Consider the following 49874-nt stretch of genomic DNA (forward strand, 5'->3'; position numbering starts at 1 on the left):
GCGCCCCGAAGGCAGTTGGCGGACCGTGCCGAATTCACGCCGCCTCTGCGGCTTGCGGGTGGCCATCAGGCGGCCTTCCCGTAGCGGGAACGCTCATCGCGGAGAGTCGGCACGGTGCGCTCCTCGATGTATGCGGCGATGGCGCTCTCGGGTATCCGCACGGGCTTGCCGAGCTTGACGTAGCGGATACGGCGCTCTTGGACGAGTCGCCGGATGAAGCGCACGCCGGTGCCGAGGCGGTGGGCAGCCTGCTCCACGGTGAGGAGGGGGTCGGTGGTGGTCACCTCCTCCGGCTGGAGGGTGCGCTGAGCAGGGACGTGCGGTATCGCCGAAGGGCGCAAAGTTGGTGCTCCGGTTCTGGCCGGCGGGCAGGGCGGCAACCCTGGGCTGGCCTGGTGTCGTTCAGGGATGGGACGGGTGATGCGTCCGCAGCGGGGGTTTGCGTTCCCACTGCGGCGGCTGGATCGGTTCGCTACGCGTCGGAAGCGGGACCGTACTCCTTGTTGACCTTGATCAGCTCGGTCGCGATGGCGTTGGAGACCATCACGTCGGCTTCCTCACGGATGTCCGGGTGGTCGGCGAGGTAGGCATCGAGCTGGTCGCGGGCTCTCCGTGCCTCGTGGTTGGCGCGGTTGGAGGCCCGATAGGTGGCGACGACGTTGTCGATCAGCTCCATGGCGCGGCCCATGGTCGCCAGGCTGGGCGGCCCGACGAAGTTGCTGAGCGGGACGCCGAAGATCTCGGCGAAGCCGATGGCCTCGTCGAGGTTGATGCGTCGCTTGCGGTTCTCGATACGCCACACCGCGGACGGGTTCATGTCGAACCCGGCCTCATTCATGTGGTCGGAGAGCGTCGTGGTGCTCCAGCCGCGCTTCTCTCGTTCCAGCTTGATCCGCACGGTGGCGTTCTCTTCGCCGCTGAGGAGCACCCCCTCGGAGCCCTCTTCGTCATCCGACATCGCCGCCTCCTCTCACTCTCCGCGTTCACCGCCACTTCGGCGCATGCCACAACGCTAGCATCGCTTCTGCCGATCGCCAAACGCTATGCGATCCGCAGAGATGGTGGTACAGTTGAAACTCCCCAGCAGACCGCATCGGTCCGCCGGCGCGCGCTTCGACCTGCCCAGAAGCACAAAAAGCCCCCCGGTGACCCAACACCGAGGGGCTCAGCGCGCAAACCTCATGCCGCCCATCCCTGAACGACTGACCTGCAAGCCGGGATTGCCGTCCCATTGGCCTGCAAGTAGAGGAGCTACATGTCCAGTATGGACGACCCCGCCCCCAGGACGCCATCTCTTCCCGTCGGCGCAACCGCCTGGCCGCCCGTGGCCGTACCCGGCCGCCCCCGTCCCGACGAGGACGGGCCCTCCTCCGAACAGCACCACCTCGCCTCCGCCTCCGAAGGCGAAGAAGTCCTCACGGCGCTGCGGGAGCAGATCCTGCGGTACGTGGTGATGCCGAGCGAGGAGGCATCAGTGGCGGTGACGTTGTGGGTGGCGGCGACGCACCTGCAGACGGCATGGCAGCACGCGCCGCGTTTGGCGGTCGTGGGGCCTGCGAAACGGTGCGGTAAGTCACGGCTCCTGGACGTGATCACCGAGAGCGTCCACGATCCGCTCATCACGGTCAACGCCTCGGCCGCCGCGGTGTTCCGGTCGATCACCGACACCCCGCCCACCCTGCTGGTCGACGAGGCCGACACCCTCTTCGGGTCCGCGAAGGTCGCGGAGAAGAACGAGGAGATGCGCGGCCTGCTCAACGCCGGTCACCAGCGCAACCGCCCGACCCTGCGGGTCTCAGGACCCAACCACGAGGTGTCGAAGTTCCCCACCTTTGCCATGGCAGCCCTCGCCGGGATCGGGGACCTGCCTGACACGATCATGGACCGCTCGGTCGTGATCCGTATGCGGCGCCGCATGCCGGGCGAGAAGGTCGCCGAATTCCGCACCTTCCGCGACACCCCGCCCCTCCACGCCCTGCGCGAGCGACTCGCCACATGGCTGGGCCCGCTCCACGCCAGCGCGATGGAACTGACACCCGCCATGCCGGTCGAAGACCGGGCGGCCGACACCTGGCAGCCGCTGGTCGCAGTCGCCGACCTCGCCGGCGGGACGTGGCCTTCCCTCGCCCGCAATGCTTGCCGGGTCATGGCAAAGCACGAGGCCGAGCAAGACCAGGACCGGAGCAGCCTGGGCATCCGCCTCCTGGCCGACGTCCGCCGTGCCTTCGCCTCCGAGGGCAACCCACCAGCGCTGCGCACCAGTCGTCTCCTGGACATCCTCAACCAGGATGCCGAGACTCCCTGGCCGGAGTACACCGCCAACGGCCTCACTCCACGGGGCCTGCAGATCCTGCTCAACGAGTACGGCATCAGCTCTGCCCCCAAGCGCTTCCACGGCAACGTCCAGGCTCGGGGCTACACCCGTCGGCACTTCGCCGACGCCTGGGCCCGCTACTGCCCCGAGCCCGCACCCGAATCCGCGACCGGGGCCTGACCCTGCACGACCCGTCACGACTCGTCTCCACGCAGGTCAAAGCGGTGACAGGTCGAGATCCGGTGACGAGTCGTCTCGACGTCACCGCCACACCCGCATCTGCCCTGACCAGGCATGCGACATGTCGTGACGGGTCCTCGCGCCCCTGGGCCGAACCACGCACCTCTTGGAGCACTCCCCCCTTGCCTTCACCCACTCGCGCCGCAGGACCGTCGACCGGGCTGCCGCCCTTGGCACCTGCCATCCGCACCGGTGTCGCGCTGCTGGCCGTGGCCGCCTTCGCGCTTTCCTACGACGCCCTGCGTCAGATGGCCGCCGCCAGCCACATCCATCCCGCGCTCACCTACGCCTTCCCACTCGTCATCGACGGGTTCATCGCCATCGGGATCGGCTCCCTGCTCGTCCTACGGACCGCGCCCTTGTCCGCCCGTCTCTACGTCTCGGCACTGGTCGGCATCGCCACCGCCACCAGCATCTGGGCCAACGTCCTGCACGCCATCCGCCTCAACCAGCAGAACCGGCGCAGCGCACTCGCTCTCGACGACCTCACCGTCGGGGCCATCTCCGCCATCGCCCCGCTCGCCCTGGCCGGAGCCGTCCACCTCTACCTCCTCGTCCAACGCCGACCCACGCGAACGAAGCCCGCCCCCGAACCGCACAACGACGGAGCCACCTCTCCCGAAGACGGGGTGGCCCCCACGCCGGCCCCGGTACCCGACGCCGATGTGGCCAAGGCCCCTGCGGTGTCCGTGTCTCAGCCCACCCAGCCACGTGGCAAACGTCGCGGCCGACCGAGCGCCACCTTCGAGCAGGCAGTGGAGATCGGACGTACGGCCCCCACGGGACGTGGCGGCCAAATCTCTCGCCGCCACATCGAGGCGGCCGTCCACACCAAGGGACTCGGCATCGGGCGGTCCCGCCTGGACGAGGTCAAGAACCTCCTCCAGGCCGAGCTCGACCAAGCCCGAACCACGGCGTAGGCCCGCGCCCTCCCGCTAACTGCTCGCCTCGGAATCGCCGGGGCCAGCACGGCTTCCCCTTCGTACGGTCAGAGAGCCCCTCATGCACGAACAGTCCACACACCCCCTCCCCCACGCCTCTCGGCACCTGACCTCCACCCCAGCCCCAGGCGGAGCAAGGTATGGCGTTGGACCGTCCAAGGGCCGGTCCAACGCAGGTTCCTCCGCCCCGGGGGTGGCGGAGGGTCTCGGGCACCAGGGGGCGCCCGAGCAGGATCAGCCCATCGGCACCTCCAGCGCTGCCGTGCCGCAACCGCGTGCCTCCGAAGCTGCCGCGCTCCACCGCGTCGCCCGCCGCCGCGACCGCAACGAGACCCAGCGCACCGCGCGCGTCGATGTCCGCTACAGCACCGAAGAGAAGGCGGACATCGTCGCCAAGGCCCGCTCGCTGAACATCGCCGCCGCCCACTACGTCGGTGCCGTCGTCATGGCCCACCTCGACGGGGACCTCGCCTTGCCCGGTCAGCGCACCCCGCTCGACGACTACGTCGATGAACTCACCACGCTCCGTGGCGAGGTCGCCAAGATCGGCCACAACATCAACCAGATCGCCAGGAAGCTCAACTCCGGCGACCTCCCTCACTCCGACGACACCGCCACCCTGGCCCAGGCCGAACGCACCTTCGCCGAGAGCACGGCCGGCCTCATCCGCTACCTCTACGGACCAGGCCGCGCCAACGAACACAGCGATCCCCACCTCGTCACTTCCTGGGACGGCTACGCCCCCGACCCAGGGCGCGCCGACGACATCACGGCGGCAAGGAAGCAGCTCGTCGACGACCTCGACCTGCGCGTCAAGCAAGCTGATCGACTGGGCCGCGCCCCGAAGCAGCACGTGTGGCACTGCTCTCTCCGCGCGGCACCCGGCGACCGCCTCCTCGACGACGGCGAGTGGGCGGACATCGCCCGTCGCGTCGTCACGGCCACCGGCATCGCACCGGCGGACGACCCGGACGGCTGCCGCTGGATCGCCGTACGCCATGCCCCCGATCACATCCACATCGCCGCCACAAAGGTCCGAGGTGACCTCCGCTCAGCACGTCACTGGAACGACTACCTCACCGCTGACCGCGAACTCGCAGCCATCGAGAAGGAATACGGGCTGCAACGGGTCATCCGCGGTGACCGCACCGCCGCCAAACGGCCCCATCGCGCCGAACAGGAGAAGGCCCTGCGAAACGGCCAGGCCAAGGCCGCTCGCGAACGCCTGCGCACCGTGGTCCGCACAGCGGCGGCTGCCGCCACCGAGACCGACGAGTTCCTCGGTCTGCTCACCCACACCGAGGGAGTCCTCGTCGAGGTCCTGCACTTCCCCTCGGGAAAACCACGCGGCTACAAGATCGCCCTGGAGAACGACCGGAACGCCAAAGCCGAACCGGTCTGGTTCTCCGGCTCCACGCTGGCGCCGGATCTCTCCCTCCCGAAGATCCAGAGCCGTCTCGCCGCAGCAGAGGTCCCAGCGTCCGCCGCCGAGGAGCGTCTCAGGCCGCACCCATGGCATCAAGCCACCGCAGCCACCGAGCGCATCCCCCACCACCTCGACCAGCCGAACGCCGAAGCCGCCCAGGCCCACCTGGCCGCCTTCGGCGAAGCGCTCGACGCCGTAGCTCTCACCGCACCGCCGGACATTCGTACAGAACTCCGCTCAGCGGCCTCAGCTTTCGAGCGCGCGACCCGTTCGCGCGTCCGCGCCGAACACCACCACGCTCGTGCCCTACGCGGCGCGGTCAAGGCGATGCTTCGCGAGCCGGCACCGAAGGACGGAGCCGCCTTGGCGATGTTCCTCGACGCTGCGCTCCTCGCCGTCATCGCCGCCGCACGCTGGCACGACCGACGAGAGCACGAGCAACAGGTGGCCGCAGCCCACAAGAGCCTGCTCCACCTCCAGGCCGCCTACGACCACACGGCAGCCACGCCCCTACTGGTCCTCGGCCAACGCCGACCGTCCCAGAATCTTGCGGACCAATACGTCCGGCTCATCCGCCAGACCGCCCCGGCGTACGCCGACCAGATTCTCGCCGACTCTGCCTCGCAGGCGCTCACCACCGCATTGGCCGAAGCAGAGGCAGCGGGCCACGACCCCAAACGCCTGTTGCAGCAGGCAGCAGAAGAACGAGCCCTCGACGACGCCCGCTCCCCGGCACGCACCATCACCTGGCGCGTACATCGGCTCTCGCAGAGGCCGGCTCCCAGTCGACGAGCTCTGGCGGCACAGGCTCGCAGCACCGGACTACGCCACGTACCCTCGCCCGAACCTGCGGCGACGGCCCCACCCACCATTCCCGCGTCTCGCCCTCGGCGGAGGTGATCGTCCAGCGGCTACCCCTCAGCGTGAACGAATCAACGGCTCTTCTCTGACCGGAGCTGGGAGAGGGTGTGCACGACCGGCAGGTCGAACTTGTCCCTGTCCTGCTCCCAGTAGGCGAGCACCCGAGCCGTGGCTTCGGCCATGTCCGTGGGCAGGTGAGCCGCGCGGAGAGTATCGGCGACCTCTTCCATCTCGGGCGCCCAGCGCCAAGCTCGGGCTGCAACACTCGGCAGGTACTCCGGATCGGAGAGGATCGCGGAAATCATGATCTCGGCTTCGGCCGTGAGCTGATCACCGACTCCATGGGCGTCGGCGAGCGCGTGAGCGACTCCGGCGAGGGTGCGAGCGGCCTTCTGGTAGCTGGAGAAGGCCATCTTCAGCGCGGAAGCGGAACCGACTGTGTCCCCGACGCGGCACACGTGCAGCGCAGAGTCCGTGAACAGCGACGCCACCAGCTCGACGGGAGAGTCGGCCCCTGCGAGATAGAGCCGTGTCGCACGCCCCTGGCCTGGCGGCTGACCGAAAACGGCACCGTCGACAACTGCGGAGCCGGGGCGGATCTCGTCAGCGATGTGCCGTACGCGTTGAGGGCTGATGGCGTTGACATCGGCGTACACCCCCGCGAAGCCGTGCGCGGCCACCGCCGCCGCAACGTCCTCCGCCGCCTGTGGTGGGCACACCGAGAGAACGACCGCGCTTCGGGACAGCGCTTCCGCGAGCGAGTCGTACGCCGTGGCACCGGCTTCCCTCGCGCGTAGCCAGGTGTTCTCACTGCGGTCCTTGGGCACCGACAGCGCCTCATGGCCGCCGGCCACGAGCTCGGCGGTGATCGCCGCGCCCATGGTTCCAGGGTGGAGGACGGTCACGGTGATCACTGGCTGCCTCCGGCGGTGCGCGACGTGGAATGTTCCTCATCCCCATGATCCGCTGTCGTTCGGCACCGGCGGCTTTGGGATCAATGCCTGATGGCAGTCCGGGCACTGATGGCGGACAGAAGTGCTCCGGTCTCGGACTCACCGTTCAGGACGGGACAGCGGTACACGGGCCGCGGCCCCGACTGTCCTTGCAGCTCGTCTCACGCTGAAGCCGCGTCATGGGTACCGTGCAGGAGACGAACTCTGTACGGACAGGCCGGCGGTCGCGCCGGATCGTCCGGCGGCTGGGAGGTGTCCTGATGCTGGAGGAAGCCGAGGAGATCGGCAAGCGCGCTCGCAGGGCGAGGCTGCGGCTGGGCATGCCGCAGGCCGACCTGGCGACGGCCCTCGGGAAGTCGCAGGGCTGGGTGTCGAAGATGGAGCGTGGACTGATCGAGCTGGACCGGGTCGGCCTGCTCAACCAGGTGGCCGCAGAGCTGCACGTCCATCCGAACGACCTGATCGGACGCCCGTACAGCAGCTCCCCTGACGACAGCCAGTGGCAGATCGCCGCCTCGTCGATCCTGCGCGAGCTGCGTCGCTACGACCTCGTTCCCGTCTTCGACGGGGTTCCCCGACCGGCCTCACAGCTATGGCGTGAGGTGACCCGGCTGCACCGCCTGCGGGACACCGCCTCCAACGTCGCGATTCTCCGAGTTCTCCCGGACCTGTTCCGGGAAGCACGCGCCCTGGCGGAGGACTCGGACGGGCACGAACGGGAAGAGGCGTATGCCATTTACGCCGTGTGCTGCAAGTTCGCGCACACCGCCGCGCACGCCCTCGGACACCTCGAGCTGGTGGCCATGGCGTGCGAACGGGCCGCGTGGTCAGCCAGGTTGTCGGGAGATCCGGTGCTGCCTGCCGTCGCCGACTGGATGCGCGTCTGGGACATGTGGGCGACGGCTGACTGGGCCGACGCTCTGACCCTCTCGGACAAGGCGATCGCCTCGGTGCAACAGCCGTACGAGCACGGTGATCCGCTGGCCGTACGGGCTTGGGGCACGCTTCAGCTGAGAGCAGCCATCTCCGCCGCTCGGTCCAACCGCCCATCGGAAGCGGAGGACCGGATCGGGCACGCGAAGGACGCGGCGGAACGCATGGACGCGTACGTAGGGGCACCGGTGTACGACCGGCATTCGCTGACGTTCTCCGCCGGGAACGTGCAGATCCACGCGATCAGCGTGGCCCTGGAAATGGGCAAGCAGGGCAAGGCGCTGGAGATAAACCGCCGCACCAGCCCGAGCTTGATCGGTTCACTGCCCAACTCCCGTCAGGGACACCACCACATGGACGTGGCGCGGGCCTGGCTGTGGGACGGAAACCGGGCAAAGGCCCTCACCGAGCTGGAGACGGCTGAGCGGATCGCGCCGCAGCTCGTGCGGAACCATCCCATCGCCCGTTCAACGCTTCGCAGCATCGTCTACGCGGAACGAGCAGCCACGAGGGAGAAGCTGCGGCACATGTCCGACCGCTTTCACCTGGACGGATAGGGGTCGTATTCCTCCGGCTCATATTCGAGGCTCGTCCTGTCCCTAACTTCGGGGCATGACGCGACGACGTTCTTCTCATCTTCCTTCGCAGGGAACCGAGTTAGGTACGGCAGCACCCTTCCGCCCACTGCTCGGCGACCTCGCCACGGACAGCGCTCGCGATGGCCGTGTGGGTGTCGTAGTCGCTCTCCCTGGTGAGGGCTCTGCGACGACGTACCACCTGCGTCCGCCTGGAGGCGGGGCCCCCTGGTCCGCGCCCGCCGACGGAACGACGCTCCGTCCCGTGCCGGTGAGGGCCACCCACGCCACGCTCTCGGCCGGACGGGACGCGGTCTACGACGCGCGGGCCAGGCAGGGATCGGTTCCCATCGAGTTCCACTTGGATGACGGCTCGACCCTCGATGGCGCGCTCATCCTCACCTCTGTCGAGCTGGAGTGGCTGCACCAGCAGACCAGCCGCCTCGTCGACGCACACGGACGGGCCCTCGGCGGCACCCCGTGACCGGGCCTCGGCGACGCCACGCCCGAAAAGCCGCGCCGCGCCCTGTACGCCCCGAAGGCGGAGGCATCGCGCTCACGCTTCTGGCGGTCGCCGGCCTGGTGGGCCCGGCCTGGGCACTGCGTGAGCAGGCCGTCCCGCTCCTCAACGGCCTCGGTCACCAGCCCGCCGCCGTCTCAACGGACGCGAGCCCGCCCTCCGACCGCTGACTCCGCTCCGCTGTCCGGGTCGTTCACCCCACCTTCCCGGCCAACGGAGCCTGCCATGCACCCGGAACATCCAGGCGTGATTCTCCAGGGAGAGATCATGGACATCCCGTACATCGTCATCGACCAGCTCACCCCCGACCAACAGCAGGTCTGGAAGACCTACTTCGGCGACGCCGACCGACCCCGCTACATCGAGGAAGGTATCTGGCGCCGTACGCAGGAGAAGGCCACGGCTGACCAGAGCGGCTGGACGGCCGCCGACGACGCCCGGCGGCGGATCATCCACTACCGCTACCGGTACGGCCTGGTCCCCACCACCGCCGCGCCGGCCATCGGCCTGACCGACCTGTACCTCTACCACTCCGCTACCGCTCCCGCGTCCGAGATCGACGCGCACCACGACGCCCTGTGGGACTCGCTGGCCACCGGCGGCTGGAAGGAGGCTCCCGGTGGATTCTTATGGACACGTCGGGATCTGAAGTGCCGGATCACCGAGCACGACGTCCACCCCCAGGACGCGGCGGCGGGCCGTACCCTCCCCGTCGGCTACCGGAGCCTGGACGTGCAGATCGCCTCGGTGTCCTACGCACCACCGCCCGCTGTCCGGCAGCTGCCGTGGAACGTCCTCTCCACCGGGATCAGGTGCAAGGACCGCCCCGGTACGCCGACCCGCGTCCCGGACCTGTCTGTCCTCGCGGACCTCCTGCCCTTCCAGGTGGAGATTGGCTGCGGTACGTCGGTAGAGGCGGGTATCCCTCCCCTGCACCGGCTCCATGAGATCTACCGGGTGACCGACCGCCAGGGTCACGAGCCGAGGGAGCACCGCTTCACTCTCTCCCCGACCGCGGACACGCTCCTCCACGAGGTGCTGACGGAGCCGGAGGAGAAGACTGCGGAATTCGTGGAGATGTTCCGCGCCTGCTTCCTGGCCGAACCGACTCCGGCCATGTGGGCGCTGAAGGAGCTGATGGGCGCCGGGCACCTCGTCGGCCCGGTCATCACCAACAACTTCGACGTGCTCGCGGCGCGCGCCGGGCTCGACGAGTGCTTCATGCGCCGCTACGACCAGGCCGTACCCGACGTCGAGTGGGTGGACGGCGCCAAGGCCCTCCTCGTCGTCGGCCTGCACGCCGACCGACGCAAGGTCCAGGCACGCGCCCGCGCTCGCGGCATGCAGGTCGTCTACCTGGACCCGGAGGGCTTCTGGCGCGACGGCCAGTTCATGCCGTACCCGCTGGAAGGCCCCCAGGACGGCGACCTGGTGTGCCGGGCGACCGCCGCCGAGGCCCTGCCCGCCCTCGTCAACCTGCTCAGACAGCAAGCTGGTTGATCCACCTGCACGAAGAGGGCCGCGCCGGGCGTTGGCGCTAGCGTGACGCACCCGGCCGGCCCGGATTCCCCTGGGCGGGCGAGGGATAAGGAAAGGAGCGTCGACCCATGCGCGTATCCGTCATCGGCTGTGGTCACCTGGGCATCCCCCACGCCGCTGCCATGGCCGAGATCGGCCACGAGGTCATCGGCGTGGACCTGGACCAGGCGAAGATCGACCGCCTCAACGCAGGCGAGTGCCCCATCTACGAGGACGGCCTGCCGGAACTCCTCAGCACCCACACCGCCACCGGACGCCTGCGGTTCACCACCAGCCTCGCAGAGGCGGCCGAGTTCGCCGACATCCACTTCCTCGCCGTGGGCACGCCCATCGACGCGGACGGCCGGAGCTACGACACCGGGCAGGTCTTCGGCGCAGCCCGCGCCCTCGCCCCGCACTTGACCCGCCCCACGGTCGTCGTCGGCAAGTCCACGGTCACCGTCGGCACCTCCCGCGACCTCGGCGCTCTCCTCGCCCGGCTCTCCCCGGCAGGTGAGGACGTGGAGGTCGTCTGGAACCCCGAGTTCCTCCGCGAAGGCCACGCCGTCGACGACACCCTGCGCCCCGACCGCATCGTCGTGGGCGTGCCCTCGGCTCGCGCCGAGGACGCGGTACGTGAGGTCTACGCACCCCTCCTGGCGAACGGCATCCCGCTGTTCGTGACCGACCCCGCCACCGCCGAACTCATCAAGGGCGCCGCCAACGCCTACCTCGGCATGAAGATCTCCTTCATCAACGGCGTCGCCGACATGTGCACCGCCGCTGGAGCCGACGTCCAGCAGCTCACCGAAGCCATCGGCCTGGACCCCCGCATCGGCCGCGGCGGCCTGAACGCCGGCCCCGGCTACGGCGGCGGCTGCCTCCCGAAGGACGTCCGCGCCTTCACCGCCTCCGCCCGCACCCTGGGCGCCGCCGAAGCAGCGACCATGCTGCGCGCGGCGGAGGAGGTCAACGAATCCCGACCCAACGCCGCACTGAAGCTCATCGACCAGACGCTCGGCCGACCCGTCGACGGCGTACGCATCACGGTCTGGGGCGCTTCCTTCAAGGCCGGTACCGACGACGTCCGCGAATCCCCGGCCCTGGCGATCGCCGCACTGATGCACCAGCGCGGCGCGACCGTCACCGTCCACGACCCGCACGCCGTGCCCACAGCACTGCGCCGCCACCCCGAACTCGACTACTGCGAAACCCTCGAAGACTCCGTCGAGGCGGCCGAGCTGATCGTCCTGGCCACCGAATGGCCCCACTTCCGCGAGGCCGACCCCAAGGCCCTCGCCCCACTGGTCGCGGACCAGGTCCTCGTCGACCTCCGCAACCTCATCGACGCCGACGCCTGGCGCATGGCCGGATGGACCGTACGCCAGCTCGGACGACCCGCACAGGAATAGCCGAACCCATCGATCGGAGGTCCAACGTGGACACCCTGTGGGACAACATCGAGAAGCTCTCCGCCGTCTGCCGAGCGGCCGGCGCCCACCTCCCCGACGAGGAGCTCAAAGCTCTCCAGGTGGGCAAGGTCGCCGAGGAAGCTGGCGAGGCCATGCACGCCCTCCACGGCCTGAAGGGCCTCACCACCTGCGGCGACGACCACACCTGGTCCGAGGTCCAGAACGACCTGGTCGGCTCCGTCATCGCCGCCCTCCTGGCCATGCACTACATCGACCCCACGGGCGCCCGCGCCACCTTCGACGAGATCCTCCACCGCCGGACGCGAAGGGGCCGCGAGGCCGCTGCTACGGCCTGACAGCCTCCGGACGTGGCCGTCGACCGCTCCGGTTGGACGCGGGCGGCGGCCACATCCGGCACACAAGCTGCGCCGGGCACCTGCTCCCAGCGTGGTAGAACTTTCCCTACTTCATCAAGCACCCGGCTGCGCTCCGCCGGGCGGGCTTCCCAGCTCCGCTGGGGCGCCGCTGCCTCCGGCCCGCTCCGCCGACGCCCGCCCCTGCTGTGGGATAGGCCCAGAGGCGTAAGTCCGAGTTCCCGATGCCCGCGGTTGCTCACCGTCACCGACGCGCCTCCGGCGGGGGCGCAATAAGCCCAGGATGGGCAGGGGCTCCGTGGGCGCTTAGTGCCGGCCGTGGGATGCCGCGATAGGGAAATCTCATGCCGTCTGCCGTCGAACCAGGCGAGCCGAGCAGGCGCGCTGCGTGGGGCGACGGCAGATGGGATGAGAGTCGGGGGAGCGCGCAGTTTCACCTCAGCCTTCGCCCGCGCCTCACAGGATCTAACCAACTTAGTTCAGGAGACTGCGAAGTGTCATGAAGGCGCCCGCCTGTCAACCCCAAGATTTCCATTTATCGAATGCGGCCTGATTTTCGTCGAGGATCTCCTCGTAGTTCAGATTTCGTGGAGTTACGCCCCATTGGGTGATCATATTGAATACGACACTCTCGAATGTCATCCGCCCGGTCCTGAGGTGATGCTTCTTCTTAATCAGGCCAGTAGGATTCAGGGCCGCACTTCCGATATGACAGTGCGGGTACTCCACATCACTGGAGCCACTCGGGTGCCAATGCCAAGCAATTTGCTCCTCATCCTCGCTCGACGAGAGGCTATACATGTAGCCCTGAGTTGAAACTTTATACCGATCAGCCGTTCCCACAGGCTGACCTAGAACGTTCTTCTCCTGTCTCGCAACGGTGAACTTGATGGACGCTTCAAGGAAGATCTTGTTGTCCGGTATCTTGAAGCCGACTGGATCCCCCCTGTTCAGCAGGACAGTGTGAGTCTCCCCAACCGGATCGCCCTTGAAGGAGCTGCACACCCACTGCGACATCGTGATGCAGGAAGAGGCAGCCCTCAACGGCTCCATAAACGCCTCAACGGCGGCGCGAGGTGTCCTACCGGGCATTTTCCTGCGCAGGCCGAACGAACGGAAGGAGGTCAGCTACCTCTTGAGCCTTCACGTTTTCCGTATCGCCAGAGTACTCCCCTGAATCCCAGCGTCGAATAAATTCCTCTCCGGAAATTCCAAGCTTCCTGCGTGCGGCTCGATCCAAGATTTCAGCCCCCTCCGCATAGTCCACCTCAACTACCTCGGGAAGGATAGCGACCAGATGCGCTCGAGAGTTCAGCGAAGATTGTCTACCTGACACTTCCAGGGATTCGCTGGAGGCGCTCGTAGTCGACTCGAGGGACACGGCGTACGTCGAGGTCACTTCTCTCCCTCCTGAGCGTCGAACTTAACGGCCGTCTTTTGGAGGACTTCGATTAGTTCATCGAGATGCCTCCGGGAAACCGCAAGGCGGGTAATCCCTCGTACGGGAACGTAGCTAATCTTTTTGGCTTGATCGCGAACCCGTTCTTGATCCCCCATCAAGACAGGAGGCGTCGCTGTGCCGAAGCTCAGAAAGACATGATCTTGATCAATCTGAGTGAGCACCTGGTTCGAGCTGAGCAGGGGCAAGTCATCAAGGCCCACCCACAGTAGCGGGACCTTGACTGCCCTCTCCGTATCGTTGTCTCCCATGTCTGCCATCGTGGCATGGTCCGCTGACATTCGATATGGGGATGTCGACGATGTCAGCCATCCGGCTGGCCAACCCGATCGCATGTGCAGCAGGTCCGCGAGGAGTAGATCGCAGCCTAACTGTGGTCGAGGCGAGCACTGAGGGCAGTCATCACTCTCCTGAGCTGCGAGGAAGGCTTCTTCGTGCGAGCCCTCCCGAGTCGTGTTCCTTGCTGGCGCTTGTGTGCGCCTTCCCGGTCTGAGCCGTCAGCAGGATGCTGTCCCGTTCTGTGCGGGCCTGGGAGGAGAAGGGAGAGAGCGTGACTCAGCCGAGGTGTGAGGCCGGTGTAGGCGGCTGGCTGACCTGGGCAAGTGGTCAGTGCTGGGAACATCAAGGAGGGTGGACGGCTCGCGCACAGGCGGACCGTAAGAGGTAGGTAGCCGAAGCGAAGAAACAGGAGCTTCGGAAGAAGAAGTGGTCGTGGTAGTGACCAGTGGCTGACATCAACGGCAGTGAACACGGCGGGTTGCAGGCGGTTGGTAGTGACAGAGGGCCCCTCGACTCACGGGCGAGCGCGGCCAACCTGTTCGCTGGCCGTGGCCGGACCGGTAGCTTCCGCCCAAAACGGTCGCATCGAACTATCTGTTGCCACTCCAACCGCCGAGCCTGCCGCTCGCACGTTGCATGAAGCTCTCGAACGCAGCCTCCGCGTCATTGAGGCTCATCAATGACGCAAGGTTGCTGGCCTCAGCATTGGACACCGCTTCCTCGTTGCCTCGGCCCCAAGCGTACATGTGGGGTCCGACCGCCTGGACGGCCTGCTTGGCGGCTTCCAGCACTGGGAGCGACGGCGCATCTCCACCGTCCAGAAGCGAGATTCTGCGATGCCGCAGCTCAAGATCGCGACACAAGGACTCCGAGCGATACACCATGTCCCGGTACTCATGGAAACTCCTCACGATCCAGAGCGAGGTCGCCACCCGCAGGATCTGCCCTTGGAGTGCTTCCCACACGGTGCAGAAGCCCTCGTAAGCCTGGTACCGCTCCGAGAGCAGCGCTGAGGTGCTTGCTGTGATCCTTAGCTGCTGGATGTCTCGCGCCTGCACCACGGGCCCGTGCACTGTCGAGCCATCAAGCCCGTTCGCCGCTTGGACCGTCTTGTGCTGAACGGCCGGCTGCTCTCTGCGAGATGAGTCCACGCTCAGATGTTAAGGCCCAATACGAAATCACACCTGAGTACTGCTCCAACCTCCTTCGCCAGGCGGCCCGAAGCTGAGCGAACCCACACTCCCGACCTGGACCACGGGACCATGCTGCACACCCCCACTGATCGTGTTGTGCACATCCGCAAACTGTCGATCGTCTCGCCTTGGTGAAAGTTCATCGAGTACTGACTGAAGTTCAGAAGCAGCGGTCGGGTTGGCGATCAAGGTACGTCGCAGCCGTGTGCGCCATCCCGCCTCGACGTCCAGAACCGTCTGCTCGTCACCGGCCTCCAACGCGGCCGTAAGCTCTCCGCGCGAGGTCTCCAGCTCGCCTTCGATCACGATTCCTTCGCCACCCCCGCGGCGCGCGAAGAACAAGGCAATCCGATCACGGGCCTGTGTCCACGAGTCAGTCGCCATCTGCTGAACGAATGCCGTTGCACCCGCGGCAGCGAGTGCCATCAACTCGGCTTCCATGCAACCCCCTTGCTAGCAATCGAGTCAGCCACCCTACCCGTGGCACTCAACGATTGCAGACCGACAACTACCGTACGTTGTACCCTCCCGCCGTACACGAGTGATCCTGGTGACCGTGGCACCTCCCCGCACGACTGCGCCTCCCGCGCCCAACGCGCCGCACCCCTGTGCACGAGAGCCTGCCCCCCAGCAACCACCTCAGATGATGAGTCAATGCTCGTAGGTGGACAGCAACCCGATTCCCGCGAGACAGGCCGGAACAACGGTTGCCCAGGCCCCGCCCTCGGTCCTGGCCCACAGAGCTCCCGACGGAATCGCGACGAAGAGGACAACCCAGCACAGGCGCCGGAACCTCCTCCGCGAACGAGCGAGCTGAGCAGCTAGAGCCTCGCGTCGGCGCCTCTGAGCATCCTCGGCCGCCCACTGGTCCTGCGTGCGCCCCCGAAGGCGTGCCAGGAACGCAGCATGGTCAGCATCGTGCGCCCCGGCGGGTGACGCAACGTTCACGTTAGCCTCGGGCTTTCACGAGGCGGGCTGTCCGAAGCGTGATCGAAAACGCGAGAAGTGCTCCTGACCTGCAACGATAGGACTTGTCGAGGGTCCAGATCGTGCCGTGGAAAGAAGCACTTCTCAGGTGAAGAAGCGTATCGGGTCGTACCCGTGTGTCCGCATCGAGGGTGGCGGCCGGGCGGTGGTGTCCCAGGCCGGGGGCGTGCTGCTGGTCGAGACCGTCCGCAAGGCTGGTCTGGACACCGCGATATCGGCGGCGCTGGCGCCGTGGCGGAAGGCTCGAGCGGTGCACGATCCGGGCAAGATCCTGCTGGATGTGGCCCTGGCGGTCGGGCTGGGCGGGGACTGCCTGGCCGATGCCGGGATGCTGAGGGCCGAGCCGGCCGTGTTCGGCCCGGTGGCTTCCGACCCGACCGTCTCCCGGCTGATCGACACCCTGGCCGCGGCCGGGCCGAAGGCTCTGAGCGCGATCCGATCAGCGCGGGCCGAAGTGCGCGAGCGAGTCCGGAAGTTGGCCGGGGCTTCGTCGCCGGACGCTTCGGGTCAGGTGATCGTGGACCTCGACGGAGTGCTGGTGCTGGCCCACTCCGACAAGCAGGACGCGGCCGCAACCTGGAAGAAGACCTACGGACATCACCCGCTGATGGGGTTCGTCGATCACGGGAGTGGTGGCACCGGGGAGCCGGTGGCCGCTCTGTTGCGGCCCGGGAACGCGGGCAGCAACACCGCCGCCGACCACATCACCGCCACCCAGCTCTCCCTGGCCCAGCTTCCCAAGAGGTATCGGCGGGGCCGGTCCACGCTGATCCGTACCGACTCCGGCGGCGGGACGCGCGAGTTCGTGGCCTGGCTCGCGAAGCGGGGCCGGTGGCTGTCGTACTCGGTCGGGATGACCATCACCGAGCAGATTCATCAGGCCGTCCTGAAGGTCCCGGCCTCCGCCTGGACGCCCGCCGTCGAACCGGGTGGTGAGATCCGCGACGGCGCCTGGGTCGCTGAGCTCGACGGTGACGTACTCACCGGCTGGCCCAAGGGGATGCGGCTGATCGTCCGTAAGGAACGTCCACACCCCGGAGCTCAGTTGCGGTTCACCGACGCCGACGGCCTGAGGCTGACCTGCTTCGCCACCAACACCATCAACAGCCCCATCGCCGAACTTGAGCTGCGGCACCGCCGACGCGCCAGAGCCGAGGACCGTATCCGCAACGCTCGCGCCACCGGCCTGCGCAACCTGCCCCTTCACGACACCGCCCAGAACCGGATCTGGCTTGAGATCGTCCAGCTCGCGCTGGACCTGCTGGCCTGGCTGCCGATGCTCGCCCTGACCGGCAAACCCCGTCTCTGGGAGCCCCGCCGCCTGCGGCTTCGCCTCTTCAGCGCCGCCGCGCAACTCGTCACCACCGCCCGCCGCCGACACTTGAGATTCGCCGGCCACTGGCCCTGGACAGACGTGATCACCAGCGCGATCCAGCGACTCGACGCCCTCCCGAATCCCGGCTGAGCAGCAACAACCACCCGCCCCAACGAGCAGCACCACCCACTGCCGGCCCCGTGGAACCCGGCGCACACCCGACGCGACAGTCGGGCCCTCGCTCTACCCGTCACCGACCCGACAAGCCGAAACGGGCCACCGAAGAATCCGACGACCCATCACGAAAGATCGAGGTTAAGGTCTCCATGTACAGTGCCCGCCTGCACAACAGGACCATCAACGCGACCACGCAACTCGTTGTGCACATAGGGCTGTTCGCTCATTCACTGAATATACGCGAGCGTCCAAAGAGATCACTATGGGACTGCGCCTGCCTTGTCTAATCAGACTCACCGCACGGCTCCGTGATCCGCCGGGCCGAATCATTCCGCAGCACAGCCGCAGGCCCTACAAGCATCCCAAACGCGCATTCACCACCACAGGGAGACCTTCCCAAGCCGAGACACGATGAGGACTCATGAGTCGGCGAGTGCGTACGGCTTGCCACCCGCGCCCCGGGCGAAGAGCCAAGCGAACACGAGGAGCGGGACATAATCACCGCAAGGAAAATGCTGCCCACGATCACCGTCACATGGTCCGATCGACTGTACTGGTGCTGCGCCGAAGCCCGCGCGAAGATTTTCGGTTCCGCTGGCACCCCCCAAGGGCTGGGACGCTGTGTCAGCGAGCGCGTCGAAACCGTCGTCCCGGACTCGGAATGGCTCTCGGCCTGAATCGTCGCACCGCCCACCCGTGTGCCCCATCCGTGCCCAGCGGAGCGGACAACAGCGGTCAGGTACGGTCCCCAGAGCCCCTAGCCCTACATCTCGAGCAATGCGAAAGCGCAGGTCAGAGCCCTTCCAGAGGCCCAAGCACCGCTGATTCCCAAGCTCAGAGCGCGAGTTCGATTCTCGTCACCCGCTCTTTGATGAAGGCCCTGGTCAGTGACCGGGGCCTTTCTTGTGTTCGGGACCGGCCCGAGGTGTGGAGGCTGTGGGGACGGCTGGAACCAGGGGGTTGCCGACGAGCGTGGTGTTCTAGCGTGTGCAGACGTGAAGGATCACAGCTCGCGGGTGGGGAGGGCTTCCAGTGGGTGACGGGGCAGCGCTGGTGGATCGGATGGCCGAGCGGCGGGCCGGGGTCGGGGATCCGCGGGCTCTGGTGGGTGAGCTGCGCCGGGCACTGGTGCTGGTGCCGTACGACCGGGGTGGGTTGTGGACCGCCGAACTTGGTGGGATCCGGTGGGTATGCGGGTTCACCGACGAGGCTGCGCTGGCCCGATTCGCCGAGGAGCGGGCTGCCGTGGAGGGGGCCGGAGTCGCCTCGCGGAGCTGGGAGTATGCCGCGTTCCGGGGGGCGCGGTTGCTGGACGAAGTCATTCCGGCCATGAGGGTGCCGGCCGGGGTCGCGGTGAATGTGGCTGATCCGGACGGGTCGATGTTGTTTCCGCCGGTGGTGGGGATCGTGCCGGATTCCTACGCCGTCGACGCGGACGTGCCGAGCGGGGGACGGTAACGGTGAGCGGTACGGGGGCGGAAGACCTCAACGTCGATCCGGTCAGTGTTCAGCAGATCACCACCGGACTACGCGAAGCCGTGGCGGAATTGAAGGAGATCGGCACCGGTACGGGGGCGGTGCTCGGCAAGGGGCTCTCGGAGCTGTCGATGACCGGCATGGAAGCTGGGCATCACGGGCTGTCGGTGGACTTCGAGGACTTCTGCGAGCGGTGGGAATGGGGTGTTCGGGCGCTGGTCCAGGACGCCAATGCGATCGCGGCGAAGCTGGGGCTTGCGGCGGGGATCGTATGGGAGGAGGACCGGTACGTCGAGGGCACGATGAAGATCGCCGTGAACGCAGGCGTCGGGAATCCGCATGCGTCCGAGGACGAGATCGTGCAGCAGGACTGGGGCGATGTGCTTACCCCGGACTATCTGAGTCCGGACTACAGCCAGGAGTCGTTCGAGCGCACGGCCGACGAGGCTGGACAGACCTGGAAGGACACCGGGCGGGCGCTCGTCACCGAGGGGGACGGCGGACGTCAGGCGGACCAGCTGAACGAGATGTTCGGCGTGGACCAGGACGCGTTCGACCGGTCCGTGGACGACATGTTCGGCCCCTCCCCCGAGGAGCGGGCCCGACAGCAGGAGCAGGGCGGGGGAAACTAGGTCATGGGGTTCGGGGATTTCGTCCGGGACATCACGCCCGATGTCGTCGAGGACGCGGTCGAGGACGGTGTCGAGTGGGCCGGTGACCGGGTCGAGGATGCCGGGAACTGGACCGGTGACCGGTTGCAGGACGCCGGCTGGGAGTCCGGGGCGGACTGGGTCCGGGAGAAGTCCCGGTCCGTGGCGAACCGGATGGGCGCCGAGGTCGACGAGATGGACCTCGGGCAGACCGAGGACAAGACCAAGCTCGTCTACGGCAGCCCGTCCGAGATCCGGTCCACCGCCACCCACCTCCGTAAGCTCCAAGGCGCGTTCGACAAGGTCGGAGGCGGGCTCAAGGGCGTGGACTCGTCCGCGCTCAAGGGACAGGCGGCGGACGCGTTCCGGAACTCCGTGTCGGTCGAACCGCCGAAGTGGTTCAAGGCCGCCGACGCGTTCGAGAAGGCGGCGGGCGCGCTCGACTCATTCGCCGGGACCGTGGAGTGGGCGCAGGGCCAGGCGCAGACCGCGATCGACAAGTGGAAGGCCGGGACGAAGGCGTCGGAGGAGGCCAGGGACGCGTACAACGAGAAGACGACCACGTACAACAAGGCCGTCGACGTCTACAACGCCAAGCCCGCCGACGAGCGCGATCCCTCCACCCTGCCGGCCAAGCCGGGCACTTTCAGCGATCCGGGCACGGCGCGGATGAAGGAGGCCCAGGAACTGCTCGCCGAGGCCCGCAAACAGCGCAACACCGCCGCCGAGACCGCGCGCAAGGCGGTGACGGCGGCGCGGGACACCGCCCCTCAGAAGCCGCGGTACGCCGAGCAGGCCATGGACGGGCTCGCCGAGTACCAGGTCATCAAGACCCACCTCGCGGGCGGCGTCGTCAAGGGCGCGGCGGGCATTCTGACCTTCGCGCGCAGCGTCAACCCCATGGACTTGTACAACATCACCCACCCCGCCGAATACGGGCTCGCGCTCAACAACACCGCCGCCGGACTCGTCCGGGTCGCCAACGACCCCTGGGGCACCGGCAAGCAAATGGTCACCGACTTCATGAAGGACCCCGCCGAAGGCTTCGGCCGACTCCTCCCCGACGCCGCCCTCACGGTTGCCACCGGCGGCGCCGGGGCAGGTGTCAAGGGCGCCCGGGTGGTGAAGGAAGCCGCCGACATCGCCTCCGACGCCCGCAAGCTGGAGAACCGCTCACCCGAAGGTACCCATAACCGGCCCGACAGCGAGCGCACCAGCGGAGGCACTGACCCGGTTGACCTCGCCTCCGGTCGCATGTTCCTCCCTCAGACCGACGTGAGGCTCCCCGGCGTACTGCCCCTGGCGTTCACACGTCGCTTCGAGTCCGGTTACAGCGCCGGCCGGTTCTTCGGACCCTCCTGGTCCTCAACCGTCGACGAGCGCCTGGAGATCGATGCCAACGGCGTCATTCACGTCACCGACGACGGACTGCTCATCACCTACCCCCACCCCCTGCCCGGATTGCCCACCCGCCCGGAATCCGGCACCTCACGGAATTCCCTGAGCCGTGATGAAACCGGCGACTACACCCTCACCGACCCCGACACCCGACTGGCCAAGTACTTCGCTGCCCCTCACGGAACAGAACCCGGCCAGGACGGAACCGCCTGGCTCGTCCAGATCGGTGACCGCAACAACAACGTCATCAGCATCGATCGCACTGCCGACGGCACACGCAGGAACTCGTCCACTCCGCTGGGTACCGCCTGTCGCTCACCAGCACCGGAACAGTGATCACCGTGCTGAGTGTGAGAGATGAGACCGGGGCAGCGATCCCCATCAGGTCCTACGGCTACAGAGGCGGCGATCTCACCACCGTCACGAAACCGTCCGGCGCCACACTCACCTTCATCTACGACGATCGGGGGCGGATCACCGCCTGGATCGACTCCAACAACCACCGCTACGACTACACCTACGACAACAACGACCGCGTGATCGCACAGGGAGGCGAGGGCGGACACCTGCAGATGACCCTCGCTTACACCGATCCGGACACGGCGACCGGCCACCGCACGACCTCTTTGACGACCGCGCGCGGTCACACCACCCGCTTTCTCGTCGGCAGAGGCAGCCGCATCCTCTCCACGACGGACCCGCTCGGCCATACCACTCGCTTCACCCACGACGCCCGCGGAAGGCTGCTCACGCTCACCGACCCACTCGGTCGCGCCACAACTCACCAGTACGACGAGGAGGGGAGACAGACTGCGGTCCTCCACCCCGATGGCAGTGAGGAGCACATCGCCTTCGACCGGCTCAGCCTGCCAACTCACTACACGGCTCAAGATGGTGCTCGTTGGCTGCAGGAGTTCGACGACCTCGGTAATCGGACCGCCGTCACCGATCCCATGGGCCACACAACGCGCTACAGCTACGACGCTGCCGGTTTCCTGACCGGGATGACCAACCCGCTCGGAGCGGTCACCTCGATACGGTGCGATGCGTCAGGGCAGCCCGTGGCGGTCACGGACGCCGTCGGTGCCACCACCCGTTACCAGCGGGACCTCCTGGGTCGCCCTGTCCGGATAACCGACGCACTGGGTGCGACCACGGTCCTGGAATGGTCAGCCGACGGACAGCTGGCCAGTCGCACCACCCCTGACGGTTCCAAGGAGTCCTGGACCTACGACGGCGAAGGGAACTGTACGCGTCACGTCGACGCGCTCGGACGGGAATCCCACTTCGAGTACACGCACTTCGATCTCCTCTCGGCGAGCAGGTCACCTGGAGGAGCGAGTTTCGAGTTCCAGCACGATGGCGAACTCAACCTCACGCAGGTCCGGAACACGCTGGGCTCGGTGTGGTCGTACACACGCGACCCTGCGGGGCGGCTCGTTTCGGAGACGGACTTCGACGGCCGCACGCTCACCTACGAGTCGGACGCTGCCGGACAGGTAGTCACGCGCACCAACTTGCTGGGTGAGTCCATCACGTACGAGCGTGACGCGTGCGGCCGAGTTACCCGCAAGGACGCGGCGGGCGCGGTGACGACCTTCTCGTACGACCGAGCGGGGCGTCTGCTCCATGCTGTGGGGCAGGAAGGCGAACTGCTCTATCAGTACAACCGAATCGGTCGTGTGAAAGCAGAGATAGCCGACGGCCGAGCCACCACCTATACCTACGATGCGCTGGGCCGCCGGACCCAGCGCATGACACCCACCGGTCAGCGCACCAGGTACGCCTATGACGCCTCCGACCGGCTCACCGAGCTGATCAGCGGCAACCGGACCATCGCATTCACCCACGACCTGGCGGGCCGCGAACTGACGCGCGCTTTCGGGCCCGAGCTGACCTTCAACTCGGCGTGGGACGGCGTCGGCAGGCTGGTCGCACAGCACATCTTCCGTGGCAAAGACACAGTGAACCGCCGGTCCTACACCTACGACGCCGACGACCGGCTCACGGCGGTCGACGACACACTGCGCGGCATGTCGCGCTTCACCCTGGACGCTGTCGGCCGGGTCGTGTCCGTTACGGCGGACCGATGGGCCGAGAGCTATGCCTACGATGCCGACGGAAATCAGACTTCGGCGTCCTGGACTGCCTCCCATCCCGGCCAGGAGGCTACGGGGCCTCGTTCCTATGCCGGCACGGAGATCATTCGGGCCGGCGCGATCCGCTTCGAGCACGATGCTCTGGGCCGGGTCACTGCCCGCCGGAAGGCACGGGTGTCCCGCAAGCCCGACACCTGGCAGTACACGTGGGATGTCGAGGACCGTCTGACGGCGGTGACCACCCCGGACGGCATCACGTGGCGCTACCGCTATGACCCTCTTGGCCGCCGCACAAGCAAAGTCCGGCTGTCCGACACGGGTGACCCCATGGGCGAGGAGGTTCGTTTCTCCTGGGATGGCACCACGCTCTGCGAGCAGACCACGTTGTCTTCGGAGCTTCCTCGTCCAATCACACTCACCTGGGATCACGACGGTATTCGCCCGATCGCCCAGACCGAACGCATCCTGTGCTCGACCACGCGACAGGACGTGATCGACGAGCGATTCTTCGCGATCGCCACCGACCTGATCGGCACCCCCACCGAACTCATCGATGAGACCGGGACCGTGGGGTGGCAGTCCCGCGTGGCTCTCTGGGGCAGCACGACATGGCCGAGGGACAGCACGACGTACACGCCACTCCGCTTTCCCGGCCAGTACTACGACCCGGAGAGCGGCCTGCACTACAACCACCATCGGCACTACGATCCGCAGACCGCGCGCTACCTCACAGCCGACCCTCTCGGTCTTTCGCCCGCGCCCAACCCCCGTACCTACGTCCACAACCCCCACACCTGGTCCGATCCGCTGGGGCTCGGACCCTGCCCCCGAGGAGGGTGGGAAGAAAAAGCCGACTTCTCCAGCCAGAGTGTGATGAGCAAGAAATTCCACGCCCATGCGGGAGATTTTTTGGACGAGCCGGGTAATCTCAAAAAAGCGAATCTCCAAAGGTTCGAAGATAGTATGCGGGCTCACATAAAAGCGGATGACACGAAGATTTACCGATTCGACTACAGAGGCCAAGGGCAAGCGATCGGCTTCATTGACCCGACCACTCAGAAGATGGTCATGCTGCACGCGGACACCGGAAAATTCTGGTCGGGCTATAAACTGGGCGACAAGCAATTTCAGAGCATCATCGATAAAGGGTTCCTATGGTGATTGAGTCGAACGAGGGCGGAACTGAAAGCGCCATGACTGTTCTCGACAGGCAGGGCGCCTTCAGCGGACAATGGCTCGCGACAGGAGAGAAGAAGATCGCCCCGGTGCCGGCAGGCAGCCGCACGGACGACTCTCTCGTCAGGCGTATCACCGAGGGATGCCGGACTGCAGGAGCCGACGCCGTCCTGGTGATTCACCCCTCCGCCGGGGCAATCGCCCCTGCGGACAGCCTGCCGCCGGCCGATCCGGGCCTTGTCTCGCTGCCTGCGGATCTTCTGCTCGTCGCTGCGAACCTGGAGGGCGCGGTCCTCTTTCCCGGGCCGGGCTACGCCTTGGTCGCCGGCACGTCGGCGTTCCTCGCGGGAGCGGCGCCGGAGGGAGTGGACCAGGCGCGTGCTCGCTTCGCCCGTTACGCTCGGGCAGCAGCACGGAAATGGCCCGCTCTGGAGTCGACCGCTCGATCGTTTCCTCCCGGACACATCGCCTGGAAGCACCCGAGGGACGTTCCTGAGGCCACCGCCACGGGCCAGCAGCTGGCACTTATGAGAGATGTAGCAGCCGGGCGCTGCACGGGGGCGGAATTCGCCGTCGGTTGGCTGGACGCACGTCGTCGTTCGCAGCAGCAGGGCGAGCGGGTCCGCGATCCGTTGGAGACTCTTCTCGATCGTGTCTTCTCGCTGCTGGAGGACTACTCCATCGACCCGCAGTTCATAGAGCCGGAAGATTTGTCGGATGACGAACTGAAGAACGCCGTCATCGAACTGCTAAGAAAAGCGGAATGACCAGCGTGAGAGACCTCTGGGGACCGGCCGCCATGGAGGCTGGTGCCGGGGTCGGCTCCTCGCGGGCGAGAGCCGGGCGCCTCCGGACGTGGCGTCCGATCCATTCAGGTCGTGCCCCATCCATGCCCAGCAGAGCGGACAACAGCGGTCAGGTACAGCCTCCAGAGACCATGACAGTCCAAGCTTCCTCACGAGGAAACGCAGGTCAGACCCATTCCAGCGGCCCAAGAACCGCTGATTCCCAAGCTCAGAGCGCGAGTTCGATTCTCGTCACCCGCTCTTCCATGAGGCCCCAGGTCAGCGACCTGGGGCCTCATCGTTGTCTAGACCTGATCAGGAACCGCGCACCACCTTTGCACCACCTGGTCCCTCGCGCAGCGTCCAACGGCACCGGCTAACCATGGATTCGTCGACGCCACTGGTGCGTAGGCGTCGCCAAGTCCATCAACCGGGTAACGAGGTATCCCACCCTGACCGACGCCGGCAGTGCAGCCATTACGATCGCGCGCATGCCTCCGCACCCTCACCTTCCCGCTGCCATCGACGCCGCCAACGCCTTATCCGCCGGGCTGCAAAACCCTTCGCTGCTGGTGGGCCTTCACCGCGACATCGACGGCTTGATCGGGAAGGACGGCAAGTCGCTCGGGCGCTCGACGAAGCAGTACGCCCTGCGGTGGGGAATCTTCACGATGTCCTACGCGGCCGTCGAAGCCTTCTTCAACGACGTCCTTGCCCTCGATCCGTCCCAGACGCGGCATCTCCCGCTCAACCCGGACAAGCTCCGCCACGTAGGGCAGCAGCACGCGGTCCGGCTCTTCACCAACGACTGGGGAGTTCGTACGAGAATTCTGGGCAATGCCCCCGGCAACCGATCGCGTTGGACGGCTTACGTGGGCACCCAAGAGGTGCAGCTGTACCTCGCCGACATGAAGAACCTCCGCGACATCCTGAGCCACGGAGGGGACCCATACGCGGTGTCGAACCGCTCTGGAGCGTTGTGGCCCCTGAAGAGCGGTAGGCACTCGATGCGCCTCATGGGCGCTGAAGGCTTCATCCAAGCGTGCTGTGACCTCGCCTCGCAAACCGTGCTCGCCTTCGGCGGGGACTCTGCCGACCTTCCCAAGTGGCCAGAGCCTGAGCGGTCGGGACTTTCTGCGGAACGGCGTCCGTCGCTGCCGCTGTTGGACTGATCACGTCCGCCCGGCTACCTGCTCCATCGCTCATCGTTGTCCAGTTCACTGACGGACGCTGCTGTCCGCTGCTGTACACGGCTCAGAGCGCGAGTTCGATTCTCGTCACCCGCTCTTCAATCAAGGCCCAGGTCAGTGACCTGGGCCTTGTTTCTGTTCCGGCTGCTACGGCTCTGCGTCGAGGACTCGGGCGGCTTCGCGAGGGTCCATCAGGTTGGACCAGGCTTGTTCGGCGGGGAGCAGGTCCCGCTCCGGCAGGGCGTATTCGGGGTACCAGCCGTCGGCCTCACAGCCGGGGACGTTGCGCAGGATCAAAGTGGCGAGGTTCGACGGGACCGAACCCGTGATCCGCACCGCGAGGTAGGTTTCGTGACCGTCGTCGGCGCGGACCTGAAGGCCGATGGTGAAGGTGTCGAAATCTACCGTGTGCTCCTCGCCGTCCCGGAGGGTAGAACGGCTCAGGGTCAGAACCGTGGTCCGGAGCCGCCTGACGAAACGGACTCCCGCTTCGGCGCGATAGCGGACGTGGTCGTCGCGAGTGGGGAGCAAGTGGGCGGTGTACGTGGCGGACTTGAGTGCGTCGGCATTGCCGGCGTTGTAGCGGGTTCGGGCGGTCTTGCCGTCAGCTTCGAGAGCGGCGTAGAAGTCGTCGGTGGAGCCGTCCTCGCGGCGGCCGGCCGCCACCAGCCACGGAAGATCGGCGTCCACCCAGACCGCCCCGCGCCAGCGCTGGACCTTCACCTTGAACAACACCTGGTCATCGACAGCGCGAATGCGCTCATGCTTGGCATCGTCCGCCGCGAACTGCTCGGCGGTCTTCGCCAGGATCGGGTGCTCGATCCCGTCGAGGGGGTCGGTCACCGCCGGCAGGGGGAGTCCGAGGTCATCGCATAGGCGTCGCAGGGTGGGCCTGGCGGGACGCATCGCAGCGGGACCAGTCATTCGTCGATCCCGCCGACCGCGTCGATCTCCTCCGATGTCAGCCCGGTCAGGAGCATGACGTCCGACTTCAGGGAGCCGTCCAGGACGCTGAGCGCCTCCACCATGCCCTCACGCAAATCCTCACGCCTCTGGTCCAGATAGACCCGTACCGCCTCCGCGACCAGGTCCTTCTTCGTCAGGCCCAGGAAATGCGCGCCCTGGCTGATCAACTTGTCCGTCGCCGGGTCCACCTTGAGCGGCGACTGCCGGGGCGGCTTCGAAGCCGTGGTCATAAATCCCATCTCCACATCTACGGTACCTTAGTACCTCACATTGCCTCGCTGGTGACCGCACTGAGACGCGGTCCGCCGACCGCCCGTATCGCCAGGGATGAAATCGCACGACGGCAAGCGCCTGATCCAGCACGGTGACGCTTCTCCGCTCACGGCACGGCGGCATCGATCACCCTCGTGCCCCATCCGTGCCCTTCGGAGCGGATAGCAGCGGTCAAGTACGGTGGCCAGAGACCACACCAGCCTCGACCGATCCGGCCAAACATGCAGGTCAGAGCGACTACTACCGTTCAAGAACCGTTGATTCCCAAGCTCAGAGCGCGAGTTCGATTCTCGTCACCCGCTCCACGAAAGAGCCCCAGGCCAGCCGCCCGGGGCTTTCTTGTCGGCCCGGAGCGGAATCCGGATGTCGCCGACCGGCTTCGGTCGCCAGCCAGGCCGGGGTGTACATCAGCTCAAAAGGGGGCCTGCCGCGCCGCCCCCGGCCGTGCTTGTACCAGGGACCTGCTCACACCAAGTCATGGTCCACCTCGTCGCCCTTCTCATCTGCCGTCGGCTCGTCGTGGAACCGGAGAGAAGCTCCCACTCAGTTGCTGTCCGGCGTGCGCTCACCAACCTGTAGGACCTGGGCAGCAGCGGACTCCACTGGCCGAGTAGGCCGTCGTGTGGCAGCAGTGACGTCGCCCAAGGGCGTGAGGTGCGGCCGGGGAGATGCTCTTATGGATGTCATTGTGAGGTGACTCGGGGCTGCTGCTGTGGCGTTGGTGGCGGTCAGGACGTGGAAGATCCCGCGGGCGACGAACCGCTTGAGGCAGCGGATGATCTCCTTCTTCGAGAGACCCTCTTTGGTGCGTCGTTCCATGTAGGTGCGGGTTCGCTGGCCCCAGCGCAGGCGGCAGAGCACGATCCGGTAGAGGGCCGCGTTCGCCGCTCGGTCACCGCCCCGGTTGAGGCGAGGGCGGTGGGTGCGGCCGGATGAGGCCGGCAGTGGGGCGACGCCGCAGAGCATCGCGAACGCCGCTTCCGAGCGGAGCCGGTCGGGGTTGTCGCCCGCGGTGACCAGCAGCTGGCCCGCGACGTCCGGGCCGACGCCGTTCAGCTCGGTCAGGGCCGGGGTTGATCTCCTGTGTGAGCGGGGCTATGAGCTCGTCCAGTTCATCGATCTCCTGGCCCAGGTCGCGGTGACGGCGGGCGAGGGACCGCAGGGCGATCTTCGTCGCGGTGCTCGGGTCGCCCGCCTGGTCGAGGCTGGGGCGGAAACCCGCGCAGATGGTCAGCAGGTCCTTGTCCTTCAGGTGCCGCAGCATGGTGCGGACGCCTTCCGGTGCGGTGATGATCAGGGTTTTGATCTGCCTGGTGACGTCGGACCGCTGCTGGACCGGGCTGCGGCGGGCGACCCGCAGAGCACGTAGGGCCTCGACGCGGCCGTCACGGAACTTCGGCGTGCCGGTGCGGCGTTCGGCGAGCGCGGCCCGTGCCGCCGCCTCGGCGTCGACCGGGTCGGACTTGCCCTGCCAGCGGCGGTCTAGCGGTCCGGGCGGTCGATCTCGACCACCGTCACGTCGTGTTCACGCAGGTAGCGGGACAGACCGGCGCCGTAGGCTCCGGCGCCCTCGACTCCGACCATCAGCAGGGTCCCGAAGGAGCGGAGCCAGGTCAGGAGCTTGCGGTAGCCGAGGGCGGAGGCGGGGAACTGGGCTGAACCCAGGACCCGCCCTGCCGTGTCGATCGCGGCTGCGGTGTGGGTGTCCTTGTGGGTGTCGACGCCGCCGGTGACCTCGACCTCATGCTGTGCCATCGTGGATCGTGCCGTCCTCTCCATTCGACCGGCCGGGATGGCACCCGTCGGCCGGGAGGACGGACAAGACAGTGATGGGGCCTCTGGCCAGGCTCTTATGAAGTCACGTCCCCCGGTCCGGCGGATGCACGCGAGCGTCCCCCGGCCGGAGCCGACAAATCCCGTTGAGGGCCCTGAGTCAGTCAGGCGGCGGGTCAGACCCCGCCGGGGAACGCTCACGTACATCCTCACTGTCAGGCGGCGATGAGGCCCGGCTCACGGTCCGGCGTTCCGACCTTGGGCTGCTTGTTCGGCAGTGCGAGCCGGAAGACCTTGTGCCACGCGGAGAACACCTGCTTGGGCAGCGGGCCGGTGACGTACTCCAGCTCGTACTTCTCGAACAGAGCGCGCACCTTCACCGCGACCTCGGCGTACCGGTTGCTCGGCAGGTCCGGGAACAGGTGGTGCTCGATCTGGTGCGACAGGTTGCCGGTCATGAAGTGCATGGCCTTGCTGCCGCTGATGTTCGCCGAGCCCATCATCTGGCGTAGGTACCACTGGCCGCGCGTCTCGCCCCTGATCGACCGGCGCTCGAAGACCTGTACGCCCTCGGGGAAATGCCCGCACATGATCACCGAGTGGGTCCAGATGTTGCGGACCAGGTTCGCGGTGAATGTTGCGGCGAGTGTGGGGAGGAACGACGGGCCCGACAGCAGCGGGTGGATCACGTAGTCCTTGAGTACCTGCTTACGGATCTTGCGGCCGACGGCCCTGGCCCGCGCACGGAACTCCGGGTTCTTGCGGCGGCGCTTGTGGAGGTTCTTGCCGAGCTCCAGGTCGTATGCCGCGATGCCGTACTCGAAGAAGCAGGCGTTGAGGAAGTTCCACAGCGGCTGGCCGAGGTGGAAAGGGTGCCACTTCTGGTCTTCGTCGACGCGCATGATGCCGTAACCGAGGTCGTTGTCCTTGCCGATCACGTTGGTGTACGTGTGGTGCAGCTCGTTGTGCGAGTGCTTCCACTGATCGGCCGGTGAGACGTGGTCCCACTCCCAGGTGGTGGAGTGGATCTTCGGGTCTCGCATCCAGTCCCACTGGCCGTGCAGGACGTTGTGGCCGATCTCCATGTTGTCCATGATCTTCGCCACGGACAGCCCGGCGGTGCCGATCAGCCACGCGGGCGGGAAGATCGAGAACAGCAGCACACCCCTGCTCACCAGCTCCAGCTTGCGCTGCGCCGAGATGACCCGGCGGATGTAGGCGGCGTCCTTCTCGCCGCGGTCGGCGATCACCTCGTCGCGGATGGCGTCCAGCTCGCGGCCCAGTTCCTCGATCTGGTCGGCGGTCAGGTGGGCGGTGGGGTCGATGGCGGTCAAGGTGCTCCTACCGTTCGATGTCGCAGGGGCCCGCCGCGGCGGACACACAGGTCTGGATGAGGACGCCCGGCTCGGCCTCGGTGATCTCGCCGGTACGCAGATCGCGGACAGCGCCGGCCTTGAGCGGCGTGACGCAGCCGAAGCAGATGCCCATACGGCACCCGGAGGGCATGAGCACGCCGCCCTCCTCGCCGATGTCGAGCAACGGCGTGGCGCCGTCAGCGTCGATGGTCTTGCCGGTGGCGCTGAACGTGACCTCGCCGCCCTCGCCGGCGACGATGATCCCGGCGCGGAACCGTTCGGTGTGCAGGCGTTCCTGGACGCCCTGTTCGGTCCAGTGCTCTTCGGCGGCGTCGAGCAGACCTGCGGGCCCGCAGGCCCAGGTCTCGCGCTCGGCCCAGTCGGGCACGAGTTCCTGGAGACGGGCGATGTCGAGCTTGCCGTCGGTGTCGGTGTGCACCTCGGCAAGCCGAAGCTTCTTGTCCACGACCAGGCTGTGCAGTTCCTCGCGGAAGATCACGTCCTGAGGCTGTGGCGCACAGTGGACCATGACGACGTCGTCGAGTTCGGTGTCGCGCAGCATGCCCATCACGGGCGTGATGCCGCTGCCGGCCGTCAGGTAGAGCACCTTGGCGGGCTTGGCCCGCGGCAGGACGAAGTCACCGGTCGCCTGGTCGAGCTGGATCAGCGTGCCCGGTTTCGCCCTGCGGACCAGGTGATTGCTGACCTTGCCGTCCGGGATCGCCTTCACGGTGATCGTGATGCGGCCGTCCTGGCGGTTCGTCGGCGAGGTGATGGAGTAGGCACGCCACAGGCGCACTCCGTCGACGTCGACCCCGATCCTCACGTACTGGCCGGCTGTGTGGCCGCGCCAGCTGCGCCCCGGCCTGATCACGACAGTCGCGGCGTCATCGGTCTCGTAGTGCACGGCCTCGACGCGCCCACACAGGTCAGCGCCCGCACGCAGCGGGCTGACCAGGTCGAGGTAGTCCGACGGCAGCAGCGGCGTCGTGACCATCTCCAGTAGTTTCCACGCCCTACTGCGGAGGGCTCCACTCGTCATGACTCCAGCTTGCTGCGCCTCTAGGCGTAAAGTCCTGACCACAGGACGTAAATCTGGTCGGCTGAATTGTTCGCAGGGAACAAAGAATGAGCTATGCAATGCGGAGGGCCAGCGAACTGACCCTGGACGAGACGACGGTCACCGCGCTTCGGGCGGCACTGAAGACCACCGCCGACGAAGTCGTCCGGGCGATCATCGACGAGGTTCCTCCCTACGCCCATGCCTTGTCGGGCCGCATGGGCGCCACCATCCGCAGAGCCGTCCGCACCGCCCTGGGGCACTACCTGGACCTTGCGAGCGGGAACGCCACAGGCGGCGACGCCGGGGACGCCGCCTACGAGCTGGGCCGCGGCGAGGTGCGCGACGGCCGTTCGATGGATGCCCTGCTCAGCGCCTACCGCGTCGGCGCCCGGGTCGCCTGGCGATGTCTGGCAGCGGGGGCCGTACCCGCGGGTCTGCCCGCCGCCGAGGTCGCAAAGTTCGCCGAGCTGACCTTCGCCTACATCGACGAGCTCTCCGCCGCGAGCGCCGCGGGCCACGCCGACGAACTGGCCGCCCGGGGCAGAGCCCACGAGCGCCACCTGGAACACCTGGCCCGCGACCTCCTCGCCGGTGCGAGCCCGGACGTGCTGCTGGCCTCCGGCCAGCGGGCCCGGTGGCAGCCTCCGGTTTCGCTGACCGCCGTCCTGCTGCCCGCCGCCCAGGCCCGGCCTGCCTACCGGACACTCGACCCGAGCACCCTCGTCCTCGACGATCTGCCGGATGCCACCGGTGTGCTCCTCGTCCCCGATGCCGACCGATCACGTCTCCTACGGCAGCTGACCGACCGCGCCGCCGTGGTCGGCCCGGCCCGGCCATGGACCCACGCGTCCGCCTCGTACGCACGAGCCCTACGCGCGCGCTCCCTTTCCTCTGACATTCGCGACACCGAGGACCACCTGCCCGACCTGGTGCTCAGCGCCGACGCGGACGCGTTCGCAGACCTGCGCGCCCGAGCCCTCGCACCGTTGCAGACCCTGCCTCCCGCAACCGCACGACGGCTGGAGGAGACGTTGCGGGCGTGGCTGCTGCACCAGGGCAGACGGGACGAGGTCGCGGCGGCGTTGTTCGTCCATCCCCAGACGGTCCGATACCGGATGTCGCAGCTCCGGGAGCTGTTTCCCGATCTCGCATCACCACACCGGGTCCTTGAACTGACGCTGGCGGTCGGCCTCCGGGTCAGCTGACGCGTCACCCGTCTACCGCCGCGTCCGCGAGCGTCCGGAGATCGTGCTCGTGTCCGGTGCCAAGCCGCTATGACCTGGGAAACGGCTTTCCGGTCGTCGTGGCAAGGGGCCGGCCGCTCGCCCCACGGGCACCGCCGTCCTGCGGCGGCCCGTGCCTTCCTGCTGGCAGCCGGTCGGACGACCGGCCGGGGCCGACCTGGCACACCGCGCGAGGGAGGATGGGACGGAGTACGAAACGTGAGGTCAGGAGCTCCCATGACAAAACTGGTTCACCGGCCTCGTGAGGACGCGGAGTTCGATTTCATCCTCGGGAGAAGCGAGGTTCCGGTTCTCGCTTACTTCACCGGGGCATGGCCCAAGGCAATCGAGCCCTGTCGGGTGATGGATGTCGTCGTGGGCGACATCGCCGCCGACTACGCGGGCCGCCTGACGGTCGTCCGCACCGACATCACGCGTTGCCCGGCGGCAACCGAGCGACACGGGATCACCGGAGCTCCGTCCTGCCTCCTGCTGAAGGAGGGAGCGGCGGTGGCGCACGGCACGGGGCCTATGACCATCGATGAGGTACGGCAGTTCCTGGACGGTCACCTCTGAGCGGCCGCTGCGGCACCCGGACCGCCGCTTCTCGTCGCGTTCGGAACGGACGCGGGCGGTTGGCAGCCCATATCCCGCCTCCAGGCGAAAGCACCGCGGATGGCGCAGGGGCTCCGGCGGACCAGTTCGTCTTCGAACAGGGCCTCTTGGTAGCTCGGGGTTGCGAAGCCGACCGGTCCGCCCCGGACCAGGACGGCATCCGCCTGCCCGCCGGGCCCCGGGCCGTTTCGGGGCGGGCCCCGGGCGCCGAAGCTACGCCTCGCCAACCTTCCTCTCCTCCCGGTCTCACCGAAGCCCGGTGCCCAGAGACTCACCCCCACCTTGCCCGCCTCGGCCAAAAATGCAGGTCAGATCCACCAGAGCCGTTCAAGCACCGCTGATCCCCAAGCAGCTCAGAGCGCGAGTTCGATTCTCGTCACCCGCTCTTCCATGCACCCGCAGGTCAGCGGCCTGGTGGTGCATTGCTATCTGGACCTCTCGGGGTCCGCGTGCCATTCGCGTGCCATACGGGACCTCATGCGACGTCAGGACAGAGGCGGACATCGCTGTTCGTGACGGAAGGGGAACGCGTCCTGAGGACCAAGGGTTCGCGTTCCTCGTGGGAGGACCGCGTGGAGTGGCCCTGACCGAGGCACCTGACCTCAACCACTCCAAGACCCCTGACAGAGTCAAGCTAAGGTGAGGCGCCGTACTCGGCGGATCGCTTCCCTGAGGGAAGACCGCTCCCCTGAGGGAGGTGGGAATGGGGCTCATGGATGCGGAGCACGCGGGGTTGGTCGTCGCGGCGCAGGCCGGTGACGATCGGGCGCGCGAGGAGCTGATCGCCGCCTACCTGCCGTTGGTCTACAACATCGTCGGGCGAGCGCTGAGCGGACACGCCGACGTCTACGACGTCGTCCAGGAAACCCTGCTGCGCGTGGTGCGCGACCTGCCTGCCCTGCGTGCCCCGGAGAGCTTCCGGTCCTGGCTGGTGTCGATCACGCTCCGCCAGATCAATACCCACTGGCACCGGCAACGCACCTTCGCCGGCCGAACCACGGTCATCGACGAGGCACGCCGGATACCGGACGCCGGTGCCGCATTTGAGGACGTCACGATCCTGCGTCTGCATCTGTCGGACGAGCGCCGGCAGGCCGTCGAAGCCGGCCGGTGGCTCGACGAGGACCAACGGGCTCTCCTCGCTGTGGTGGCAGGAGCGCGCCGGCTCGCTGAGCCGTGACGACATCGCCGCCGCGACGGGCCTCACCGTCGCCCACGTCGGAGTACGCCTGCAACGCATGCGCGAGCAGTTGGAACTGAGCCGGGCGATCGTCGCCGCGCTGGAGTCCGACCCACGCTGTCCGCAGTTGGACGAGACCATCGTCGGCTGGGACGGTCTCCCCGCATCGGTATGGCGCAAGCGCATCGCGCGGCACACCCGCGGCTGCCCGGTCTGCATGGCGACGACGACAGAACGGGTTCCGGCCGAACTACTGCTCCTCAGCCTCGCGACGCTGACCGTCCCGGCCGGACTCATCGCCGCGCTGGCCGCCAAGGGCCTGCTGTCGGGTACAACCGCGAGCACCGCCGGGGTGGCCACGGCACACGTCGCCGCCGGCACGGCGACGGCGGGAGGGAGTCTGCACAGCGCGCTGATCGGCAAACTCCACGCGGTGACCGCTCACCAGCTGGTGAGTCTCGCCACCGGCGCGGTTCTCATCTCCGGGGCCGCCACCTACGCGACCTGGCCCGAACCGGCGCATCGGGAGCCCGGCGTCATCGCCACTCCTACGGTCGGCCACCCCACGGCCGGCACTCCCACGCCGATCCCGTCGCGCACCACCACGTCGGCCGGACCACCTCCGGTGAGTCCGTCCGCCGCCGCAGGCAGTGTTCCGCTGGGCGCACAGTCGCTGGAGTCCGTGGACCAGCCCGCGCTGTACCTCACGTATGCCGGCGACTTCGCGACGCTCGGCCGGGTCTCCGCGTCCAGCAGCGCGCAGACACGGCAGCGGGTCACCTTCACGGTGATCGGGGGGCTGGCCGACACACGGTGCGTCACCTTCCGCGCCGCCGACGGTCGCTATCTGCGCCATCGTGACCTGAGGCTCCAGCTGAGCGGCAACGACGGCAGCGGGCTGTTCCGTGAAGACGCCACCTTCTGTCCGCGCCCCGGGGCAGTCGCCGGATCAGTGACCCTGCACGCGCACAACTATCCGGGATCGGTCATCCGCCACCGCGACGGTGGCGTCTGGCTCGATGGCTCCGACGGCACTCGGGCCTTCGCCGGCCAGGCTTCCTTCATCGTGCGCAGGACCGGGGCCTGAGAACCCCGCTCCTTGAGCATGTGATCCGGTGATCCAGCTTCGATCCGTATCGGCAACGGCTGCCGCCACTCCGAGAACCTTCGCTGGTGGCGGCGCCTTTCCCACAGCGACGACCAGACCGCGGGGCTCGGCATAACGCTTTCTGCCCGCGAGATGCATCACTGAGCGATCCTCCGGACAGCGCGACTTTTCTGTTACGAGACCCCGGGCCCGGAGGCCTCCATTGCGTGGGGTGCCCTTCCCGCCGCTCACCATGACGTGCCGGCGTGGCAGGTTCCCCGACTTCCTTCCCCCTTGACGTATCTCCGGATGAAGGCTTCTCAAAATGACGCGACACGCCCGCACGATCACGGCACCCATGGTGACCCGCGACCCCCGAGGAGAATCATGAAGGGCCTGCACCGGCTCAGCCGGCGTCGCCGAACAGTGGCGGTAGGACTGTCGGCCGCGGCGGTGGTGGCCGGTGTCATGACGCTCCTCCCCGGCTCCGCCGGAGCCGCGAGCCTGGGTACGCCAATGTGATCATGTTCATGCCGCTCGGGCTCGTCCTGCCGCTGCTCCTCCCCCGGCTCAACCGCGGCCGCACCGTCCTGGCCAGCGCGCTCATCAGCCTGGGCATCGAAGCCGTCCAACTGATCCAGTACATCGTCTTCGCCAACGGTCGCGCCGTCGATGTCAACGACCTGATCGCCAACACCATCGGCGGCCTCCTCGGCTGCACGGTCCTGCGCGCCGTCACGGTGCGGCGGGGGGCGCACACGGGCACGGCAGTCGGCTGACGGCCGGCCGGGGCGCCGATCAGCCGAGCCGTCACCGCGCTCAGCCACAGCAGGCCGTGGCCGGAACCGGCGGTGCATGCCAGGACCGAGGCGGCCGAGGCCATGCACCGCCAGGACAGCCACGGGTATCAGGCGCGAGGCCACGGCCCAGCCCCACAGACCCCGCGGCGGCGAACGGGCGGGCCAGAACGACGAAGGCGGCACACGCGGCGAGGTAACCGATCATTCCGGCGACCCTGTGGGCCGCCCCGCCTGTCCGGGCGCTCCCGCGCATTGCGACGAATACACCGTGCCGTTCGGGTGACACCCGTTCGCGCCGCCCGTATCCGGTGTCCGCCGGGGTCCATACCTGACCCCATGGACAGGAAACCGCAGAGACGAACGGTGCGTATCGGCATGCGAGGAGAGAGATCCGGACCCTTTCGGCGCCGTGTTGTCGCAGGGTGCTGTGCCCTGCTGCTCCTGGCCCTGACGTCGGGCGAGGCGGCCCAGGCGGTCTCGTCGCCCGACGGCGGTTCCGGCCGGCTCGACCCGCGGATCACGGACATCATGCGGAAGCCGGACTACCGCAACGCCCAGTGGGGCCTGCTCCAGCAGGATCCGGACACCGGTCGGGTCGTCCACAGCCGGTTCGCCGAGCAGTTCTTCATCCCCGGGTCGGTGGCCAAGCTGTTCGGCACCTCCGGCGCGTGGGACACCCTCGGCGCCGACCACCGTTTCAGGACGCCGGTCTACGCGGTCGGCGAGCGCAGCGGAGGCACGCTGAAGGGCGACCTCGGCCTCGTCGCCCAGGGCGACCTCACGCTGGGCGGCAGGACCCGCCCCGACGGCACGGTCGACTACACCGACCTCGACCACACGTACGCCAATGACTTCCCCGGCGCCACGCTCACGCCGCAGAACCCGCTCGCCGGGATCAACCGGATCGCACAGCAGGTGCGGCGTTCCGGCATCACCCGCGTGGAAGGGGATGTGATCGTCGACGACCGGCTCTTCCAGCCCGAGCCGGTCTTCGACCCCACCCCGACCCCGCTGATCATCAACGACAATCTCATCGACCTGCTGACCACCCCTGGCGCCCGCCCCGGCGCGCCCGCGCAACTGGACTGGCGGCCGAAGGTCGCCCCGTACCGGGTCACGTCGACCGTACGGACGGTGGCGGCGGGTGAGCCGACCGACATCGAAGTCACGGCCTCCGGCAACGGCACCCGAATCCAGCTGTCCGGCACCATCGCGGCCGGTTCCCGACCGGCTCTGAAGGTGTCGCCCATCACCGACCCGGCGGCCTTCGGGCGCACCGCGCTGATCGAGGCGCTGGGGCGGGCCGGGGTGGAGGTGACCGCGCACCCGACCGGCGCCAACCCGGTCGGCCGACTCCCCGGCTCGTACGAGGGCCGGCCGCGCGTGGCTCTGTTCACCTCCCCGCCGTACGCCCAGTACGCCAAGCTCATCTTCAAGGTCAGCCACAACCTGGGCGGCAACCTCACCATCTGCTTGATGGCGGTCGCGGCCGGCAGCAAGGACTGCATGGACGGCTTCCCCGTGCTGGCCGGCTTCCTGGAACGCGCGGGCGTCGACCGCAAGCAGGTCCAACTCCTGGACGGCCGCGGCGGGAACCCCGTCGACCGGACCACGCCCAAGGCCGTGGTGCAGTTGCTGAGTCACTGGCATCGCACGCCCGAGGCGGAGGTCTTCCGGAACGCGCTGCCCATCCTGGGCGTCGACGGCCTGCTGGCCGGCAACTGCACCGACTGTCCCGCGCGCGGCAAGGTGTTCGCCAAGACCGGCGCCGCCGTGGGGCTGGACGCGCTCAACGACCGCCTGGCTGTCGGCGCCATCACGATCGCCGGCTACCTGGACAAGGGCAACGGCCGCTTCGACGTCTTCTTCGCCGGCGTGAACGGCGCCTCCACTCCGACCACCGACCTCAACGGCGTGCTGGACATCGCCGACGACCTCGCCATGGTCTCCGCATACCTGCAGGAGGGAGCGGCGCGGCGAGAGCAGTGAGGGCGGCTCATGGCAGGCAGGTGTCGGAACTCGACGCCCCGTCCTGGCCCGTCAGCTTCACCACGACCTTGCCGTCGGCGGCCTGGCTGTAGGCGATCGTGCAGGTCAGCTGGCGTAGAGCGGTGGTGTTCAGTTCCTTCAGGGGGAAGGGCAGGTTCGTCGTGACCGTACCGCCGGGGGCCGTCTCCACCGTGACTGCCGTGCCGGGACGGGCGGCAGGAAGGGCCGTGGTCAGGCCGGCGGCCCGGTCCTCCTGGCCCGGGCCGGCCAGCAGGGCCATGACGGTCTTCTCCGTCGGCGGCGGGCCGGGTGCTGTGTCGGGGCCCGACCCGACGTAGTCGCCGCCGAAGCCGGCCGACGGCCTGACCGTCCTGAGCACGGGGTTCAGCCCTCCGTCGGGGGTGCGGAAGAAGAGCATCATGTCGTCGTTGCGGTTGTAGAAGGCCTCGACGGTCGCGGGTCCGCCCGCCTCGACGGGGTCGGTCTCCTGGATGCCGCAGCCGCCCAGCAGCGGTACGGCGGCCGCGGCGGCGAGGGCCGCCGCGCGTCGGTGTGCCCGCGTTCGTCTCATTCGGTGGCCTCCCCGGCATGGAGCGGGATCTCCACGGTGAAGACCGCACCGCCGTCGGATCGGTTCCCCGCACGGATCGTTCCGCCGTGCAGGCGCACGTTCTCCTGGGTGATCGCCAGTCCCAGGCCGCTGCCCGCCGAGCGGGTACGGGCCGCGTCGGCCTTGTAGAAGCGGTCGAAGATGTACGGGATCGATTCGGGGCGGATGCCGGGGCCGCGGTCCGCCACCTCGGTGATCAGTACGGGCGTTCCCGCCGGGCGTTCCCCGGCGCGCAGACGTACCGTGACCGGCCCGCCGCCGTGCCGCAGGGCGTTGCCGACCAGGTTGGCGATCACGACGTCGAAGCGGCGCGGGTCGAGCCGGGCCCTGATGCCGGGGGGGAGTTCGGCGTGGACCCGGTCGTCCTCGTTCCAGTGCCGGTTCTGGAGGGTCTTGCGGATCGCCTCGGCCACATCGACCTCGTCGGCGTTCAGCTCGGCCGCACGGGCGTCGAAGCGGGAGATCTCCATCAGGTCCTCGACGAGTACGGCGAGCTTTCCGGTCTCCGCGCTGACCAGCCGGACCGCCCGGGCGGTGTCGGCGTCCAGGCGGTCCGCGTCCTCGTCGAGGACCTCGGTGACGGCGAGCATGCCGGCGAGGGGGGTGCGCAGTTCGTGCGAGACGTCGGAGGCGAAGCGGTGGGCGCGCGCCTCCGCCTCGCGCAAACCACGCACCGAAGCCTCCAGTTGGGCCGCCGACTCGTTGAAGGTGGCGGCCAGATCAGCGAGTTCGTCGTTGCCGCGTACCGCTATCCGGGTGTCCAGGCGGCCGCTGCCCATGCTCCTGGCCGCCCGCCGCAGTTCCCGCACCGGGCGCAGCACACTGCGCGCGGCGATCAGGCCGGGTACCAGCGCGACGGCGAGGCCGGGCAGGGCACCGTCCCGGGCTGCGGTGAGGAGGGCGTCGACGTTGATCTGCTCGTCGGTCATCCTCATGACGGCGTACAGGACGAGCCCGCTGGGGAGCGTGCTGTACGGGCCGGTCCTGAAGACCGTGGGCATGGCGATCGTCAGGTAGGGGACGCCGTCCTTGACGACCCGCTCGAAGCCGCCGTAGGGGTTGGCCCGCGCGGCGCGGCGCAGTTCGGGGGTGATGACGGTGGAGACGGGGTTCTCGCCGGAGGAGGCGCGGACGGAACCGTACTCGGCGAACACCACCCAGGGGCGCGGTTTGCCCTTGCGGGCGAGGTCGCGCAGGATTTCCTCCAGCCCCTCCCCCTGGACGGGCAGGCCGAAGCCCGTCTGCTGGACCTGCTCACGGAACGTGGAGACCGCCGTGTCCTGGGCGGTCTTCAGCAGCGCGTTGCGGGCCTCGCGGTAGGTCAGCGCCGATGTCGTGCCCGCGCTGACGACGGCGACCAGGAGGAAGGCGGCCAGCAGACGCGTGCGCAGGCCGAACGCCCGGATCCGCGACCGTTCGTCGGGGCCCGTGCTCCTTCCTTCGCCCACTGCCGTGCTCCCGCCGCTGCGGGACTTGGTGATCACAGTGGGCCGAAGCGGTAGCCGAAGCCCCGCAGGGTCTGGACGTAGCGGGGGCTGCCGGCCTCGGGCTCGATCTTGCCGCGCAGACGGGCGACACAGGCGTCGACCAGCCGGGCATCGGCGTGGAACGTGTGCTCCCAGACGCTCTCCAGGAGTTGCTGCCTGCTGAACACCTGCTCGGGAGCGGCGGACAGGTGCAGCAGGAGCCGCAGCTCCGAGGGGGCGAGCGACAGCGGCCGGCCCGCCTTGGTGACCGTCAGCCCGACCCGGTCGACGGTGAGTTCGCCGTACACCTCGATGGACGGGCGGCCCGGTCCACTGTCGTCCATTCGGCGCAGTACGGCACGGATCCGGGCCTCGATCACCTCGGGGCGGGCGGGCTTGACGATGTAGTCGTCGGCGCCTGCCTCCAGGCCGACGACCACGTCGAAGTCGTCGCCGCGCGCGGTGAGCATGATGATCGGCAGCTGGCTGTGCTCGCGGACCTGACGGCAGACCTGTACGCCGTTCATTCCGGGCAGCATCAGGTCCAGCAGCAGCAGGTCGGGGCGGAATTCGGCCAGCGCGGCGAGGCCGTCCTCGCCGGTCGCGGCCGCCCGTACGTCGTGGCCGCGACGGCGCAGGCCGAGTTCGACCCCCTCGCGTACGGCGGGGTCGTCCTCGATGAGGAGCACGCGGGGCATCGGCCATTCTCCCTGGGGGTGGTTCCGGTGGTGGCGGTGGCGGTGGTGTGCGTAGTGGTAGTGATAGTGGTCAGCTCCGGGGTGGCGGCTGCTTCATCGGTGCTTCAGGTAAGCCTGGAAGGCACGGTGAAGCGCATGGTTGGCGCTGCCGCCCACCGGCCTCTCCCATTCCCCCAACGTCTCGACGACCTGGCCCCCGGTGCCGAGCTTCCACCGCAACAATCCGTACGCACGTTCCTCCGGATCGAGAGTGGAGGGTACCCCGCGCATGTCGTAGACGTCAGCGCCGAGCGCGTGGGCGTCCAGCAGCATCCGCCACTGCAGCGCGTTGGAGGGCCGGACCTCGCGGCGGTGGTCGGCCGAGGCGCCGGTCTGGTACCAGGCCCGGCGGCCCACCGTGATCATCGTGTGGGCGGCCAGGATCTCGCCCTGGTGGCGCGCCAGGTACAGCTTCATCCGGCCCGGTTCCTCGGCGTTCAGCGCGGCGTACTGGCGCTCGTAGTAGGCGAGCGAGCGGCCGAGCCGGAAGCCGTCGCGTCGCTCGGTGACGGCGAGCAGCCGGCAGAACTCGGGGAGATCCGCCGCGCTGCCCACCACCACCTCCACACCCTCCTTCCGGGCCCGTCGCACATTGCGGCGCCACTCCTGGTTGAGCCCGGACCACAGGTCCTGTGCGGTGCGTCCGGCGAGCGGCACATGGAAGACGTGCCGTGGCTGGGCGTCCCCGCCCCCGGCGCCCGCGTTTCCGTCCCCGCCGGCCGCGTCACCGCAGCGGAGCCAGCCCCGGGCCCGCAGCCGCTCGGCGACGGCGGTGCCGAGCGGGTCGACCTCACTGGCGAGGACGTCGCCCAGGCGTCGCCCCGGGCCGGTGAGCGGCTTGAGCAGGGCGGCGCTCCAGCGCCGGTAGGCGGGTGACGGGCCGATGCGTACGGCGAAGGCGCCGGTGCGCCGCAGGTGCTCCAGCAGCGGGGCGAGCCAGCCGTCGATGCCGGGATCCCTCCAGTCGGCGACGGGACCTTCCGGGAGGTAGGCGAAGTATTTACGGGTGCCGGGGAACTGCCGGAGCAACACCAGGGCCACGCCGGTCAGTTCGCCCGCCTCCGGGTCCGGGCCCCAGCCGAGCAGCTGGGCGCGCCAGCCCTCCTTGACCTCGGCCCAGGACGGGCACTGCAGGAAACCGGCGCCGAGGGCCTGGCCGTGCGGGGAGGCGAGGAAGGCGCGGTAGGTCTTCGCGGTGATGGGCCGCAGGACCACGTTCCGGTTCCGGTTCTGGTCCCGGTCCGGGTTCTGGTCCCGGTCGCGGTTCGGGTCCCGGTTCTGGTCCCGGTTCGGGTCCCGGCTGGGGCGTACGGGGCTGGATGACGAAGGCACGAGCAGCGCTGACACGGTGTGTGGCCTCTCCTTCTCCCCGGACCTGTCTCGGGGACGGCTCCCCGGGCCTTTCTCGGGGATGCAGAGGATGCTCACAGCGGTTCATGACCGCTCCGCGCGATGAATGTGACCGGACGATGACCGTTGCTCACCAGTCGCCGTCACACTGCTCCGTAGCGTCTGACCTCGGGTTCTCCGGCTCTACAGTCACAACGTCGCCGACTCGGACCGCTCTCGCGGCGCTCGTCCGCGCTCATGCACTCTCTTGGCTCTCGTGGCTCTTCCGGAGGTCCTGTTGTCCCGCATACGTGTACTCGCCCATGCCCGCGCCCGGGCCGCCGTCGTGGCCGCCCTGCTGGCGCCGCTCGCCGCCTGCTCGTCGAGCGCCTCCCCCGGCGCCCCGGTCACCAAGGTGACGCCGAGCCCCGACGATCGCCCCGTCACGGTCGCCGTCACGCCTGCGGGAGCGAAGGCCCGGGCCGGTGTACCCGTACGGGTCACGGCCACGGGCGGCCGCCTCACCTCGGTGACCGTCACCGACGCCGAGGGCCACCGGCTCGCCGGCAAGGCCGCCGCCGACGGCCGGTTCTGGGTCTCCGACCGCAACGCCGTACCTGGCACGGCGTACACCGTGACTGCGGCGACCCGCACCGCGGGCGGCACCGCCAGGAGCACGAAGGCCGGCTTCACCACGGCTCCGGCGGACAAGGTCAACAAGGTGGACTGGCGACCGGGCACCGGCGGGACCGTCGGCATCGCCCAGCCGGTCTCCCTGGTCTTCGACCACCCGGTCAAGAACCGGGCCGAGGTCGAGAAGCAGCTCAGGATCACCACCTCGAACGACACCGAGGGCTCCTGGGGCTGGATACGCGACTGGTCGGGCCGGGACCGGGTGGACTGGCGGCCCAGGACGTACTGGAAGCCCGGAACCGAGGTCACGCTGAAGGCCGAGCTGAACGGCACCGACTCGGGAGCGGCCGGCGGCTGGTTCGTACGCGACTACACGACGGCCTTCACCATCGGCGACCGCCAGATCGTCGAGGTCGACCTCGACCGCCATCGGCTCTCTCTCGTACGCGACGGGAAGACGGTCCGCCGCATACCGGTATCCGGCGGCACACCCGGCGGTGACAAGCGTTCGTGGCGCGGGACCGCCGTGCTCATGGCCAAGGAGGGCACGATCAACATGAACTCCGAGACGGTGGGCCTCGCCGACGCCTACGACAAGATGGTCGACCACTCGATGCGGCTGACCTGGTCGGGCATGTACGCGCACGCCGCCCCGTGGAACGCCCAGCACCTCGGCAGGGCCAACCGGAGTTCCGGATGCATAGGGATGAGCGACGCGGACGCGGCCTGGTTCTACGCGCAGGTGCGGCCGGGCGACCCGTTCGAGATCACCGGCAAGGACACCAAGGGCGTGGTCGACCCCGGGAACGGCTTCGGCGCGTGGAACCTCTCGTGGGCCGAGTGGCAGCGGCGGAGCGCGCTGCGCTGAGCGGTGGCAGAGGTGGGCACGCAGCCGCGGGCGCCCCTCGGGCCGATCGGCTCCGGGACGGCGCGCCTCGGCCGTACGGACGGCGTCCGGTGGAGGATGACCTGGGCGCCGGCCTCGGGGCAGGGCGCCCGGCACCGCACCGCCGCGTGGAGGGGCCCGGTCATGAAACCGTTCGGCGAACCGCTGCTCCGGCCTCGTGCCGAGGGCCGCATGAAACGTGGCATCCGGCGACGAAGGCCGCCACGCCCACGAAAGCCGCTACGGCCAGTCCTTCTTCAGCCCCGAAGCGGCGGGCGAAGGCGAGCGCATCGACTTCGGGGCCCCCGCCTACGACGACATCGCCATGGCGCGGCTGCGGGCGCTGGGGGCGGGCCCGGGATGGCACTGCCCCGACGTGGGCGCCGGCACCGGTACGGTCTCCCGTCGACTGCTGGAAGAGGCGGGGGTGGCGAGCGTGCTCGCCGTGGACCGCGACGTACGGTTCCTCGGTGAGCGGTCCGTCCCGGGGCTGGAGGTACACGAGGCCGACATCACGGGCGCGGACTTCGCCCCCGGCCGGTTCCAGCTCGCCCCCGGCCGGTTCCAGCTCGTCCACGCGCGGTTCGTGCTGATGCACCTGCCCGAGCACGAACGCCTGATCACGGCACTGGCCGAACGCGTGGGGGTGGAAGCCCGAAGAGGGCTGATCGGGGGGCGCTGGGCGTCAGGCCCTGATCAGGGGGGCGCGTCGCCCCGCTCCGCCGTCGTGTCGAGGAGTTCCCGCAGGTCCCTGAGCCGGTCCAGGCCCTTCACCGCGCGGGCCGTGCGGTGGTTGGCGGCGAGGCGGGTGCGGTGGCGGTGGAGGAAGGACCAGTAACCGGCGGTGTACGGGCAGGCCTCCTCGCCGGTGCGGTGGTCGGGGCGGTAGGCGCAGGGGGCGCAGAAGTCGCTCATCTTGTTGATGTACGCGCCGCCCGAGGTGTACGGCTTGGTCGTCATCATGCCGCCGTCGGCGTACTGGGACATGCCGACCACGTTCGGGAGCATCACCCAGTCGTAGCCGTCGACGAAGCAGCGGTGGAACCAGTCGGTGACGGCCGCCGGGTCCCAGCCGTCCTGGAGGGCGCGGCTGCCGAGCACCATCAGGCGGGGGATGTGGTGGGTCCAGCCGGTGTCCCGTACCTGGGCGAGGACCGTGGACAGGCAGTTGGCGGTGACCGCGTCGGCGTCCAGGTCGAGGAACCAGTCCGGCAGCGGGGTGTTGTGACGCAGGGCGTTGCGGTGGCGGTAGTCCTCGCCGAAGTGCCAGTACAGGTGCCACACGTACTCGCGCCAGCCCGCGATCTGGCGGACGAACCCCTCGACGCTGTTGAGGGGCGCGTCACCCGAGCGGTACGCCTGCTCGGCGAGCTCCGCACACTCCGCCGGGTCCAGGAGGCCGAGGTTCAGGGATGCGGAGAGGAGGCTGTGGCTCATCACCGGGTCGGCCGCCAGCATCGCGTCCTCATGGCGGCCGAAACCCGCCAGCCGGTGGGCGACGAAGTGCCTCAGCGCGGAGCGGGCCTCACGCCGGGTGGCGGGGAAGCGCCTCGGGCCGTCCCGGCCGACGAAGGAGACGTCGCCGTCGCGCTCCCAGCGGTCGAGGTCGCGGCGGACCTCCTCGTCGATGTCGTCCTCGCTCGGCCGCCAGGGGCCCAGCACGTCGAGGGTCTCCTGCCCGCGGGGCGGGGGTTCGCGGTTGTCGTGGTCCAGGTTCCACCGTCCGCCGGCCGGGTGGTCGCCGTCCATGAGCAGGTCGTGCCGCTCGCGCACCCAGTGGTAGAAGCCCTCCAGCCGGAGGGACTGCCCGCTGCCCTTGCCTTCGCTTCTTCCGGCCCACTCGGCGAAGTCGTCGTGGCTCACCAGGAAGCCCTTCGCGGGGAGGACCTCCACGCCCTCCAGCCCGCTCACGAATTCCAGCGCCCGGCGCGAGGTGGGGTGGCAGACCGTCAGGGGGCTCGATGCTCGGCGTCCCCGTACCTTCTCCAGGCCCTCGGCGTAGGTCTCGGCCCGGACATAGGTGACCCGGTCGCCCAGCTCGGCGGCGCGGTGCCGCATCGCCGAGAGGACCAGGTGCGCCTTCGCCCGGTGAAAGCGGCGCCGGCGCAGCACCGAGCGCGCCTCGATCATGACCATCGGGGCCCGGTCGTCCGGGCCACCGTGGCGCGGGTCGAGGAAGTGCGGGCCCAGCTGGTCCCCGAACAGCCAGTGGGGGCGTGGTGCCATGGGGGGCCGCCTCTCGCGTCCGGTGTCCGGCCCCGTCGATGCCGGCAGCCTCCATCGATGCTGGCAGCCTCCGCCCGTGTGCGTACGGCGACACTCCGTCGCGGGCCCGTCGCCTCGTTCCGCCCGGCCGTCGCCGTAGGGTCGACGCCGTGAACCGGCCTCCCGACCAGCCCGAGCAGCAGGCGCTCTTCGACTGGGACGACACCGTTCCCGCCGACCAGCCGGACCGTGGCGGCGGGTTCCGGGACAGTCCGCAGGCCCGCCGGATGCTGAACGTACGGGAGGTCTACGCGGAGCCCGCCGCGCTCGCCTCCCCGCGCGGCCGGCAGATCCTGGCGAGGCTGCCGGGCATCCCCGTCACCGAGGTGCCTGGCCACTGGCGCATCCCCTCCCTCCACGGCAACGACGGCAACATCGCCCGCTGGACCCGGATCAAGTCGCAGACCCTGGTCCTGGGCGTCCGGCAGAGCCTCACCACCCGGCCCAACGGCAGGTCGGCCGACTGGATCGCCCCCGGCGCCTCCAACGGCTGTGCCATGGCCTGCGCGTACTGCTACGTTCCGCGCCGCAAGGGGTACGCCAACCCGATCACCCTGTTCACCAACATCGAGGCGATCACCGCCCACGTACGACGGCATGTACGGGCCCAAGGGCCCAAGCGGCAGCCCAATCAGTGCGACCCGCACTCCTGGGTGTACGACATCGGTGAGAACGGCGACTGCTCCGTCGACGCCCTGATCTGCGACAACACCGCCGACCTCATTGCGATGTTCCGCGGACTGCCCTCCGCGAAGGCCTCGTTCGCCACCAAGTTCGTCAATCCTGATCTGCTCGCGCTGGATCCGCGAGGCCGCACCCGGGTTCGCTTCTCGGTGATGCCCGCGGACGACTCCCGCCTGCTGGACCTCCGTACCAGCCCGGTCGCGGAGCGCATCGCGGCCGCCGCCGACTTCCTGGACGCGGGGTACGAGGTCCACTTCAACCTCTCGCCCGTGGTGCTGCGGCCCGGCTGGCAGCGGGACTGGGCCGAGCTGCTGGACCAGCTGGACGACGTCCTGCCCGGCCGGGTGAAGGCGCAGGCGGCCGCCGAGATCATCATGCTGACCCACAACCAGCAGCTCCACGAGGTCAACCTCGGCTGGCACCCCCGGGCCGAGGAGGTCCTGTGGCAGCCGGACGCGCAGGAGACGAAGCGCTCGGAGAACGGCGCCCTCAACATCCGCTACGCCCGGGACATCAAGCGCGACGCCCTCGCCCGGCTGCGGGAGCTGATCGCGGAGCACGCGCCGTGGCTGCGCGTCCGGTACGCCTTCTGAGACCCGGCCGGACCTTCGTGGAGGCCGGACGGGTCCCCCGTACCTACCGGCCCTTGCCCTCGGCGAGGGTGTGGGCGACCAGGGCGTTGGCGTGGCCGTGGCCCAGGGCGTGTTCGGTCTTGAGCCAGGTGACCAGTTCGCCGTGTCTGGTGAGCGGGGAGGAGCGGATGAGGTCCTCCCACTCGGCGACCGGGCGGCCGTACTTCTTCTCGATCGAGGGGAAGTAGCTGGCAGGGCCCTTCACGGCGGCGGTCATGGGGTGTCCCGTCTGTCGGATCGAGGGATGTCGTTGTTGCTGTGCTGTCTTTATGACGGGTGGCGGGCCAAGAAGTCATCGGGTCTGCCCGGATCCGGCTGTGTGGTCCGGCTCACAGGCCTGGGACAGGCTTGTTCAACCGCTGTCGCGACGGCCTACGGGGTAGTCGACACTCCTGGAGCAGCGAGACCGTCGCCGGGCCGAAGGCCGCGCCGAGCAGGTAGCAGAGGTTGAACAGGCCGATCGCCGCAGGCCGTTCCTCGTCGGGCACGGACTCGGTGGAGCGCACCGCGAAGACTCCCTGGCCGGAGGAGGCCGCGATCGAGGCGGTGACGAAGCCCATCGAGCGGGGGGAGTCCGTCAGGCTCATCGCGATGGAGGTCAGGCCGGCGGTGCCGAGCGCCTGGAGCGCGCAGCCGATGATGACGGCCGGCAGCCCCGGCACGGTCAGCACCAGGAGCGCGCCGAGCAGGACCAGCGCCCCGCAGCCGCTGAGCGCGGCCCGGGCTCCGGCTCGGCAGCCGGAGCGCGCCGAGGAGGCATTACGCCACTGCGAGGGCTGGGCGCGGGCCGCCGCCACGGCCCCCTGGGCGCAGGCGGTGGCCCTCAGGTGCCGGGCGCTCATCGCCGACCGGCCGGAGCAGTACGCGCAGGCGCTGCGCCTGCACGAGAAGGGGGGCCGGCCCTTCGAGCGCGCCCGTACCGAGCTCCTGTACGGGGAGTGGCCGCGCCGGGCCCGGCGACCCAACGAGGCGCGGGACATGCTGCGTTCCGCCCTGGCCACGTTCGAGCGGCTGCGGGCGGAGCCCTGGACGCGGCGGGCCGGTGCCGAGCTGCGGGCCGCAGGGGAGCGCAGCTTGGCCGGGCGGGTGCCGGCGGACCACCTGATCGACCGGCTGACCCCGCAGGAGCTCCAGATGGTGCGGCTCGCCAAGGGCGGCAGCAGCAGCCGGGAGATCGCCGCGCAGCTGTTCCTCAGCCGGCGCACGGTCGAGCACCACCTCTACAAGGCGTACCCGAAGCTCGGCGTGTGCTCACGGCGGGAACTCGCACTCCTCGACCTGAGCTGAGCTGAGCTGAGCTGAGTTGGACTGAGCTGAGCTCGGGACGACGTGCGGCCGTGCCCGGACGGGCCGGTGATTCCTTCTTGGTCCCGCCGTAGGTGGTTCCGGGGGCGGCCGGACGAAGACGGTGGTGTCACCTCCGCCGGAGTCCGGGTGGGTGGACGTGCCGTTCAGCGCGGAGCTGTAGGTGCGCTCGATCTGCCCGCCGCAGCCCGCTACCAGCTTCTTGCCCTGTGCCCCCGACGCGGCGTTCGGGGTTTCGCCCGCCGCGTACGCGCCTGCACAGCAACTCCCCTTGCGCGCACGGCGCTACGGCCGTCCCGTGCCGGGCATGAACCGTGCACCGGGCCCACCTCAGGCGCGAGCCAGCGCGTCCGGGAGCGTGGAGCGGATCTCCGCGATCAGGGCGCGGCTGGCCTCGTGGGCGGCCGCGCTGCCTTCGGCCGGGGTGGTTCCCGCGCGCTGGTGCAGGACGACCCCGAGGATCATGCGTGGCGTACCGGCGACCTCCTGCGTCGCCGCCCACACCAGGTTGCCGCCCGCCGGGGTGGACGAGCCGGTCTTCAGGCCGATGACCCCGTAGCGCCCCAGCAGCTTGTTGGTGTTGCGGAACGTCACCCCGGCGCCGGGGGCCTCGACCGTGCGGGTGGCCACGATCTCCCGGAACACCGGGTCCTTCATCGCGGCGCGCGCCAGGAGGAGTTGGTCGGTCGAGGTGCTCCGTGTACTGGTCTCCATGCCGCTCACCCCGGTGTAGGTGGTGCGCTCCATCCCGA

At 68.6% G+C, this 49874-nt stretch carries 39 protein-coding genes and 6 pseudogenes; 24 read left to right on the plus strand and 21 right to left on the minus strand.

Translation table 11 applies throughout. The features are described 5' to 3' along the window. Positions 1–65 precede the first annotated feature (65 nt). Positions 66–284, minus strand: coding sequence for a helix-turn-helix domain-containing protein (locus ABZ154_RS27275; protein ID WP_070204304.1), 219 nt, complete (start codon positions 282–284; stop codon positions 66–68). 188 nt (positions 285–472) lie between these two features. After that, positions 473–958, minus strand: coding sequence for a helix-turn-helix transcriptional regulator (locus ABZ154_RS27280; RefSeq protein ID WP_282688831.1), 486 nt, complete (start codon positions 956–958; stop codon positions 473–475). 306 nt (positions 959–1264) lie between these two features. Between ABZ154_RS27280 and ABZ154_RS27285 the strand changes: the two genes are divergently transcribed. From ABZ154_RS27285 to mobC, 3 genes are all read left to right on the plus strand, one after another. After that, positions 1265–2494, plus strand: a complete 1230-nt coding sequence (locus tag ABZ154_RS27285) for a DUF3631 domain-containing protein (RefSeq protein WP_356836916.1) — start codon at positions 1265–1267, stop codon at positions 2492–2494. 230 nt (positions 2495–2724) lie between these two features. Continuing rightward, on the plus strand, positions 2725–3474 hold the full coding sequence (locus tag ABZ154_RS27290; protein ID WP_282688832.1) for a DUF2637 domain-containing protein: 750 nt from the start codon (positions 2725–2727) through the stop codon (positions 3472–3474). Positions 3475–3757: 283 nt separating this feature from the next. Then, on the plus strand, positions 3758–5821 hold the full coding sequence (mobC, locus tag ABZ154_RS27295) for a plasmid mobilization relaxosome protein MobC (protein WP_356836854.1): 2064 nt from the start codon (positions 3758–3760) through the stop codon (positions 5819–5821). Between the two features lie 32 nt (positions 5822–5853). Here mobC and ABZ154_RS27300 read toward each other — a convergent pair whose 3' ends face one another. Next, positions 5854–6696 carry a DUF1932 domain-containing protein gene (locus ABZ154_RS27300; protein ID WP_356836856.1) on the minus strand — a complete coding sequence of 281 codons (843 nt, stop codon included), beginning with the start codon at positions 6694–6696 and terminating at the stop codon, positions 5854–5856. Between the two features lie 299 nt (positions 6697–6995). On the opposite strand from ABZ154_RS27300, the gene ABZ154_RS27305 reads away from it, so the two are divergent. The 5 genes from ABZ154_RS27305 to ABZ154_RS27325 all read left to right on the plus strand — a co-directional run bounded on the left by ABZ154_RS27305 (position 6996) and on the right by ABZ154_RS27325 (position 12049). Then, positions 6996–8225 (plus strand): helix-turn-helix transcriptional regulator, encoded by a 1230-nt coding sequence (locus tag ABZ154_RS27305; protein ID WP_356836858.1) that lies wholly within the window; start codon positions 6996–6998, stop codon positions 8223–8225. A 283-nt stretch (positions 8226–8508) separates the two neighbouring features. Further along, positions 8509–8727 (plus strand): hypothetical protein, encoded by a 219-nt coding sequence (locus ABZ154_RS27310; RefSeq protein ID WP_031125441.1) that lies wholly within the window; start codon positions 8509–8511, stop codon positions 8725–8727. A gap of 303 nt (positions 8728–9030) precedes the next feature. Beyond that, positions 9031–10263 carry a hypothetical protein gene (locus ABZ154_RS27315; protein WP_356836918.1) on the plus strand — a complete coding sequence of 411 codons (1233 nt, stop codon included), beginning with the start codon at positions 9031–9033 and terminating at the stop codon, positions 10261–10263. 107 nt (positions 10264–10370) lie between these two features. Next, positions 10371–11693, plus strand: coding sequence for a UDP-glucose/GDP-mannose dehydrogenase family protein (locus tag ABZ154_RS27320; protein ID WP_356836860.1), 1323 nt, complete (start codon positions 10371–10373; stop codon positions 11691–11693). 26 nt (positions 11694–11719) lie between these two features. Beyond that, positions 11720–12049, plus strand: coding sequence for a MazG-like family protein (locus ABZ154_RS27325; protein WP_216322963.1), 330 nt, complete (start codon positions 11720–11722; stop codon positions 12047–12049). A 534-nt stretch (positions 12050–12583) separates the two neighbouring features. On the opposite strand, the gene ABZ154_RS27330 is transcribed toward ABZ154_RS27325, so the two are convergent. The 4 genes from ABZ154_RS27330 to ABZ154_RS27345 all read right to left on the minus strand — a co-directional run bounded on the left by ABZ154_RS27330 (position 12584) and on the right by ABZ154_RS27345 (position 15439). Then, a complete protein-coding gene (locus ABZ154_RS27330; protein ID WP_356836863.1) occupies positions 12584–13120 on the minus strand; it encodes a hypothetical protein in 537 nt (178 codons plus the stop codon). A gap of 342 nt (positions 13121–13462) precedes the next feature. After that, the gene (locus ABZ154_RS27335) at positions 13463–13777 is read right to left on the minus strand and encodes a hypothetical protein (RefSeq protein WP_356836865.1); all 315 of its coding nucleotides are present in this window, start codon (positions 13775–13777) and stop codon (positions 13463–13465) included. Between the two features lie 618 nt (positions 13778–14395). Then, positions 14396–14956: a hypothetical protein gene (locus tag ABZ154_RS27340; protein WP_356836867.1), complete on the minus strand. Its 561-nt coding sequence runs from the start codon at positions 14954–14956 to the stop codon at positions 14396–14398. Positions 14957–14983: 27 nt separating this feature from the next. Further along, positions 14984–15439: a hypothetical protein gene (locus ABZ154_RS27345; RefSeq protein WP_356836869.1), complete on the minus strand. Its 456-nt coding sequence runs from the start codon at positions 15437–15439 to the stop codon at positions 14984–14986. A 634-nt stretch (positions 15440–16073) separates the two neighbouring features. On the opposite strand from ABZ154_RS27345, the gene ABZ154_RS27350 reads away from it, so the two are divergent. The 6 genes and pseudogenes from ABZ154_RS27350 to ABZ154_RS27375 all read left to right on the plus strand — a co-directional run bounded on the left by ABZ154_RS27350 (position 16074) and on the right by ABZ154_RS27375 (position 26233). After that, entirely contained in the window at positions 16074–17450 is a 1377-nt protein-coding gene (locus tag ABZ154_RS27350) for an IS1380 family transposase (protein WP_356836871.1), read from the plus strand. A 1059-nt stretch (positions 17451–18509) separates the two neighbouring features. Further along, the gene (locus tag ABZ154_RS27355; protein ID WP_356836873.1) at positions 18510–18935 is read left to right on the plus strand and encodes a hypothetical protein; all 426 of its coding nucleotides are present in this window, start codon (positions 18510–18512) and stop codon (positions 18933–18935) included. Between the two features lie 2 nt (positions 18936–18937). Beyond that, positions 18938–19585, plus strand: a complete 648-nt coding sequence (locus ABZ154_RS27360; protein ID WP_356836875.1) for a hypothetical protein — start codon at positions 18938–18940, stop codon at positions 19583–19585. A gap of 3 nt (positions 19586–19588) precedes the next feature. Then, positions 19589–24261 (plus strand): annotated as a pseudogene (locus ABZ154_RS27365) (putative T7SS-secreted protein). 32 nt (positions 24262–24293) lie between these two features. Further along, the gene (locus tag ABZ154_RS27370; RefSeq protein ID WP_356836877.1) at positions 24294–25043 is read left to right on the plus strand and encodes a hypothetical protein; all 750 of its coding nucleotides are present in this window, start codon (positions 24294–24296) and stop codon (positions 25041–25043) included. A gap of 509 nt (positions 25044–25552) precedes the next feature. Then, on the plus strand, positions 25553–26233 hold the full coding sequence (locus ABZ154_RS27375) for a hypothetical protein (RefSeq protein ID WP_356836879.1): 681 nt from the start codon (positions 25553–25555) through the stop codon (positions 26231–26233). A 165-nt stretch (positions 26234–26398) separates the two neighbouring features. On the opposite strand, the gene ABZ154_RS27380 is transcribed toward ABZ154_RS27375, so the two are convergent. The 5 genes and pseudogenes from ABZ154_RS27380 to ABZ154_RS27400 all read right to left on the minus strand — a co-directional run bounded on the left by ABZ154_RS27380 (position 26399) and on the right by ABZ154_RS27400 (position 31615). Then, entirely contained in the window at positions 26399–27094 is a 696-nt protein-coding gene (locus tag ABZ154_RS27380; RefSeq protein WP_356836881.1) for a hypothetical protein, read from the minus strand. Positions 27095–27171: 77 nt separating this feature from the next. Next, entirely contained in the window at positions 27172–27447 is a 276-nt protein-coding gene (locus ABZ154_RS27385) for a hypothetical protein (RefSeq protein ID WP_030595208.1), read from the minus strand. 769 nt (positions 27448–28216) lie between these two features. Further along, positions 28217–29245, minus strand: a pseudogene (locus tag ABZ154_RS27390) (IS110 family transposase); the annotation flags it as partial. 233 nt (positions 29246–29478) lie between these two features. Continuing rightward, positions 29479–30597, minus strand: a complete 1119-nt coding sequence (locus tag ABZ154_RS27395; protein WP_356836883.1) for an acyl-CoA desaturase — start codon at positions 30595–30597, stop codon at positions 29479–29481. A gap of 7 nt (positions 30598–30604) precedes the next feature. Beyond that, positions 30605–31615, minus strand: a complete 1011-nt coding sequence (locus ABZ154_RS27400; RefSeq protein WP_356836885.1) for a ferredoxin reductase — start codon at positions 31613–31615, stop codon at positions 30605–30607. 131 nt (positions 31616–31746) lie between these two features. Here ABZ154_RS27400 and ABZ154_RS27405 point away from each other — a divergent pair, with 131 nt between their 5' ends. The 5 genes from ABZ154_RS27405 to ABZ154_RS27425 all read left to right on the plus strand — a co-directional run bounded on the left by ABZ154_RS27405 (position 31747) and on the right by ABZ154_RS27425 (position 36565). Continuing rightward, positions 31747–32886 (plus strand): helix-turn-helix domain-containing protein, encoded by a 1140-nt coding sequence (locus ABZ154_RS27405; RefSeq protein ID WP_356836887.1) that lies wholly within the window; start codon positions 31747–31749, stop codon positions 32884–32886. Between the two features lie 255 nt (positions 32887–33141). After that, the gene (locus tag ABZ154_RS27410; RefSeq protein ID WP_356836889.1) at positions 33142–33480 is read left to right on the plus strand and encodes a thioredoxin domain-containing protein; all 339 of its coding nucleotides are present in this window, start codon (positions 33142–33144) and stop codon (positions 33478–33480) included. A 742-nt stretch (positions 33481–34222) separates the two neighbouring features. Further along, positions 34223–34699, plus strand: coding sequence for a sigma-70 family RNA polymerase sigma factor (locus ABZ154_RS27415; protein WP_356836891.1), 477 nt, complete (start codon positions 34223–34225; stop codon positions 34697–34699). 58 nt (positions 34700–34757) lie between these two features. Then, positions 34758–35786 carry an AbfB domain-containing protein gene (locus ABZ154_RS27420; protein ID WP_356836893.1) on the plus strand — a complete coding sequence of 343 codons (1029 nt, stop codon included), beginning with the start codon at positions 34758–34760 and terminating at the stop codon, positions 35784–35786. Between the two features lie 524 nt (positions 35787–36310). Continuing rightward, on the plus strand, positions 36311–36565 hold the full coding sequence (locus tag ABZ154_RS27425; RefSeq protein WP_356836894.1) for a VanZ family protein: 255 nt from the start codon (positions 36311–36313) through the stop codon (positions 36563–36565). An 8-nt stretch (positions 36566–36573) separates the two neighbouring features. On the opposite strand, the pseudogene ABZ154_RS27430 reads toward ABZ154_RS27425, so the two are convergent. Continuing rightward, positions 36574–36815: pseudogene (locus ABZ154_RS27430) on the minus strand (DUF998 domain-containing protein); the annotation flags it as partial. A gap of 146 nt (positions 36816–36961) precedes the next feature. Here ABZ154_RS27430 and dacB point away from each other — a divergent pair. After that, entirely contained in the window at positions 36962–38575 is a 1614-nt protein-coding gene (dacB, locus tag ABZ154_RS27435; protein ID WP_356836896.1) for a D-alanyl-D-alanine carboxypeptidase/D-alanyl-D-alanine-endopeptidase, read from the plus strand. A 7-nt stretch (positions 38576–38582) separates the two neighbouring features. On the opposite strand, the gene ABZ154_RS27440 is transcribed toward dacB, so the two are convergent. The 4 genes from ABZ154_RS27440 to ABZ154_RS27455 form a co-directional block, all read right to left on the minus strand. Continuing rightward, positions 38583–39146, minus strand: coding sequence for a hypothetical protein (locus tag ABZ154_RS27440; RefSeq protein ID WP_356836898.1), 564 nt, complete (start codon positions 39144–39146; stop codon positions 38583–38585). Continuing rightward, positions 39143–40633, minus strand: coding sequence for a HAMP domain-containing sensor histidine kinase (locus tag ABZ154_RS27445; protein ID WP_356836900.1), 1491 nt, complete (start codon positions 40631–40633; stop codon positions 39143–39145). Before ABZ154_RS27445 ends, ABZ154_RS27440 begins: the two co-directional genes overlap by 4 nt. A 32-nt stretch (positions 40634–40665) precedes the next feature. Continuing rightward, complete coding sequence (locus ABZ154_RS27450; protein WP_356836902.1) at positions 40666–41349, minus strand: response regulator transcription factor; 684 nt, start codon at positions 41347–41349, stop codon at positions 40666–40668. 93 nt (positions 41350–41442) lie between these two features. Next, positions 41443–42735: a peptidoglycan bridge formation glycyltransferase FemA/FemB family protein gene (locus tag ABZ154_RS27455; RefSeq protein WP_356836904.1), complete on the minus strand. Its 1293-nt coding sequence runs from the start codon at positions 42733–42735 to the stop codon at positions 41443–41445. Positions 42736–43015: 280 nt separating this feature from the next. On the opposite strand from ABZ154_RS27455, the gene ABZ154_RS27460 reads away from it, so the two are divergent. Further along, positions 43016–44218, plus strand: coding sequence for an Ig-like domain-containing protein (locus ABZ154_RS27460; protein ID WP_356836906.1), 1203 nt, complete (start codon positions 43016–43018; stop codon positions 44216–44218). Between the two features lie 217 nt (positions 44219–44435). Next, positions 44436–44879: pseudogene (locus tag ABZ154_RS27465) on the plus strand (class I SAM-dependent methyltransferase); the annotation flags it as partial. A 53-nt stretch (positions 44880–44932) separates the two neighbouring features. Here the strand turns inward: ABZ154_RS27465 and ABZ154_RS27470 are convergent. After that, entirely contained in the window at positions 44933–46462 is a 1530-nt protein-coding gene (locus ABZ154_RS27470; protein ID WP_356836908.1) for a cryptochrome/photolyase family protein, read from the minus strand. Between the two features lie 149 nt (positions 46463–46611). Between ABZ154_RS27470 and ABZ154_RS27475 the strand changes: the two genes are divergently transcribed. Beyond that, positions 46612–47778, plus strand: coding sequence for a spore photoproduct lyase family protein (locus ABZ154_RS27475; RefSeq protein ID WP_356836910.1), 1167 nt, complete (start codon positions 46612–46614; stop codon positions 47776–47778). Between the two features lie 43 nt (positions 47779–47821). Here ABZ154_RS27475 and ABZ154_RS27480 read toward each other — a convergent pair whose 3' ends face one another. Both ABZ154_RS27480 and ABZ154_RS27485 read right to left on the minus strand, forming a co-directional pair. Then, positions 47822–48034: a DUF4287 domain-containing protein gene (locus tag ABZ154_RS27480; RefSeq protein ID WP_356836912.1), complete on the minus strand. Its 213-nt coding sequence runs from the start codon at positions 48032–48034 to the stop codon at positions 47822–47824. Between the two features lie 112 nt (positions 48035–48146). Then, positions 48147–48659 (minus strand): hypothetical protein, encoded by a 513-nt coding sequence (locus ABZ154_RS27485; protein ID WP_356836914.1) that lies wholly within the window; start codon positions 48657–48659, stop codon positions 48147–48149. Between ABZ154_RS27485 and ABZ154_RS27490 the strand changes: the two are divergent. Next, a pseudogene (locus tag ABZ154_RS27490) lies at positions 48619–49104 on the plus strand (LuxR C-terminal-related transcriptional regulator); the annotation flags it as partial. The gene ABZ154_RS27485 and the pseudogene ABZ154_RS27490 sit on opposite strands and share 41 nt — an antisense overlap. A gap of 348 nt (positions 49105–49452) precedes the next feature. Here ABZ154_RS27490 and ABZ154_RS27495 read toward each other — a convergent pair. Beyond that, positions 49453–49874, minus strand: a pseudogene (locus ABZ154_RS27495) (D-alanyl-D-alanine carboxypeptidase); the annotation flags it as partial.

The organism is Streptomyces sp. NPDC006261, from assembly GCF_040613515.1.
Taxonomy (GTDB): Bacteria; Actinomycetota; Actinomycetes; order Streptomycetales; family Streptomycetaceae; genus Streptomyces.

Bases quoted from the DNA above. Each gene is read 5' to 3' on its own strand.
- ABZ154_RS27280 (WP_282688831.1), bottom strand. From the start codon at position 958: ATGTCGGATGACGAAGAGGGCTCCGAGGGGGTGCTCCTCAGCGGCGAA.
- ABZ154_RS27285 (WP_356836916.1), top strand. From the start codon at position 1,265: ATGGACGACCCCGCCCCCAGGACGCCATCTCTTCCCGTCGGCGCAACC.
- ABZ154_RS27305 (WP_356836858.1), top strand. From the start codon at position 6,996: ATGCTGGAGGAAGCCGAGGAGATCGGCAAGCGCGCTCGCAGGGCGAGG.
- ABZ154_RS27315 (WP_356836918.1), top strand. From the start codon at position 9,031: ATGGACATCCCGTACATCGTCATCGACCAGCTCACCCCCGACCAACAG.
- ABZ154_RS27320 (WP_356836860.1), top strand. From the start codon at position 10,371: ATGCGCGTATCCGTCATCGGCTGTGGTCACCTGGGCATCCCCCACGCC.
- ABZ154_RS27330 (WP_356836863.1), bottom strand. From the start codon at position 13,120: ATGGAGCCGTTGAGGGCTGCCTCTTCCTGCATCACGATGTCGCAGTGG.
- ABZ154_RS27335 (WP_356836865.1), bottom strand. From the start codon at position 13,777: ATGGGAGACAACGATACGGAGAGGGCAGTCAAGGTCCCGCTACTGTGG.
- ABZ154_RS27345 (WP_356836869.1), bottom strand. From the start codon at position 15,439: ATGGAAGCCGAGTTGATGGCACTCGCTGCCGCGGGTGCAACGGCATTC.
- ABZ154_RS27370 (WP_356836877.1), top strand. From the start codon at position 24,294: ATGACTGTTCTCGACAGGCAGGGCGCCTTCAGCGGACAATGGCTCGCG.
- ABZ154_RS27375 (WP_356836879.1), top strand. From the start codon at position 25,553: ATGCCTCCGCACCCTCACCTTCCCGCTGCCATCGACGCCGCCAACGCC.
- ABZ154_RS27385 (WP_030595208.1), bottom strand. From the start codon at position 27,447: ATGACCACGGCTTCGAAGCCGCCCCGGCAGTCGCCGCTCAAGGTGGAC.
- ABZ154_RS27400 (WP_356836885.1), bottom strand. From the start codon at position 31,615: ATGGTCACGACGCCGCTGCTGCCGTCGGACTACCTCGACCTGGTCAGC.
- ABZ154_RS27405 (WP_356836887.1), top strand. From the start codon at position 31,747: ATGAGCTATGCAATGCGGAGGGCCAGCGAACTGACCCTGGACGAGACG.
- ABZ154_RS27410 (WP_356836889.1), top strand. From the start codon at position 33,142: ATGACAAAACTGGTTCACCGGCCTCGTGAGGACGCGGAGTTCGATTTC.
- ABZ154_RS27415 (WP_356836891.1), top strand. From the start codon at position 34,223: ATGGGGCTCATGGATGCGGAGCACGCGGGGTTGGTCGTCGCGGCGCAG.
- ABZ154_RS27420 (WP_356836893.1), top strand. From the start codon at position 34,758: ATGCGCGAGCAGTTGGAACTGAGCCGGGCGATCGTCGCCGCGCTGGAG.
- ABZ154_RS27425 (WP_356836894.1), top strand. From the start codon at position 36,311: ATGTTCATGCCGCTCGGGCTCGTCCTGCCGCTGCTCCTCCCCCGGCTC.
- dacB (WP_356836896.1), top strand. From the start codon at position 36,962: ATGCGAGGAGAGAGATCCGGACCCTTTCGGCGCCGTGTTGTCGCAGGG.
- ABZ154_RS27440 (WP_356836898.1), bottom strand. From the start codon at position 39,146: ATGAGACGAACGCGGGCACACCGACGCGCGGCGGCCCTCGCCGCCGCG.
- ABZ154_RS27450 (WP_356836902.1), bottom strand. From the start codon at position 41,349: ATGCCCCGCGTGCTCCTCATCGAGGACGACCCCGCCGTACGCGAGGGG.
- ABZ154_RS27470 (WP_356836908.1), bottom strand. From the start codon at position 46,462: ATGGCACCACGCCCCCACTGGCTGTTCGGGGACCAGCTGGGCCCGCAC.
- ABZ154_RS27480 (WP_356836912.1), bottom strand. From the start codon at position 48,034: ATGACCGCCGCCGTGAAGGGCCCTGCCAGCTACTTCCCCTCGATCGAG.
- ABZ154_RS27485 (WP_356836914.1), bottom strand. From the start codon at position 48,659: ATGAGCGCCCGGCACCTGAGGGCCACCGCCTGCGCCCAGGGGGCCGTG.